This is a genomic window from Janthinobacterium sp. CG3, assembly GCF_000344615.1.
Classification (GTDB): domain Bacteria; phylum Pseudomonadota; class Gammaproteobacteria; order Burkholderiales; family Burkholderiaceae_D; genus Janthinobacterium.
Genome location: NZ_KB467824.1, coordinates 5,140,151 through 5,196,451, shown reverse-complemented (window position 1 = coordinate 5,196,451; position 56,301 = coordinate 5,140,151). Strand labels below are relative to the sequence as shown.

51 protein-coding genes, 3 tRNA genes and 2 pseudogenes (1 of these 56 running past the window's edge) are annotated in these 56,301 nt (G+C 64.3%); 27 read left to right on the top strand and 29 right to left on the bottom strand.

Annotated features, from left to right (window positions below; translation table 11 throughout):
* Positions 1–658, bottom strand: partial view of an adenosine deaminase gene (locus tag JANGC3_RS0123110; protein WP_017878859.1) — the 5' portion only. Its footprint begins 356 nt before the window's first position; only the first 658 of its 1,014 coding nucleotides appear in the window; the start codon lies at positions 656–658; its stop codon lies beyond the left edge, outside the window.
* A gap of 531 nt (positions 659–1,189) precedes the next feature.
* Between JANGC3_RS0123110 and JANGC3_RS0123105 the strand changes: the two genes are divergently transcribed.
* From JANGC3_RS0123105 to JANGC3_RS0123040, 14 genes are all read left to right on the top strand, one after another.
* On the top strand, positions 1,190–3,112 hold the full coding sequence (locus JANGC3_RS0123105) for a PrkA family serine protein kinase (protein ID WP_017878858.1): 1,923 nt from the start codon (positions 1,190–1,192) through the stop codon (positions 3,110–3,112).
* A gap of 91 nt (positions 3,113–3,203) precedes the next feature.
* On the top strand, positions 3,204–4,472 hold the full coding sequence (locus JANGC3_RS0123100) for a YeaH/YhbH family protein (protein WP_026133392.1): 1,269 nt from the start codon (positions 3,204–3,206) through the stop codon (positions 4,470–4,472).
* Positions 4,472–6,010, top strand: a complete 1,539-nt coding sequence (locus JANGC3_RS0123095) for a SpoVR family protein (protein ID WP_017878856.1) — start codon at positions 4,472–4,474, stop codon at positions 6,008–6,010. The genes JANGC3_RS0123100 and JANGC3_RS0123095 overlap by 1 nt, the downstream gene beginning before the upstream one ends.
* A gap of 774 nt (positions 6,011–6,784) precedes the next feature.
* The gene (locus JANGC3_RS29915; protein WP_035788961.1) at positions 6,785–7,444 is read left to right on the top strand and encodes an energy transducer TonB; all 660 of its coding nucleotides are present in this window, start codon (positions 6,785–6,787) and stop codon (positions 7,442–7,444) included.
* An 85-nt stretch (positions 7,445–7,529) separates the two neighbouring features.
* Entirely contained in the window at positions 7,530–8,432 is a 903-nt protein-coding gene (locus tag JANGC3_RS0123085) for a MotA/TolQ/ExbB proton channel family protein (RefSeq protein ID WP_081611955.1), read from the top strand.
* A 5-nt stretch (positions 8,433–8,437) separates the two neighbouring features.
* On the top strand, positions 8,438–8,866 hold the full coding sequence (locus JANGC3_RS0123080; RefSeq protein WP_026133389.1) for an ExbD/TolR family protein: 429 nt from the start codon (positions 8,438–8,440) through the stop codon (positions 8,864–8,866).
* A 102-nt stretch (positions 8,867–8,968) separates the two neighbouring features.
* The gene (locus JANGC3_RS0123075) at positions 8,969–9,400 is read left to right on the top strand and encodes an ExbD/TolR family protein (protein ID WP_026133388.1); all 432 of its coding nucleotides are present in this window, start codon (positions 8,969–8,971) and stop codon (positions 9,398–9,400) included.
* Positions 9,401–9,480: 80 nt separating this feature from the next.
* Complete coding sequence (locus JANGC3_RS0123070) at positions 9,481–10,704, top strand: tetratricopeptide repeat protein (protein ID WP_157406841.1); 1,224 nt, start codon at positions 9,481–9,483, stop codon at positions 10,702–10,704.
* 221 nt (positions 10,705–10,925) lie between these two features.
* On the top strand, positions 10,926–11,897 hold the full coding sequence (locus JANGC3_RS0123065; protein WP_017878850.1) for a bifunctional riboflavin kinase/FAD synthetase: 972 nt from the start codon (positions 10,926–10,928) through the stop codon (positions 11,895–11,897).
* Positions 11,898–12,002: 105 nt separating this feature from the next.
* The gene (gene ileS, locus JANGC3_RS0123060) at positions 12,003–14,909 is read left to right on the top strand and encodes an isoleucine--tRNA ligase (RefSeq protein WP_017878849.1); all 2,907 of its coding nucleotides are present in this window, start codon (positions 12,003–12,005) and stop codon (positions 14,907–14,909) included.
* A 66-nt stretch (positions 14,910–14,975) separates the two neighbouring features.
* The gene (gene lspA, locus JANGC3_RS0123055; RefSeq protein ID WP_017878848.1) at positions 14,976–15,479 is read left to right on the top strand and encodes a signal peptidase II; all 504 of its coding nucleotides are present in this window, start codon (positions 14,976–14,978) and stop codon (positions 15,477–15,479) included.
* Positions 15,480–15,494: 15 nt separating this feature from the next.
* Positions 15,495–16,715 (top strand): bifunctional phosphopantothenoylcysteine decarboxylase/phosphopantothenate--cysteine ligase CoaBC, encoded by a 1,221-nt coding sequence (gene coaBC / locus JANGC3_RS0123050; protein WP_017878847.1) that lies wholly within the window; start codon positions 15,495–15,497, stop codon positions 16,713–16,715.
* A gap of 52 nt (positions 16,716–16,767) precedes the next feature.
* The gene (gene dut / locus JANGC3_RS0123045) at positions 16,768–17,217 is read left to right on the top strand and encodes a dUTP diphosphatase (protein ID WP_017878846.1); all 450 of its coding nucleotides are present in this window, start codon (positions 16,768–16,770) and stop codon (positions 17,215–17,217) included.
* Between the two features lie 10 nt (positions 17,218–17,227).
* Positions 17,228–18,328, top strand: a complete 1,101-nt coding sequence (locus tag JANGC3_RS0123040; protein WP_017878845.1) for a M48 family metallopeptidase — start codon at positions 17,228–17,230, stop codon at positions 18,326–18,328.
* 38 nt (positions 18,329–18,366) lie between these two features.
* Here JANGC3_RS0123040 and JANGC3_RS0123035 read toward each other — a convergent pair whose 3' ends face one another.
* Positions 18,367–19,608 carry an MFS transporter gene (locus JANGC3_RS0123035; protein ID WP_017878844.1) on the bottom strand — a complete coding sequence of 414 codons (1,242 nt, stop codon included), beginning with the start codon at positions 19,606–19,608 and terminating at the stop codon, positions 18,367–18,369.
* A 117-nt stretch (positions 19,609–19,725) separates the two neighbouring features.
* Here JANGC3_RS0123035 and JANGC3_RS0123030 point away from each other — a divergent pair, with 117 nt between their 5' ends.
* Complete coding sequence (locus JANGC3_RS0123030) at positions 19,726–20,181, top strand: winged helix-turn-helix transcriptional regulator (RefSeq protein WP_026133387.1); 456 nt, start codon at positions 19,726–19,728, stop codon at positions 20,179–20,181.
* A 78-nt stretch (positions 20,182–20,259) separates the two neighbouring features.
* Here JANGC3_RS0123030 and JANGC3_RS33380 read toward each other — a convergent pair whose 3' ends face one another.
* Positions 20,260–20,400 (bottom strand): hypothetical protein, encoded by a 141-nt coding sequence (locus tag JANGC3_RS33380; protein WP_017878842.1) that lies wholly within the window; start codon positions 20,398–20,400, stop codon positions 20,260–20,262.
* Positions 20,401–20,480: 80 nt separating this feature from the next.
* Here JANGC3_RS33380 and JANGC3_RS0123020 point away from each other — a divergent pair, with 80 nt between their 5' ends.
* The 3 genes from JANGC3_RS0123020 to JANGC3_RS0123010 all read left to right on the top strand — a co-directional run bounded on the left by JANGC3_RS0123020 (position 20,481) and on the right by JANGC3_RS0123010 (position 23,406).
* A complete protein-coding gene (locus JANGC3_RS0123020; protein ID WP_017878841.1) occupies positions 20,481–21,509 on the top strand; it encodes an XdhC family protein in 1,029 nt (342 codons plus the stop codon).
* A 92-nt stretch (positions 21,510–21,601) separates the two neighbouring features.
* Positions 21,602–22,492: a DMT family transporter gene (locus tag JANGC3_RS0123015; RefSeq protein ID WP_026133386.1), complete on the top strand. Its 891-nt coding sequence runs from the start codon at positions 21,602–21,604 to the stop codon at positions 22,490–22,492.
* Entirely contained in the window at positions 22,489–23,406 is a 918-nt protein-coding gene (locus JANGC3_RS0123010) for a DNA-3-methyladenine glycosylase 2 (protein WP_017878839.1), read from the top strand. Before JANGC3_RS0123015 ends, JANGC3_RS0123010 begins: the two co-directional genes overlap by 4 nt.
* A gap of 160 nt (positions 23,407–23,566) precedes the next feature.
* Here the strand turns inward: JANGC3_RS0123010 and JANGC3_RS0123005 are convergent.
* The 5 genes from JANGC3_RS0123005 to JANGC3_RS33940 all read right to left on the bottom strand — a co-directional run bounded on the left by JANGC3_RS0123005 (position 23,567) and on the right by JANGC3_RS33940 (position 29,508).
* Positions 23,567–23,643: transfer RNA gene (locus JANGC3_RS0123005), tRNA-Met, on the bottom strand.
* Between the two features lie 120 nt (positions 23,644–23,763).
* Positions 23,764–23,840, bottom strand: a tRNA-Met gene (locus JANGC3_RS0123000).
* A gap of 86 nt (positions 23,841–23,926) precedes the next feature.
* On the bottom strand, positions 23,927–26,584 hold the full coding sequence (locus tag JANGC3_RS29910; RefSeq protein WP_017878838.1) for an EAL domain-containing protein: 2,658 nt from the start codon (positions 26,582–26,584) through the stop codon (positions 23,927–23,929).
* Positions 26,581–26,994, bottom strand: a complete 414-nt coding sequence (locus tag JANGC3_RS29905) for a response regulator (RefSeq protein ID WP_051068340.1) — start codon at positions 26,992–26,994, stop codon at positions 26,581–26,583. Before JANGC3_RS29905 ends, JANGC3_RS29910 begins: the two co-directional genes overlap by 4 nt.
* A gap of 15 nt (positions 26,995–27,009) precedes the next feature.
* Positions 27,010–29,508: a hybrid sensor histidine kinase/response regulator gene (locus JANGC3_RS33940; protein ID WP_017878836.1), complete on the bottom strand. Its 2,499-nt coding sequence runs from the start codon at positions 29,506–29,508 to the stop codon at positions 27,010–27,012.
* 375 nt (positions 29,509–29,883) lie between these two features.
* Between JANGC3_RS33940 and JANGC3_RS0122980 the strand changes: the two genes are divergently transcribed.
* Positions 29,884–30,654 carry a transporter substrate-binding domain-containing protein gene (locus JANGC3_RS0122980; RefSeq protein WP_017878835.1) on the top strand — a complete coding sequence of 257 codons (771 nt, stop codon included), beginning with the start codon at positions 29,884–29,886 and terminating at the stop codon, positions 30,652–30,654.
* A gap of 294 nt (positions 30,655–30,948) precedes the next feature.
* On the opposite strand, the gene JANGC3_RS0122975 is transcribed toward JANGC3_RS0122980, so the two are convergent.
* Positions 30,949–31,025: transfer RNA gene (locus JANGC3_RS0122975), tRNA-Met, on the bottom strand.
* Positions 31,026–31,208: 183 nt separating this feature from the next.
* Between JANGC3_RS0122975 and JANGC3_RS0122970 the strand changes: the two genes are divergently transcribed.
* The 5 genes and pseudogenes from JANGC3_RS0122970 (at position 31,209) to JANGC3_RS29895 (ending at position 35,634) form a co-directional block, all read left to right on the top strand.
* Positions 31,209–31,778: an NUDIX hydrolase gene (locus tag JANGC3_RS0122970; RefSeq protein WP_017878834.1), complete on the top strand. Its 570-nt coding sequence runs from the start codon at positions 31,209–31,211 to the stop codon at positions 31,776–31,778.
* A 20-nt stretch (positions 31,779–31,798) separates the two neighbouring features.
* Entirely contained in the window at positions 31,799–32,527 is a 729-nt protein-coding gene (gene aat, locus JANGC3_RS0122965; RefSeq protein ID WP_017878833.1) for a leucyl/phenylalanyl-tRNA--protein transferase, read from the top strand.
* A gap of 101 nt (positions 32,528–32,628) precedes the next feature.
* Positions 32,629–33,357, top strand: a complete 729-nt coding sequence (locus tag JANGC3_RS0122960) for an arginyltransferase (protein ID WP_017878832.1) — start codon at positions 32,629–32,631, stop codon at positions 33,355–33,357.
* A gap of 179 nt (positions 33,358–33,536) precedes the next feature.
* Positions 33,537–34,577 (top strand): quinone-dependent dihydroorotate dehydrogenase, encoded by a 1,041-nt coding sequence (locus tag JANGC3_RS0122955; RefSeq protein WP_026133385.1) that lies wholly within the window; start codon positions 33,537–33,539, stop codon positions 34,575–34,577.
* A gap of 11 nt (positions 34,578–34,588) precedes the next feature.
* Positions 34,589–35,634, top strand: a pseudogene (locus tag JANGC3_RS29895) (aldo/keto reductase).
* 24 nt (positions 35,635–35,658) lie between these two features.
* On the opposite strand, the gene JANGC3_RS29890 reads toward JANGC3_RS29895, so the two are convergent.
* A complete protein-coding gene (locus JANGC3_RS29890) occupies positions 35,659–36,450 on the bottom strand; it encodes a HoxN/HupN/NixA family nickel/cobalt transporter (protein ID WP_017878829.1) in 792 nt (263 codons plus the stop codon).
* A 289-nt stretch (positions 36,451–36,739) separates the two neighbouring features.
* Between JANGC3_RS29890 and JANGC3_RS0122940 the strand changes: the two genes are divergently transcribed.
* Complete coding sequence (locus JANGC3_RS0122940; protein ID WP_017878828.1) at positions 36,740–37,243, top strand: hypothetical protein; 504 nt, start codon at positions 36,740–36,742, stop codon at positions 37,241–37,243.
* Between the two features lie 22 nt (positions 37,244–37,265).
* Here the strand turns inward: JANGC3_RS0122940 and JANGC3_RS0122935 are convergent, their stop codons facing one another.
* From JANGC3_RS0122935 to JANGC3_RS0122900, 8 genes are all read right to left on the bottom strand, one after another.
* Complete coding sequence (locus tag JANGC3_RS0122935; protein ID WP_017878827.1) at positions 37,266–38,198, bottom strand: CysB family HTH-type transcriptional regulator; 933 nt, start codon at positions 38,196–38,198, stop codon at positions 37,266–37,268.
* 24 nt (positions 38,199–38,222) lie between these two features.
* Positions 38,223–39,293, bottom strand: a complete 1,071-nt coding sequence (locus JANGC3_RS0122930; protein WP_017878826.1) for a sulfate/molybdate ABC transporter ATP-binding protein — start codon at positions 39,291–39,293, stop codon at positions 38,223–38,225.
* A gap of 2 nt (positions 39,294–39,295) precedes the next feature.
* Positions 39,296–40,192: a sulfate ABC transporter permease subunit CysW gene (gene cysW, locus JANGC3_RS0122925; protein ID WP_035788954.1), complete on the bottom strand. Its 897-nt coding sequence runs from the start codon at positions 40,190–40,192 to the stop codon at positions 39,296–39,298.
* Positions 40,189–41,055 (bottom strand): sulfate ABC transporter permease subunit CysT, encoded by an 867-nt coding sequence (gene cysT, locus JANGC3_RS0122920; protein ID WP_026133384.1) that lies wholly within the window; start codon positions 41,053–41,055, stop codon positions 40,189–40,191. The genes cysW and cysT overlap by 4 nt, the downstream gene beginning before the upstream one ends.
* A gap of 209 nt (positions 41,056–41,264) precedes the next feature.
* Entirely contained in the window at positions 41,265–41,903 is a 639-nt protein-coding gene (locus JANGC3_RS0122915) for a peroxiredoxin (RefSeq protein ID WP_026133383.1), read from the bottom strand.
* Positions 41,904–41,968: 65 nt separating this feature from the next.
* Entirely contained in the window at positions 41,969–42,535 is a 567-nt protein-coding gene (locus JANGC3_RS0122910; RefSeq protein ID WP_017878822.1) for an RBBP9/YdeN family alpha/beta hydrolase, read from the bottom strand.
* 15 nt (positions 42,536–42,550) lie between these two features.
* Positions 42,551–43,555: a sulfate ABC transporter substrate-binding protein gene (locus JANGC3_RS0122905; RefSeq protein WP_017878821.1), complete on the bottom strand. Its 1,005-nt coding sequence runs from the start codon at positions 43,553–43,555 to the stop codon at positions 42,551–42,553.
* A gap of 121 nt (positions 43,556–43,676) precedes the next feature.
* A complete protein-coding gene (locus tag JANGC3_RS0122900) occupies positions 43,677–44,063 on the bottom strand; it encodes a diacylglycerol kinase (protein WP_035788948.1) in 387 nt (128 codons plus the stop codon).
* 161 nt (positions 44,064–44,224) lie between these two features.
* Between JANGC3_RS0122900 and JANGC3_RS0122895 the strand changes: the two genes are divergently transcribed.
* On the top strand, positions 44,225–45,004 hold the full coding sequence (locus tag JANGC3_RS0122895) for an IclR family transcriptional regulator (protein ID WP_017878819.1): 780 nt from the start codon (positions 44,225–44,227) through the stop codon (positions 45,002–45,004).
* Positions 45,005–45,091: 87 nt separating this feature from the next.
* Here JANGC3_RS0122895 and pbpG read toward each other — a convergent pair whose 3' ends face one another.
* From pbpG to JANGC3_RS0122880, 3 genes are all read right to left on the bottom strand, one after another.
* The gene (gene pbpG / locus JANGC3_RS0122890; protein ID WP_026133381.1) at positions 45,092–46,159 is read right to left on the bottom strand and encodes a D-alanyl-D-alanine endopeptidase; all 1,068 of its coding nucleotides are present in this window, start codon (positions 46,157–46,159) and stop codon (positions 45,092–45,094) included.
* 141 nt (positions 46,160–46,300) lie between these two features.
* Positions 46,301–46,996, bottom strand: a complete 696-nt coding sequence (locus JANGC3_RS0122885; protein ID WP_017878817.1) for a nitroreductase — start codon at positions 46,994–46,996, stop codon at positions 46,301–46,303.
* Positions 46,997–47,043: 47 nt separating this feature from the next.
* Positions 47,044–47,946: a DMT family transporter gene (locus tag JANGC3_RS0122880; protein ID WP_017878816.1), complete on the bottom strand. Its 903-nt coding sequence runs from the start codon at positions 47,944–47,946 to the stop codon at positions 47,044–47,046.
* Positions 47,947–48,341: 395 nt separating this feature from the next.
* Here JANGC3_RS0122880 and JANGC3_RS0122875 point away from each other — a divergent pair, with 395 nt between their 5' ends.
* A complete protein-coding gene (locus JANGC3_RS0122875; protein WP_017878815.1) occupies positions 48,342–48,911 on the top strand; it encodes a phasin family protein in 570 nt (189 codons plus the stop codon).
* Positions 48,912–49,122: 211 nt separating this feature from the next.
* Here JANGC3_RS0122875 and JANGC3_RS0122870 read toward each other — a convergent pair whose 3' ends face one another.
* The 8 genes and pseudogenes from JANGC3_RS0122870 to JANGC3_RS0122830 all read right to left on the bottom strand — a co-directional run.
* Positions 49,123–49,845: an ABC transporter ATP-binding protein gene (locus JANGC3_RS0122870; RefSeq protein WP_017878814.1), complete on the bottom strand. Its 723-nt coding sequence runs from the start codon at positions 49,843–49,845 to the stop codon at positions 49,123–49,125.
* Positions 49,845–50,615 (bottom strand): ABC transporter ATP-binding protein, encoded by a 771-nt coding sequence (locus JANGC3_RS0122865; RefSeq protein ID WP_017878810.1) that lies wholly within the window; start codon positions 50,613–50,615, stop codon positions 49,845–49,847. The genes JANGC3_RS0122870 and JANGC3_RS0122865 overlap by 1 nt, the downstream gene beginning before the upstream one ends.
* 13 nt (positions 50,616–50,628) lie before the next feature.
* Positions 50,629–51,849: an ABC transporter permease subunit gene (locus tag JANGC3_RS0122860; RefSeq protein ID WP_017878809.1), complete on the bottom strand. Its 1,221-nt coding sequence runs from the start codon at positions 51,847–51,849 to the stop codon at positions 50,629–50,631.
* Between the two features lie 17 nt (positions 51,850–51,866).
* On the bottom strand, positions 51,867–52,796 hold the full coding sequence (locus tag JANGC3_RS0122855; protein WP_017878813.1) for a branched-chain amino acid ABC transporter permease: 930 nt from the start codon (positions 52,794–52,796) through the stop codon (positions 51,867–51,869).
* Between the two features lie 572 nt (positions 52,797–53,368).
* The gene (locus tag JANGC3_RS0122845; RefSeq protein WP_017878811.1) at positions 53,369–54,091 is read right to left on the bottom strand and encodes an ABC transporter ATP-binding protein; all 723 of its coding nucleotides are present in this window, start codon (positions 54,089–54,091) and stop codon (positions 53,369–53,371) included.
* Positions 54,091–54,861: an ABC transporter ATP-binding protein gene (locus JANGC3_RS0122840; protein WP_017878810.1), complete on the bottom strand. Its 771-nt coding sequence runs from the start codon at positions 54,859–54,861 to the stop codon at positions 54,091–54,093. Before JANGC3_RS0122840 ends, JANGC3_RS0122845 begins: the two co-directional genes overlap by 1 nt.
* Before the next feature lie 13 nt (positions 54,862–54,874).
* Positions 54,875–56,095 carry an ABC transporter permease subunit gene (locus JANGC3_RS0122835; protein ID WP_017878809.1) on the bottom strand — a complete coding sequence of 407 codons (1,221 nt, stop codon included), beginning with the start codon at positions 56,093–56,095 and terminating at the stop codon, positions 54,875–54,877.
* A 17-nt stretch (positions 56,096–56,112) separates the two neighbouring features.
* A pseudogene (locus JANGC3_RS0122830) lies at positions 56,113–56,301 on the bottom strand (branched-chain amino acid ABC transporter permease); the annotation flags it as partial.

The following is a 56,301-nucleotide window of genomic DNA, read 5'->3' as shown; positions in this document are numbered from 1 at the left end:
CATGGTCGATGCGCTCGACCTTGAGCACGTCGAGCGCGGTTTCAATGTAGGCCGGCGGCCCTTCCTCGCCGGCGTGGGCGACGACGTGGAAGCCCAGTTCGCGGCAGCGCGCGAACACCCGCGCGAACTTCTCCGGCGGGTTGCCGACCTCCGACGAGTCGAGGCCGATGCCGATGAACTTGTCGCGCTGCGGCAGCGCCGCTTCCAGCGTGGCGAAGGCGTCCTCTTCCGACAGGTGGCGCAGGAAGGACAGGATCAGCGTGGCGCTGACCGGGCTGTCCTGGCAGGCGCGGTGGATGCCGCCGATGACCGCTTCGATCGGCACGCCGCGCGCGGTGTGGGTTTGCGGGTCGAAGAAAATCTCGGCGTGGCGCACGTTGTCGGCTTGCGCCCGCGCCAGGTAGGCGCTGGTCATGTCGTAGAAATCCTGCTCTTTCAGCAGCACGCTTGCGCCCGCGTAATAGATGTCCAGAAACGACTGCAAGTCCTCGAAGGCGTAGGCCAGGCGCAGTTGCTCGACCGATTCATAGGCCAGCGCCACGGCGTTGCGCCGCGCCAGCGCAAAGATCAGTTCGGGCTCCAGCGAGCCCTCGATATGGATGTGTAGTTCGGCCTTCGGCATGCCTTGCAGCAGCGCGCGCAATGCGTCGTTCATCATGTGTTTTTTCCCTTCGATTCGCGGATACGTACGTCAATAGGCAGGCATCTTAGCGCAAGATCGGCGGCGCCACTTGCCGCCGCCGCGCTTTGCTGCGCCGCACCGTCGCGCGCCGGCGCGGCCAGCCCCTGCGCGGCGCTTGGGAAATGTCGTTTTATGGCGAATAAAATGGCAGAAAATCCACTCGAATTGCGCCAAATTTTTTAAATTTCCCCAATGAAATCAACAATTTACGAAGGGGTATTAAGGATATTACGACATATCTTTTGACTTCCTGAACTAATAGAGCAATAATAAATTTCATAAGCGTAAGTTGCGTTATAAAGACATACAACAGGCCAGCCAGCGGTTCCAGCACGCGGCACCGTCATCAGCATTTCGGGTCCGGGCAAGCCGGACTTGGCACAGGCCGCCGGCGCACCATTACAACAGGGAATACGCGAACTTTTTTACCGATAAAAGGCCAGGCAGGGAGCGAGGCGCCCACTGCCGATAACAGTGACTAGCAGGTTTACATCAAAGGACATTCAAATGACCATTTTTGACAACTACGCAGCACGCTACGAGCGGACCCGGGAAGAGGAAATGTCTCTGACCGACTATCTGGCTCTGTGCAAAAAGGACAGGCTCACCTACGCCAGCGCGCCCGAGCGCATGCTCGCCGCGATCGGCGAACCGAGCCTGGTCGACACCCGCAACGACACCCGCCTGTCGCGCATTTTCGCCAACAAGATCATCAAGATCTATCCGGCCTTCCGCGAGTTCTACGGCACCGAGGAGGTCATCGAACAGGTGGTGTCCTACTTCCGCCACGCCGCCCAGGGCCTGGAGGAGCGCAAGCAGATCCTGTATCTGCTCGGTCCCGTCGGCGGCGGCAAATCGTCGATCGCCGAAAAGCTCAAGTCGCTGATGGAGCACGTGCCCTTCTACTGCCTGAAGGGTTCGCCGGTGAACGAATCGCCGCTGGGCCTGTTCAACGAGGAGGAGGACGGCGTCATCATGGAGGAGGACTACGGCATCCCGCGCCGTTACCTGCGCAACATCCCGTCGCCGTGGGCGGTCAAGCGCCTGCACGAGTTCAACGGCGACATCAACCAGTTCCGCGTCGTCAAGCGCTACCCTTCCGTGCTCAAGCAAATCGCCATCTCGAAAACCGAGCCGGGCGACGAAAACAACCAGGACATCTCCTCGCTGGTGGGCAAGGTCGACATCCGCAAGCTGGAAGACTACGCCCAGGATGACCCGGACGCCTACAGCTATTCCGGCGGCCTGTGCCTGGCCAACCAGGGCTTGATGGAATTCGTCGAGATGTTCAAGGCGCCGATCAAGGTGCTGCATCCGCTGCTGACGGCCACCCAGGAGGGCAATTACAAGGGTACCGAGGGCTTCGGCGCGATCCCCTTCGACGGCATCATCCTGGCCCACTCGAACGAGTCGGAGTGGAAGACCTTCAAGAACAACCGCAACAACGAGGCTTTCCTCGACCGTATCTATATCGTCAAGGTGCCGTACTGCCTGCGCGTCAGCGACGAGATCAAGATCTACGACAAGCTGGTGGCCAACTCCTCGCTGCTGAAGGCCCCTTGCGCCCCCGGCACCTTGAAGATGATGGCGCAGTTCGCGATCCTGTCGCGCCTGAAGGACCCGGAAAATTCCAGCATCTTCAGCAAGATGCTGGTCTACGACGGCGAAAACCTGAAGGACACCGATCCGAAGGCCAAGTCGATGCACGAGTACGTCGACTACGCCGGCGTCGACGAGGGCATGAACGGGCTGTCGACGCGCTTCGCCTTCAAGATCCTGTCGAAGGTGTTCAACTTCGACACCACCGAGGTGGCGGCCAATCCGGTGCATCTGCTGTACGTGCTGGAGCAGCAGGTCGAGCGCGAGCAGTTCCCGCCCGAAACCGAGCAGCGCTACTTCTCCTACATCAAGGAGCACCTGGCGCAGCGCTACGTCGAGTTCATCGGCAAGGAGATCCAGACCGCCTACCTGGAGAGCTATTCCGAGTACGGCCAGAACATCTTCGACCGCTACGTCACCTTCGCCGACTTCTGGATCCAGGACCAGGAATACCGCGACCCGGACACCGGCGAGAGTTTCGACCGCGAATCGCTGAACAACGAACTGGAGAAAATCGAGAAACCGGCCGGTATTTCCAATCCGAAGGACTTCCGCAACGAGATCGTCAACTTCGGTCTGCGCGCGCGGGCGCACAACGGCGGCAAGAACCCGGCCTGGACCAGCTACGAGAAATTCCGCACCGTGATCGAGAAAAAGATGTTCTCGAACACCGAGGAATTGTTGCCGGTGATTTCCTTCAACGCCAAGGCCAGCGCCGACGACGCCAACAAGCACGCCGACTTCGTCGCCCGCATGGTCGAAAAAGGCTACACCGCCAAGCAGGTGCGGCTGTTGTGCGAATGGTATTTGCGCGTGAGGAAGTCTTCTTAAGCCGGCAGTGGGATAACCCGGTGACGGCGGGCGCGCCAGCGCCCGCCGCCACCGGACCGACCGCCGCACCAATCGCTGCAGGAGGCATGTTTTGACTTACCTCATTGATCGTCGTTTGCAAAGCAAGAACAAGTCCGCGGTCAACCGCGAGCGTTTCTTGCGTCGTTACAAGAGTCAAATCAAGGATGCGGTGGGGCGCGCCATCAAGGGCCGTTCGATCACCGACATTGAAAACGGCGAGAAGGTCTCGATCCCCGTCAAGGACGTCGGCGAGCCCTCGTTCGGCCACGCCCACGGCGGCGTGTGGGAAACCATCAATCCCGGCAACAAGGAATACCAGAAGGGCGACCAGGTCGCCCGGCCCAAGGGCGGCGCCGGCGCCGGCCGCGGCAAGGCCGGCAATAGCGACCAGCTGACCGAGGACGACTTCATCTTCGAGCTGTCGCGCGAAGAGTTCATGAACTACTTCTTCGAGGACCTGGAACTGCCGCACATGGTCAAGACCCAGTTGACCGCGACCACCGAGTTCAAGAACCAGCGCGCCGGCTACAATATGTCGGGCACGCCGTCCAACATCCACGTGCTGCGCTCGCTGCGCGGGGCGCTCGGGCGGCGCATCGCCGTCGGCGGCAGCTCGCGCAAACGGGTCATCGAGGCCGAGCGCGAACTGGCCGAGATCGTGCTGCTGGGCGCCCCCGACGACGACGAGCGCGTGCTCGAGCTGCGCCGCCTGATCCACCACCTGCACACGCGCCTGCTGGCGATCCCCTTCATCGACCCGTTCGACCTGCGCTACAGCAACCGCATCAAGGTGCCCAAGCCGATGACGCAGGCGGTGATGTTTTGCATCATGGACGTCTCCGGTTCGATGGACGAAAGCCGCAAGGACACCGCCAAGCGCTTCTTCATCCTGCTCTACCTGTTCCTCAAGCGCGCCTACGACAAGATCGAGGTGGTGTTCATCCGCCACCACACGGCGGCGGCCGAGGTCGACGAGAACGAATTCTTCAACTCGCGCGAGTCGGGCGGCACCGTGGTCTCGTCGGCGCTGCACCTGCTCAACGGCATCCTCGAGGAACGCTACGGCGTCGGCCAGTGGAACAGCTACGTGGCGCAGGCCTCGGACGGCGACAACTGGGACAACGACTCGGTGCTGTGCCGCCAGTTGTTGATCAACACCATCCTGCCGAAGGTGCAGTACTACACCTACGTCGAGATCACCGACGGCCCGCAGCAAAACCTGTGGGAGCAATACACCCAGGTGCACGACCACCACCCGCACTTCGCCATGCAGAAAATCGTCACGCCGGCCGACATCTATCCGGTGTTCCGCGAACTGTTCAAGAAGCAGGTCAAATAATGAACATGATGACAAAGAAACCGCCGCACCCGCGCGCCCTGCCCGAGCAGTCCGAATGGACCTTCGAGCTGATCGAGCAGGCGCACGAGGAAATCCGCCGCGTCGCCGCCGGTTTCGGCCTCGACACCTATCCGAACCAGCTGGAAATCATCACCGCCGAGCAGATGATGGACGCCTACACCTCGGTCGGCATGCCGGTCTCGTACAACCACTGGTCGTTCGGCAAGCACTTCCTGTCGACCGAAAAAAGCTACAAGCGCGGCCAAATGGGCCTGGCCTACGAGATCGTCATCAACTCCAACCCCTGCATCGCCTACCTGATGGAGGAAAACAGCCTGACCATGCAGGCGCTGGTGATCGCCCACGCGGCCTACGGCCACAACTCCTTCTTCAAGGGCAATTACCTGTTCCGCACCTGGACCGACGCCGAGGCGATCATCGACTACATGGTCTTCGCCAAGAACTACATCAGCGAATGCGAACAGCGCCACGGCGTCGACGCCGTCGAAACCCTGCTCGACTCCTGCCACGCGATCCAGAACTACGGCGTCGACCGCTACAAGCGCCCGGCCAAGCTATCGATGGCCCAGGAAAACGCCAAGCAAAAGGAGCGCGAGGCCTACGTGCAGTCGCAAATCAACGAACTGTGGCGCACCGTGCCGCGGCGCGACGAGGAGGAGGTCAGCAAGGCGGCGCCGCGCTTCCCCCCCGAGCCCGAGGAAAACCTGCTGTACTTCATCGAAAAGTACGCGCCGCTGCTGGAGCCGTGGCAGCGCGAGATGGTGCGCATCGTGCGCAAGATTTCGCAATATTTCTACCCGCAGCGCCAGACCCAGGTGATGAATGAGGGCTGGGCCACGTTTTGGCACTACACCATCCTCAACAAGTTGTACGACGAGGGCGTGGTGCGCGACGGCTTCATGATGGAGTTCCTCAAGAGCCACACCAACGTGGTCTACCAGCCGCCCGTCACCAGCCCCTACTACAGCGGCATCAACCCGTACGCGCTGGGTTTCGCGATGATGACGGACATCCGCCGCATCTGCGAACACCCGACCGACGAGGACCGCGTGTGGTTCCCCGACATCGCCGGCAGCGACTGGCAAAAGACGCTCGACTTCGCCATGCGCAACTTCAAGGACGAGAGCTTCATCGCCCAGTACCTGTCGCCCAAGCTGATCCGCGAGTTCCACTTCTTCGCCGTGCTCGACGACGACAAGAACGAGAAGCTGGCGATTTCGGCGATCCACGACGAGGCCGGCTACCGCTACGTGCGCCAACAGCTGGCCGAGCAGTACAACCTGGGCAACCGCGAGCCGAACATCCAGGTCTGGTCGGTCAACACCCGCGACGACCGCGCGCTGACGCTGCGCCACACGCAGTTCCAGCGCCGGCCGCTGAGCCAGCAGGCCGAGGAGGTGCTCAAGCACGTGGCGCGGTTGTGGGGCTTCGATGTCCACCTCGACACCGTCGACCCGAACGGCAACGTCCTCAGCACCATCGATTGCAAGCGCGAAAAGCGCGCCCGCAACGCCTAGCCCCGCCCCCGCATAGATAAACGCTATATCTATATATATGCGGGCCGGCAACGCCGCCAATCAAACCGCGGCGCGGAGCCGGGGCCGGACCCCCGCGGTCCGGCCCCGGTTTTACGCCTCTGGTTTGCCGGTTTCGCCACCGCCCCCCCTGCCGAACGCCGCCGCCGGTTTGACATTACGCAAACAAACCGACGATTCCCCTGCGCCCTTTGCCCCGCCAAGGCGCCAACGGCGCCCGCGCCGCGCGCCGAGCGGCAGCCACGCCCGCCCCCGTTTATACAGTGGGCGACGCGGTCCGCCGTCCTTTTCGGCCGCGACACCACCCCCGCGCACGCTCATCCGTGCAAATTAAGCATTATTTTTGTCATACGAGTATAGTCAAGCACAGTAGCAAACTGTATCAATTCGACCGCAAAAGTTAATGAAATGCAATAAATGCCACAGAATTTGACGGCCATCCGGCCACTTATCGGCAAATTAAATTCTGCTATTTGAAGGCATGGAAGAACTTACTGGCTTTAGCACCAAAGTGGTACCAATTTGTTGTCAATTGATCTATTTATTTCCACCAGAAAGCCTTGTCAAAGCAGCGCCAAAACACGGCCGGAAGCCCTGAAACCATGCGAAATTTAACCGGTTTTAGACGTTAAAATTCTATGTAAAATAAAGTATTCGTATGTATAATTCGCCGACGTCCCGCATGGCGACAGCAGCATTTTGGCGTCATTTAGGGGTTCAGTTGCAACAAAAGAGTTGGTATTGGAGAAAGCAGGCATGAATTTTTCGAACGAGAAGAGTACCGGGAAAAACTTTACAGGAATCACTGTAGTTATCCTGCTGCATGCCCTGGTCGCCTACGGGATCGTAACCGGCTTGGGTAAGCGTATGGTCGCAAAAATGACTGACGCTGTGGAGACCACAATTATCGAGGAAGTCAAACCGCCTCCGCCGAAAGACCTTCCACCGCCACCGCCACCGCCGGAAATGAAAGCGCCCCCGCCGCCATTCATTCCGCCAGTCGAAGTGAACGTACAGCAACCACCGCCGCAACAGAACGTGATCGCCGTCACCTCCACGGCCAAGCCAGCTACCACCGAGCTGGCCCGTCCCGCGCCACCCGCGGCGCCGGCAGCCCCCCCGGGCCCGGCCAAAGGGGTGACCGTTGCAGCCGTCGCCGACATGAATACCTGCGCCAAGCCAGAGTATCCAAAGTCGTCGGCCCGCAACGAAGAGACCGGCACCGTGACGTTGTCGTTCTTAATTGGAGTCGATGGACGCGTTGCAGATTCCAAGATTGCAAAGTCGAGCGGTTTCCGCGATTTGGATAAAGCCGCCGTGAATGCGATCGGCAAATGCAAATTCAAGCCGGGCATGGTCGACGGCAAGCCAGAACAAGCCTGGATGCAAATGCAATACGTTTGGAACCTGGAATAAACCCGGGATAGCGGTATAGTCCCACACTGAGATTTCGTTGCCATTACGTTCAGCGATCTGATTATTTTAAATTTTTGGAGGAAGCATGTTTAAGAATACCCGTCTGTCCGCTTTTTTTGCCGCGGTTCTGCTGTCCGTGAGCGCCGCCATGGTCGCCGCACCAGCCTTCGCCGACGCGCCAGCATCGGCAGCCGCCTCGGCTCCAGCAGCGGCGCCGGTTGACGCCGCGGCGGCAGCGCCCGCGCCGGCCGCGGTAGAAGGTGCAAAAGCGCCGGCGACCGAAGAAGTGCACAACCCGTTCGGTCCTGAAGCGGTATGGAACGAAGGCGGTTTCGTGCCACGCGCCACCCTGATCCTGTTGTCGCTGATGTCGATCGGTAGCTGGTACATCATCGTCACCAAGCTGATCGACCAAATGAAAATTTTCAAACAATCGAAAGAGACCTCGGCCAAGTTCTGGAAAGCGCCGTCGATCGCCGCCGGTTCGGCCATGCTGAAAGAAGGCAGCCCGTTCCGCTTCATCGCCGAAACCGGCACCAAGGCAACGGCCCACCATGACGGCGCCCTGCTGGAACAAATCGACCTGTCGACCTGGGTGACGATGTCGATCCAGCGCGCCGTCGAAAAAGTCCAGTCGCGTTTGCAAGACGGCCTGTCGTTCCTGGCTACCGTTGGTTCGACCGCACCGTTCATCGGTCTGTTCGGTACCGTTTGGGGTATCTACGGCGCGCTGACCAACATCGGTATGACCGGTAACGCGTCGATCGACAAGGTCGCCGGCCCGGTCGGCGAAGCGCTGATCATGACCGCCTTCGGCCTGTTCGTCGCCGTTCCTGCCGTTCTGGGTTACAACTGGTTGGTTCGCCGCAACAAATCGGCCATGGAAGACGTGCGCTCGTTCAGCGCCGACGTCCACTCGGTACTGATCTCCGGCGCCATGTCGACCAGCGAAGCTGGCCGCGCTGCCGGCGCTAAAAAGATTGGATAAGAATCATGTCGATGTCAGTCGGCTCCGATAGCGGAGAAGAAGACCAAGTCATGTCCGAAATCAACACGACGCCGCTCGTCGACATCATGTTGGTTTTGCTGATCATTTTCTTGATTACGAGCCCCGTTGTGCTCAAGCTGCAGAAGATCACGCTGCCGCCGGAAATCAACCAGGCGTTGAAACCAAAACCCACCAACATCAACATCGTCGTCAACAAGGATGGTGAGATTTACTACAACCAGACGAAAATGCGGGATACGAATGCCCTGTTCGACATGTTGAAGGTTGAGTCGGTGAAGTCGCCGCAGCCGGAAGTGCACGTTCGTGGCGACCAGGACACGCGCTACGAGTTCATCGGCAAGGTTATCTTCACTACTCAGCGGGCTGGAATCCAAAAGGTCGGCTTCATTACCGAGCCGCCTGACAAGGCCTAACAGCGACAGCGGCCCCCGGCGCGTCTTGCCGGGGGCCCTGCCCAGCCTTGGGGCTGGCAATACGGGCCCCACAGCCAGTTGGACTTCTTAAAAGGAAACACCATGAGTATGAATGTCGGTTCGGGCAGCAGCAGCAACGCTGATCCGGAACCAATGATGGAAATGAACATGACGCCCCTCATCGACGTGATGCTGGTGTTGATTATCATGTTGATCATCACGATTCCTAAGCAAAACCACTCGGTGAACTTGAACATGCCGGTCGGCACCCCGCCGCCACCGACCAAGGAACCCGTGGTCGTGACGATCGACGTCGACTTCGACGGCACCATCCTGTGGGACAACCAGGTGATCCCCGATCGCCCGTCGCTGGAAGCAAAGCTGAACAGCGTGGCCGCGCAAGCGGACCAGCCGGAAGTGCATCTGCGTCCGAACAAACTGGTGTCGTACAAGGTCGTGGCCGGCGTGATGGCGTCCGCGCAGCGTCTGGGCGTGACCAAAATCGGTCTGGTCGGCAACGAACAGTTCCAATAAGCGTTCTGTCAGGATCTCTTATTTATTTACACGACACGGCAGGGTAACCCTGCCGTGTCGCATTCCACGAAAGAATTCCAATGTCCAAGTTTCGTCTCGCTCATCTCGGCCTGGTAATGGCCGCCATTGGTTTCACCGCAGCCACGCCTATGCTGGGCCTGGGCCCGGTCGCCTTCGCCGCCGACACGGTGCGCGCGGAAGTGGGCAAACCGCTGCAGGAAGCGCAACGACTGGTATCGTCGGGCAAGAACAAGGAAGCGCTCGCGAAACTGCGCGAAGCCGATAACGTCGGCGGCAAGACCGCCTTCGAGACTTACCAGATCGAGCGCGTGCGCGCCTCGGCCGCCGCCGCCTCGGGCGACAACGACGCCGCCATCAAGGCCTTTGAATTCGTCATCAACTCCGGCCGCCTGTCCGCCGCCGAAGCGCCCAAGTTCACCCAAGGCCTGGCCGGCATGTACTACCGCGCCAAGGACTGGCCGAAAGCCATCACCTGGATCAACCGTTCGCTGAAGGACGGCGAGAACGCGCAAATGCGCGAACTGCTGATCCAGACCTACTACGTCAGCGGCAACTACGCGGCCGCGGCCAAGGAATTGCAAGGCAGCGGACGCGGCGCCTCCGAAGGCCAGTTGCAAATGCTCGCCAACATCCAGCTCAAGCAGGGCGACAAGGCCGGCTACGTCAGCACGCTGGAAAAACTCGCCGGCGGCTATCCGAAGACCAGCTACTGGGCCGACCTGCTGAACCGCGTGACCGGCAAACCGGGCTTCTCCGAGCGCCTGTCGCTGGACGTGTGGCGCCTGAAACTGGTCAACGGCCTGCTCGGCAAGCCGGGTGAGTACATGGAAATGTCGCAACTGGCGCTGCAGGCGGGCAATCCGGCCGAGGCGCTGAAGATCGTCGACCTGGGCTACAAAAAGGCCGTGCTGGGCACCGGCGCCGACGCCCCGCGCCACCAGCGCCTGAAAGACCTGGCCGTCAAAACGCTGGCCGACAACGCCAAGAACGCCGCCGCCGCGGAAGCCGAACTGCTCAAGAACAAGGACGCCGACGGCCTGGCCTCCCTGGGCTTTGCGCAAGTCAGCAACGGCGAGGCCGACAAGGGTTTGGCACTGATGAACCAGGCGCTCAAAATGGGCGGCCTGAAGCACGCCGACGAAGTCAAGCTGCACCTGGGCATCGCCTATTTGAACGCCGGCAAGAAATCCAACGCGCTGTCGACGTTTAAAACCGTGCAGGGCAGCGACGGCGCCGCCGACCTGGCGCGCTACTGGGTGCTGAACACCAACCACCCGATGTAAAAGCCAACCGGGGACAGACCACGTTTTTCGAGAAACTTTCTCGGAAATCGTGGTCTGTCCCCGGTTTAAAACGCCGCCCGCGTCCCCGCCGGCGGCGTTTTTTATCGTTTTGCCAGGCCGAATCGGGCGGCAAAAGCCGTTGCTGGTGTGAATCGCGCCAACTGTCCGTATAATCCTTCATTTGATCCACCATTTACCGATAGTATTTCACCAAGATTCCTATGAAGGTATTCCGCGGACTTCCCAACGCGCAGGCGCGAGCGCCCTGCGCACTGACGATCGGCAACTTTGACGGCGTCCACGTCGGCCACCAGGCTTTGCTGGCGCGCGTGCGCACGGCCGCCGACAGCCTGGGCCTGGAGGCGGCAGTGATGACGTTCGAGCCGCACCCGCGCGAGTTCTTCGCCGAGCGCGCCGGCGACCTGTCGAAGGCGCCGCCGCGCATCGCCAACCTGCGCGACAAGATGCAGTCCTTGTCCGACGCCGGCGCCGACCGCGTCATCGTCGAGCATTTCAGCGCCCACTTCTCGGCGCTGACGCCGCAGGAGTTCACCGAAAAGGTGCTGGTCGACGGCTTGCACGTGAAATGGCTGATGGTCGGCGACGACTTCTGCTACGGCGCCCGGCGCGCCGGCAACGTCGCCATGCTGCACGAGGCCGGCCGCCACTACGGCTTCCACGTCGAAACGCTGCCGACGGTGATGAACAACAGCCAGCGCATCTCCTCGTCGGCGGTGCGCGCCGCGCTGGCGGCGGGCGACTTCGTCCACGCCGAGCAGTTGCTGGGGCATCCGTACGCCATGTCCGGCCATGTGATCCACGGCCAGAAGCTCGGCCGCACGCTCGGCTTCCCAACGCTGAACCTGCGCGTGGCGCACCGCCCGGCGCTGGCCGGCATCTTCATCGTCCAGGTGCACGGCCTGGCCGCGCAGCCGCTGCCGGCCGTCGCCAGCCTGGGCGTGCGCCCGACCGTCGACGACGGCGGCCGGGTGCTGCTGGAGGTGCACCTGTTCGACTTCGCCCAGTCCTGCTACGGCAAGCTGGTGCGGGTGGAATTCCTGGAAAAGCTGCGCGACGAGGAGAAATACGTCGACCTGCCGACCCTGACCGACGCCATCACGCGCGACGCCGACGCCGCCCGCGCCTATTTCGCGCGCCGCGGCGGCGCCATCACCGCGACCGACCGAATTTGACGCTCACTCGTTCGCGCGGAGCCGCGCCACCGTCCAGCACCGCGCATCGACGCCGCGCATTGACATTGATACACCGACACACCGATATTCATCTGAAGAAAAAATATGTCCGATAACAGCACCCCCGTCACGCCGAAACAGCAAAAATCCAAGAAGCCCGAAAGCAAGTACCCGGTCAACATGACCGAAACGCCGTTCCCGATGCGCGGCGACATGGCCAAGCGCGAGCCGCAATGGGTCCAGCAATGGCAGGACAAGAAAATCTACCAGCGCATCCGCAAGGCCGCCGCCGGCCGCCCCAAATTCATCCTGCACGACGGCCCGCCGTACGCCAACGGCGACATCCACATCGGCCACGCGGTCAACAAGATCCTCAAGGACATGGTGGTCAAGGCCCGCACCATGGCCGGCTTCGACGCGCCCTACGTGCCGGGCTGGGACTGCCACGGCATGCCGATCGAGATCCAGATCGAAAAACTGCACGGCAAGAACCTGCCGACCGCCGACGTGCTGACCAAGGCGCGCGCCTACGCCACCGAGCAGGTGGCGCGCCAGAAGGCCGGCTTCATCCGCCTGGGCGTGCTGGGCGAGTGGGACAACCCCTACCTGACCATGGCGCACGGCAACGAAGCCGACGAGCTGCGCGCCCTCGGCAAGCTGCTGGAAAAAGGCTATGTCTACCGCGGCCTGAAGCCGGTCAACTGGTGCTTCGACTGCGCCTCGGCGCTGGCCGAGGCCGAAGTCGAATACCAGGACAAGCGCGACCCGGCCATCGACGTCGGCTTCTCCTTCGCCGAACCGGCCAAGCTGGCGGCCGCCTTCGGCCTGGCCGCGCTGCCGGCCGACAAGGGCTTTATCGTCATCTGGACCACCACGCCGTGGACCATCCCGTCGAACCAGGCGCTCAACGTCAACGCCGACGTCACCTACGCGCTGGTACAAACCAGCCGCGACGGCCAGCCGCTGATGCTGATCCTGGCCGCCGACCTGGTCGAGTCCTGCCTGGCGCGCTACAAGCTCGAAGGCGCCGTCGTCGCCACCTGCCCGGGCGCGGCGCTCGAGGGCCTGCGCTTCCAGCACCCGCTGGCCGCGCGCGACGCCTTCTACCAGCGCATGTCGCCGGTCTACCTGGCCGACTACGTCACCACCGACAGCGGCACCGGCGTGGTCCACTCGGCGCCCGCCTACGGCCAGGAAGACTTTGTGTCCTGCAAAAACCACGGCATGAAGGACGACGAGATCCTGACCCCGGTCATGGCCGACGGCAAATTCGCCTCGACCTTGCCGCTGTTCGGCGGCATGACCATCTGGGAGGCGTCGAAGCCGATTTGCGCCGCGCTGACCGACGCCGGCGCGCTGTTCGAGGTGAAGATGTTCGACCACAGCTATATGCACTGCTGGCGCCATAAGACCCCGATCATCTACCGCGCCACCTCGCAGTGGTTCGCCGGCATGGACGTGACGCCGAAGGACGGCGGCCCGTCCCTGCGCGAGAGCGCGCTGGCCGGCATCGCCGCCACCAAGTTCTTCCCGGACTGGGGCCAGGCGCGCCTGCACGGCATGATCGTCAACCGGCCCGACTGGACCCTGTCGCGCCAGCGCCAATGGGGCGTGCCGATGGCCTTCTTCGTCCACAAGGAAACCGGCGCGCTGCACCCGCGCACGCCGGAACTGCTGGAGCAGGTCGCCAAGCTGATCGAAAAAGACGGCATCGACGCCTGGCTGCCGCTGGAGCCGAAGGACCTGCTGGGCGACGACGCCGACATGTACATCAAGAACAAGGACACGCTCGACGTCTGGTTCGACTCCGGCTGCACCCACGAGACCGTGCTGGGCGGCCCGGACGGCAAGGGTTCGCACGCGGCCCAGTCGCAGTTTCCGGCCGACCTGTACCTGGAAGGCTCCGACCAGCACCGCGGCTGGTTCCACTCCTCGCTGCTGACCTCGTCGATGCTGAACGGCCGCCCGCCGTACAAGGCGCTGCTGACGCACGGCTTCGCCGTCGACGGCGACGGCAAGAAGATGTCGAAGTCGCTCGGCAACGTGATGGCGCCGCAGAAAATCTCCGACACCCTCGGCGCCGACATCCTGCGCCTGTGGGTCGCCTCGACCGACTACACCGGCGAGCTGTCGATCTCCGACGAGATCCTCAAGCGCGTCACCGAATCGTACCGGCGCATCCGCAACACGCTGCGCTTCCTGCTGGCCAACACCTCGGACTTCGACCCGGCGCTGCACGCGGTGCCGGTCGCCGAGCTGCTGGAAATCGACCGCTACGCGCTGGCCAACATGGCCGCGCTGCAGCGCGAGATCGTCCAGCATTTCGAGGACTATGAATTCCACCCGGTGATCTCGAAGCTGCAAACCTACTGCTCGGAAGACCTGGGCGGCTTCTACCTCGACATCCTGAAGGACCGCCTGTACACCACCGCGCTGGCGTCGCCGGCGCGGCGCTCGGCCCAGACCGCGCTGTGGCACATCACCCAAAGCCTGCTGCGCGTGATGGCGCCGGCGCTGTCGTTCACCGCCGAGGAAGCCTGGGCCGTGTTCGCCAGCGCCGAGGCCTACGGCGCCAGCGACGAGACCATCTTCACGCAGACCTACTGGGAACTGCCGGCGGTGGCCGACGGCGCCGCCCTGCTGGAGAAATACGCGGCCCTGCGCGCGGTGCGCGCCGACGTCACCAAGCAGCTCGAAGACGTGCGCACCTCCGGCGCCATCGGCTCCTCGCTGCAGGCCGAGCTGACCATCAAGGCCGGCGCCGCCAAGTACGCGCTGCTGGCCAGCCTGGGCGAGGACTTGAAGTTCGTCTTCATCACCTCGCAGGCGAGCGTCGTTGAAGTGGCCGACGCGGCCGACGAGGGCGTCGCCGTGAGCGCCTCGACGGCGCCCAAGTGCGAGCGCTGCTGGCACTACCGGGCCGACGTCGGCGGCCACGCCGAGCACCCGACCCTGTGCGGGCGCTGCCACAGCAATCTGTTCGGTGCGGGCGAAAAACGCCGTTTCGCGTAAACTGCGATGCGCCACCCCGCCATCGCCGAGCCGCGCGATGGCGGCCACGAACCCGAATAGAAAACTATGGCCACTAAAAAAACCTTCTCGTCCAAAACGCAATCGTCGCTGCTGCCCTGGCTGGGCATCGCCGCCATCGTGATCCTGCTCGACCAGGTCTCGAAGATCACCGTCGCGCGCCTGTTCGCCTACGCCGAAGAGCGCGTCGTCACCTCGTTTTTCAACCTGACCCTGGTCTACAACCCGGGCGCCGCCTTCAGCTTCCTGAAGAACGCCGGCGGCTGGCAGCGCTATTTCTTCACCGCCATCGCCATCGGCGCGGTGCTGTTCATCCTCTACCTGCTCAAAAAGCACGCCGGCCAGCGCCTGTTCTGCTGGGCGCTGGCGCTGATCATGGGCGGCGCCATCGGCAACGTGATCGACCGCATCGCCTACGGCCACGTCATCGACTTCCTCGATTTCCACCTCAAGGGCTGGGGACACTTCCCGGCCTTCAACCTCGCCGACTCGGCCATTTTCCTCGGCGCCGCGCTGTTCATCCTCGACGAACTGCGGCGCGTGAACAAGTAATCCCGGAGAAGCATGATGGAACTGTCTGGTAAAAAAATCGTCCTGGGCCTGTCCGGCGGCGTCGCCTGCTACAAAGCGGCGGAACTGTGCCGCGCCATGACCAGGGCCGGCGCCGAGGTGCGCGTCGTCATGACCGACGCCGCCACCCACTTCATCACCGCGGTGACGATGCAGGCGCTGTCGGGCCACCCGGTCCACAGCAGCCAGTGGGACGCCCGCGTCGACAACAACATGGCGCACATCGACCTGAGCCGCGGCGCCGACGCGATCCTGGTGGCGCCCTGCTCGGCCGACTTCATGTCCAAGCTGGCGCACGGCGTCTGCGACGACCTGCTGTCGACGCTGTGCCTGGCGCGCCCGGCCGCGCTGCCGCTGCTGCTGGCGCCGGCGATGAACGTTGAAATGTGGCGGAACCCGGCCACCCAGCGCAACGCCCAGCAACTGCGCGACGACGGCATCGCCCTGTTCGGCCCCGGCGCCGGCGAGCAAGCCTGCGGCGAGGTCGGCCTGGGCCGCATGCTCGAAGCGCAGCAATTGCTGGAGGAATTGATCGCCGCCTTCCAGCCGAAGGCGCTGGCCGGCAAGCGCGTGCTGATCACCGCCGGCCCGACCTTCGAGGCGATCGACCCGGTGCGCGGCATCACCAACCTGTCGTCGGGCAAGATGGGTTACGCCGTGGCGCGCGCCGCCCGCGAAGCCGGCGCCGAGGTCACGCTGGTCTCCGGCCCGACCGCGCTGGAGGCGCCGTTCGGCGTGCGCCGCGTCAACGTGCAAAGCGCGCAGCAGATGCACGACGCCGTCATGGGCCAGCTCGACGGCCAGCACGTCTTCATCGCGGTCGCCGCGGTGGCCGACTGGCGCGTGCTCAACGCCAGCGAACAGAAAATGAAGAAGCAGGCCGACGGCTCCGTGCCGGAGCTGAAGTTCGAGCAAAACCCCGACATCCTGGCGGCGGTTGCGGCGCGCACCAACCTGTCCGGCTATCCGTATTGCGTCGGCTTCGCCGCCGAATCGGAAAACCTGGTCGCCTTCGGCGCCAGCAAGCGCGAAAAAAAGGGCATCCCCCTGCTGGTCGGCAACATCGGCCACCACACCTTCGGCCAGGACGACAACACCATCATCCTGTTCGACGAACACGGCCACACGGTCTTGCCGCGCGCCGGCAAGCTGGAACTGGCGCGCCAGCTGATCTGCGAAATCTCCAAGCGGCTGGCCCACAATTCGCTGTTCCAGTGACCCCGGCGGCCAACGCCGCCACACCGCCCCTACCCTAGCACGAGAAGCCACTATGAAAACCATCGACGTCAAAATCCTCGACCCGCGCATGCGCGAACAGATGCCGGCCTACGCCACCCCGGGCAGCGCCGGCCTCGACCTGCGCGCCTGCATCGACGCGCCCATCACCATCGAAGCCGGCCAGACCGTGCTGATCCCGACCGGCCTGGCGATCCACGTCGGCGACCCGTCCTACGCGGCGATGATCCTGCCGCGCAGCGGCATGGGCCACAAGAACGGCATCGTACTGGGCAATCTGGTAGGCTTGATCGATTCCGATTATCAAGGCCAGTTGATGGTCTCGACCTGGAACCGCGGCCATAGCGCGTTTACCCTCAACCCGATGGAACGGCTGGCGCAGTTGATCATTGTGCCGGTGCTGCAAGTGGGCTTTAACATTGTCGAGGAATTCGACACAAGCGAACGCGGTGTTGGCGGCTTCGGCAGCACTGGAAAACAATAAGGAAGTATCGATGCCTGGTCACGCCCCCGCTGTAGCACTCCGATTCCGCGCCCCGGCCGCCGCCCTGCTGGCGACGCTGCTGGGCGCCTGCTCGACCCCGCCCGTCTACACCGACGAGCGCGCGCCGCTGCAGCCGCCGCCGCGGCCGGGAATGGCCGCGCCGGTGGTGACCCAGCGCATGCTGGCGGCGCAGGAAACCGTCGCCAGGATGGTCGGCCTGCAGGAACGCCTGTACAAGGTGGCGGCGCCGCTGCTGATCAACAACGCCGACCTGTGCAAGAACCAGGCGCGCAACCTGCTCGGCTTCACCGCCAAGAACAAATACTCCTACCCGGGCGAGTTCGCCGACGCCTCGCGGGCGGCGCTGGGCTATAGCGACATGCTGCAGGTGTCGGGCGTGCTGGCCGGCAGCGGCGCGGCGCGCGCCGGCCTGCGCAAGGGCGACGGCCTGGTCGCGGCCGACGGCAAGGTGCTGCCGCGCGGCGCCAACGCCGAAACCCAGGCGGCCGGCATCTTCGGCCCGCTGGTGGCCAGCCGCGCCACGTTGACCATGACCATCGCGCGCGACGGCGCCGACCAGAAGCTGAGCGTGCCGGTGACGCGCGCCTGCGCCTTCCGGGTCGACCTGGGCAACGCCGACAACGTCAACTCCTACGCCGACGGCCAGCGCGTCATGCTCACCCGCGGCATGATCAACTTCGCCCAGAACGACGAGTCGATCGCCTACGTGATGGCCAAGGACATGGCGCACAACATCCTCGCCCACGCCACCGCGCAGCGCGCCACCGGCACCCTGGGCAGCATCATCGAGAACCTGAACAACGTCGCGCCCGACCTGTCGATGCTGATCGGCAGCGGCGGCGTCAAGCCGATGCCGCAGGAACTCGACGCGGCCGCCGACAGGCTGGCGCTGTACCTGCTGGCGCGCGGCGGCTACAACATCAACAACGCCGCCAGCTTCTGGCAGCGGCTGGCGACGGCCTACCCGGCCAGCGTGCTCAACGGCTACACCGCCAACCATCCCGGCGTCGCCTTCCGCGTCGCCGCGATCAACAAGACCGTTGCCGAGATCAAGGCCAAGCAGGCCAGCAAGACCGCGCTGCTGCCGTAACGCCGCCGGCGCGCCGCTGATCGAATTGCTTTCATTTGTTACATCAGCGCGTCGCCGTCCTTCGGCATGCAACACAAGGTCAGCATCCAAAACACCAACGCCGCCAGGCTGACGCCGGCCCCAAGCAGGCAGACGCCGGACCAGCCCGCCGCCGCGTAGACATGGGTGGTGGCAATGGCGCCCAGCCCGCTCCCCACCGTGTAGAACATCATGTAACAGGCAACGACGCGGCTATGCGCGTCGGCGTGCGCGCTGAATATCATGCTCTGGTTGGTCACGTGAATGGCCTGCCCGGCGAGGTCCAGCACGACAATGCCGACAATTAAGGCCCACAGCGAGGTGTCGGTGAACGCCAGCGGCAGCCAGGCCGCCAGCAACAGCGCCAGCGCGACCCCGCTGGTCCATTGCCCCAAGCCGCGGTCGGCCAGTTGCCCGGCGCGCGCGGCGGCCAGCGCCCCCACCACGCCGACCAGCCCGAACGCGCCGATCGCCGTGTGCGACAGCGCGTGCGGCGCCGCACTCAGGGGCAATACCAGCACGGTCCAAAAAATACTCAGCGTAGCGAACATCAGCATGGCGATCACGCCGCGCACCTGCAACACCCGGTCGCGCCACAACATGCGCAACATCGACGCCAGCAATTGCGCATACGTCAGCTTGACGGTGGTCGCGGCCTGGCCCGGCAGCACCCGCGCCAGGATCGCCAACAACACCAGCGCCAAGGCCGCCGCCGCAAAATACACCGCGCGCCAGCCGGCCAGGTCGGCCACCAGGCCGGCGACCGCGCGCGCCAGCAGCAGGCCTATCATGACGCCGGCTTGCGCGGCCCCGACCACCCGCCCGCGCTCGGACGGCGCCGCCATCGTGGCGGCGTAGGCGATCAAGCCTTGCGTCATGGCGGTGCCCAGCAAACCCAGCGCCAGCATGCCGCCGAGCAGGAAGGAGGTGTTGCCGGCCAGGCCGACCGCCACCAGCGCCGCACACAGCAACGCCAACTGGACGATGGTCAGGCGGCGCCGGTTCAGCAGATCGCCCAGCGGCACCACGCACAGCAGCGCCAGCGCGCAGCCGACCTGGGTCGCCGCGATCACCATGCCTACGGCGCCGTGGCTGATACCGAACTCGCGCGCCAGCGCGTCCAACAGCGGCTGCGCGTAATACACGTTGGCGACGCTGAATGCGCTCGCCACCGCAAACAGCAGCGTCAGGTAGCGCGGCATGGCCGCGGCGGGCGCCGGCTGGCGGGCGCCGACGGCGGCCCGGGTGGAGTATGTGGACATGGCGTCTCCCGGCTCGGTCAATGTGGTTTTAAATTGAAACTGGTTGAAGCATACCGATACAAGTATTAAAATGCAACCACTTTGATTGAATGCGGCACGCCCGCGGGGGGGGGGGAAATGGCTAAGCGGCAAGAGTTAAGGATGGATGCGTGCCCGGTGGCGCGTGCGCTGACCGTGGTCGGCGATCAATGGTCGCTGATGATCGTGCGCGACGCGTTTGACGGCGTGCGGCGCTTTGGCGTGTTCCAGAAGAATCTTGGCGTCGCCAGGAACATCCTGGCGGACCGCCTGCGCAAGCTGGTCGAGAACGGCATTCTGGACATGGCGCCGGCCTCGGACGGCACCGCCTACGGGGAGTATGTGCTCACGCCCAAGGGGCTGAGCCTGTTCGGCGTGCTAGTCAGCCTGCGCCAGTGGAGCGAGGCGCATCTGTATGGCGCCGGCGAAAGCCATTCCACCATGGTCGAGCGGGACACCGGCACGCCGGTTCCGACCATGCGGCTAAGCCGGCCCGACGGGCGGGTGCTCGGCCCCGCCGATACCGTCGTCAACAAATTGCCGGTGTTGCCGTGAGCGTGTCGTAGGTTGGATGAGCAGAGCGTAATCCGACGCCGAGCCGCCGCCGACGCCGGCCGGGTTAGCTGAACGGGCCTAAAAGTTCGGGAAGTCGGGGAAAAACACCCCCATCACCCACGTCAGCGCGGCGCAAAACACCACGGCGGCGAACAGCACGATCAACAGGCGCCCGAACTTCGGGTTGCCGTCGTCTTCTTGGTCTGTGTTCTGTGTCATTTTTACTCCCAGCAAGCTTTCGGAGCGCGTAGTATATTCCATGCTTCGCCCGACCACCCGGCATGGAGCCCTTTCGCGCAATGGACAGCATCGACCTCGAAGTGTTGAAGAGCAGCGCCGCCTGGCTGGCGGCCGGCCACCGCTGCGAATTGGTCACCGTGACCAAGACCTGGGGGTCGAGTCCGCGCCCGGTCGGCGCCACGCTGGCCATCTGCGACGACGGCCGCGTGGTCGGCTCGGTCTCCGGCGGCTGCATCGAGGACGACCTGATCGACCGGGTGCGCCGGCACGGCATCCGCCGCCGCGCGCCAGAGCTGGTCAGCTACGGCATCACGGCCGACGAGGCGCAGCGCTTCGGCCTGCCCTGCGGCGGCACCATCGAATTGGCGATCGAGCCGCTGACGCCGCGCAGCGCCGTGGCCGAACTGCTGCAACGCCTGGAGCGCCACGAACTGGTGGCGCGCCGGCTCGACCTCGACAGCGGCGCCGTCACGCTGGCGCCGGCCGGCCCCGGCGCCGCGCTGCAACTCAACGGGCGCGTGCTGACCACCGTGCACGGCCCGCGCTGGCGCCTGCTGATCATCGGCGCCGGCCAACTGTCGCGCTTTCTCGCGCAAATCGCCATGGCGATGGACTACCACGTCGTCGTCTGCGACCCGCGCGAGGAATACCGCGGCGGCTGGCAACTGCCCGGCGTCGAACTGGTGCACGCGATGCCGGACGATCTGGTGCTGGCACTGCGGCTGGACCGGCGCAGCGCCGTCGTCGCCCTGACCCACGACCCCAAGCTGGACGACCTGGCGCTGATGGAGGCGCTGAAATCGGACGCCTTCTACGTCGGCGCGATCGGCTCGCGCCTGAACAACGGCAAGCGCCGCGAGCGCCTGCTGCAGTTCGACGTCAGCGCCGAGCAACTGGCGCGCCTGCACGCTCCCATCGGCCTGTACATCGGCAGCAAGACGCCGGCCGAGATCGCCATATCGATCCTGGCCGAAATGACCGCCGTGAAAAACGCCGTGCCGGCGGCGCTGCAAATCGGCCACGCCGCCGCCCTGGCCGCGCCGGGCGAGACGCCGTGCGCGCGGGCCTTCACCGAACGCATCGACTAAGCAATCCAAGCGCGCAGTTCAATAGCAAGAATCGGCTGGCGCCCTGGCGGCGCCGGTAGCACACTTCACCTTTGGCAAATGAAAGACACGACATGAAAGCAGCCGACTCCCTCAGGCTCATCCTATTGGCCGCGATCTGGGGCGCCTCCTTCCTGTTCATGCGCATCGGCGCGCCCGTGCTCGGGCCGGCCGTGCTGATCGAATACCGGGTCGGCTCGGCCGCCGTGTTCCTGGCCGTGATCGGCTTCGTGCTGAAAAAACCGCTGGGCCTGCGCCAGCACTGGCAGCACTTCATGGTGCTCGGCTTCTTCAACTCGACGCTGCCGTTCATGCTGTACGCCTACGCCGCCACCAGCCTGTCGGCCTCGGTGCTGTCGGTGCTGAACGCCACCTCGCCGATCTGGAGCGCGCTGATCGCCGCCGTCTGGAGCCGCCACGCGATGGCGCCGCGCACCCTGCTCGGCCTGGTGCTCGGCCTGGGCGGCGTGGCCCTGCTAGTCGGCTTCGACCACGTCTCGACCCAGGCCGGCGCCGGCGTGGCGATCTGCGCCGGCCTGCTGGCGGCCTTTTGCTACGGCATCGCCACCACCTACGCCAAATCGGCCAAGGCGGTCGAGCCCTTCGCCAACGCCCACGGCAGCATGTGGGCCGCCGCGCTGATGGTGCTGCCGGCGCTGCCGTTTTTCCCGGCCCCGGCCAGCCCCAGCGTGGGCGTGATGGCGGCGGTGCTGGCGCTCGGCGTGCTGTGCAGCGGCGTCGCCTTCCTGCTGTACTTCCGCCTGATCCACGACGTCGGCGCCACCTCGGCGCTGACGGTGACGTTCCTGATACCGGTGTTCGGCATCCTGTGGGGCTGCCTGTTCCTCGGCGAGGACTTCGGCTGGCACACCGTGGCCGGCTCCTCCATTGTCATCGTCGGCACCGCGCTGGTGACCGGCTTCCGCCCCAGCCTGGCCTGGCTGCGCAAGCCGGCCTCGGTATGAGCGGCGGCGACGGCGTCAACGTGCGCCAAGTCGCCATCGCGCTGCCGCCGGGCTACCGCCTGCAAGACGTGATCGCCTTCCATAGCCGCGACAGCGAAAGCGTGGCCGAACAGGTCGGTCCGCAACGCCTGCGCAAGGGCGTGCTGCTGGACGGCGCCGCGGTCGAACTCGACATCGCCTTCGGCCCGGGCATGGCCGAGTGCAGCGTGCGCGCCGACGCCGCGCTGTCGGCCGGCGCCGCCGCGCAGGCCGGGCAGGCCTTGCACAACATCCTCGGCCTGCGCATCGATCCGCAACCGTTCGCCGATTTCGTCGGTGGCGACGCGCTGCTGGCGCCGCTGGTGGCGGCCCAGCCCGGCCTGCGCATCGTCCAGTCGGCCAGCGCCTTCGAAGCGTTGACCTGGGCCATCATCGGCCAGCAGATCAACCTGCCTTTCGCCATTGCGCTGCGCCGCACCTTCATCTTGCAGGCGGGCCGCCAACACAGCGGCGGCCTGTGGTGCTATCCCGAGGCGGTCGACGTCGCCCGGCTCGACGTGGCGCAACTGACCGCGCGCAAATTCTCGCGCGCCAAGGCGGAAACCCTGCTGCGCCTGGCGCGCCTGGTCGACGACGGCGCGCTCGACCTGGCGCTGGCGCCGGGCGGCGACGTCGGACCGGTCTCGGCGGCCTTGCTGGCGGTGAAGGGAATCGGCCCGTGGACCGTCAACTACGCGCTGCTGCGCGGCTACGGCTACGCCGACTGCTCGCTGCACGGCGACGTCGCCATCCGCGCCGCGCTGCAAGCGCTGCTGGGCGAGCCAAGCAAGCCGGACATGGCGCGCACCGAGCAATGGCTGGCGCGGTACCGGCCCCACCGCACCATGCTCGCCGCCCACCTGTGGGCCAGCCTGTACCAGCGCCCGCACGAATAATCAAGCTTGCCCTTCATCGTATCAGGCCCGCAATGGACTAGTTTCGTCCGTCCGGTGAGCCACCGCATCGGCCGGCTCGACGGCGCGCTGGCGTAAAAATCGTCGGCGCAAAAACCAAAAAGCCGCCGACTCTTTTGCAAGAACCGACGGCTTCAATATTTGGTTGCGGGGACAGGATTTGAACCTGTGACCTTCGGGTTATGAGCCCGACGAGCTGCCAGACTGCTCCACCCCGCACAAGAATTATATACGCTGGCGCCGCTCAGGGCAATAGCCATGTCCGGATTACCGGCAAGAGGCGCCGGAAAAACCAAAAAGCCGCCGGTTCCTTTTGCAAGAACCGACGGCTTCGATATTTGGTTGCGGGGACAGGATTTGAACCTGTGACCTTCGGGTTATGAGCCCGACGAGCTGCCAGACTGCTCCACCCCGCACAAGAATTATATAGGCATTTTCCGCAATGCGCAATGGCCAACTCCCGCCTCCACGGAAAGCCGCGGCTTCGGTGCCGCCGCCCGCCTCAGGACGACTGCATCCAGCCGATTTCCTGGCCGATTTCCTGGCCGATTTCCTGGCCCAGTTCTTTGCCCATTTCCTGGCTCCCGGTCTCGCCGGCTGCCGGCGCCTCGCCGCCCTCCTCGCCGGAGGTCTCCAGCGGCACGTCGTGCAGCAGGCGGTAATGGCGGAAGGCTTCACGTATGTTGTCGCGCAACAGCTTGTTGTCCCATGGCTTGGTGTAGAAACGGTAGATGGCGCCGCGGTTGATCGCCTCCATGATCGACTCGAGGTCGGTGTAGCCCGACAGCACGATGCGCAGCGTCTTCGGGTACAGTTCCTTGACGCGGTCCAGGAACACCGTGCCGTTCATCGCCGGCATGCGCTGGTCGCACAGGATCACCTGCACCTCGTGCAGCGCCAGCAGCTCGAAGCCCTCGGCGGCCGACTGCGCCGCCAGGATATGGTAGCCGTCCTGGCGCAGCAGGCGCTGCAGCGTGGACAGGATATGCTCCTCGTCGTCGACCAGCAACAGCGTCTGGCGCGGCGCGCGCGCCTCGGAGGCCTGCGCCGGCAGGCGCTTGCGCTCGCGCAGCACGCCCTCGATGTCCTCCAGCGCCAGCGGCCGGCTGAAATAGAAGCCCTGGATCTGGTCGCAATGGTGGCGCCGCAGGTAGGACAGCTGGGCCGCCGTCTCGACCCCTTCGGCGATCACCTCCAGCTTCAGGCTGTGGGCCATGCCGATAATGGCCAGCACGATGGCGGCGTCGTCCGAATTGGTGGTGACGTCGCGCACGAAGGCGATGTCGATCTTGATCTTGTCGATCGGGAAGCGGCGCAGATAGGCCAGGCTGGAGTAGCCGGTGCCGAAGTCGTCGATTGAAATCTGCACGCCGCGGCCCTTGAGCTTGCGCAGCGTGTCCATGGTGCGCTCGGTGTTGGCCATCAAGGAACTTTCGGTCAGCTCCAACTCCAGCAGGTCGGGCGAGATGTCGTTCTCGCACAGCGCCGCGCCGACCTCCTCGTCCAGGTCGCCCTCGACGAACTGGCGCCCCGACACGTTCACCGACACCTGCACCGGGCCGACCGCGCCGCGCAACCACAGGCCGATCTGGCGGCAGGCGCTGGCGATGACCCAGTTGCCTACCCGCACGATCAGACCGGTCTCTTCCAGCATGGGGACGAAGTCCTGCGGCGGCACCAGCCCGTGCCCCGGCCGCTGCCAGCGCAGCAGCGCCTCGACGCCGGACATGCGCCCGGTGCTGAGCGTCACCTTGGGCTGGTACACCAGTGAAAACTCGCCGTTCTCGAGCGCCCTGCGCAACGCGACCTCCAGGTCCAGCCGCGCCAGCACCTCGGCGTTCATCTGCGCGGTGAAGAAGCGGTAGGTGTCGCGCCCGGCCTGCTTGGCCCGGTACATCGCCGTGTCGGCGTACTTGACCAGCGTGTCCGGGTCGGCCGCGTCGTCCGGATACAGGGTGATGCCGACGCTGGCGGTGACGCTCATTTCGTGGCCCTTCAGCGCGAACGGCGCGCGCAGCGCGTCGCGGATCTTGGTGGCGACCTGGACCGCCCCCTGCGGCCCCTCTTGCATGACCAGGATCACAGCGAACTCGTCGCCGCCGAGGCGCCCGACGACGTCGCGCGCGCGCACGCACTGCACCAGGCGGCTGCTGAACTGGCCCAGCAGCTCGTCACCGACCGCGTGGCCGAGCGTGTCGTTGAAGTTCTTAAAATAATCGAGGTCGATGAACAGCACGCCGATCTGCCAGCCGCTCAGTTCGGCCTGGACCAGGGTTTTCTTCAATGTCTCGTAGAACAGCGTGCGGTTGGGCAGGCCGGTCAGCGCGTCGAAATGGGCCATCCGGTGCAGCCGCAACTCGGCCTCCTTGCGCTCGGTGATGTCGCGCGCCACGCCGACGATGATCCAGTCGTCGCCGAAGCGCTGGGCCTGCCGGTTGACCTCCACCTGCAGCATCGAGCCGTCCTTGCGCCGCAACTGGGTTTCGCTGAAGCCGCCGACGCTGGCGCCGCCGATGATGGCGTCGTACATCGCCGCCAGTTCGTCGCGGCTGCCGCCGCCCATCTGCGACGGCCCCAGCGCGAACAATTCCTCGCGGGCGTAGCCGAGCATCTTGCAGGCGGTGGCGTTGACTTCGACGAAGAGCATGCTGCGCCGCTCGACCAGCATGATGGCGTCGGCGGTGGCGTCCATCGCCGTGCGGAAGCGTTGTAGCGAGACCGTGCGTTCCCGCACCTGGCGCTCGAGGATCGCGCTGTAGCTCTGCTGGAAGTCGCTGAAGGCCTTCAGCCGCAGCAGGTTGCGCACCCGCAACCACAGTTCGGCCCGGTCCACCGGTTTGCTCAGGAACTCCTCGGCGCCGGCGTCGAGCCCGGCCAGGCGGGCGCCGCGGTCGTCCCGCGCCGTCACCATGATGATCGGGATGGCGCTGGTGGCCGGGTCGGCCTTGAGCAGGCGGGCCAGCGCGTGGCCGTCCATGTCCGGCATCATGACGTCGAGCAGGACCAGGTCGGGCGGCTGCGCGGCGATCGAGCGCAGCGCCTCGGCGCCGCTGGCCGCGGTCTGGGTCAGGTAGCCCTCGGGCCGCAGCAGCGCCTCGAGCAGGCGCCGGTTCTGCGCCTCGTCGTCGACGACGAGGATGGTGGCGGCGCGCGCGCTCACGGCGCCAGCTTGGACGATGGACTCCCGCCGGCCGCCAGTTGCTGCGACTTCAGTAGCAGCGTGTCGATGGTCGCGTACAACTCCTGGTAGCGCAGCGGCTTGGCGATGTAGGCGTCGCAGCCGGCCAGCTGGCTTCTTTCCCGGTCCGCCTTCATCGCCATCGCCGTCAGCGCGATGACGGGGATGGCGGCGGTGGCCGGGTCGCCCTTCAGCAGGGCGGTCGCCGCCAGCCCGTCCATGCCCGGCAGCTGGATATCCATCAGGATCAGGTCGGGCAGCTCGGCGCGCGCCAGCGTTAAACCGGTTTCGGCGTCGGCCGCGCACAACACCGCGTGGCCGGCGTTCTGTAACAACAGCACGGACAGCTTCATGTTCGCCGCGTTGTCTTCCACCATCAATATTCTCGCCATGTCCCGCCCCTTGCACTATGACAGCAACGCGCGCCGGACCTCGGCCATGAAGCGCAACTGGTCGAACCCCGGTTTCTCGATAATATGGATAGGCTGGGCCAGCTTGCTGTTGAGTACGCTACGGTCTTGCTCGGTGATCAGCTTGGCCGTCACCACCAGCACCGGGATCTGCGCGGTGGCGTCGTGGCGCCGCAAGGCCTCGACGACGTCGAAGCCGTTCACCTCCGGCATCATCAGGTCGAGCAGGATCAAGTCCGGGCGCAGCCGTTGCGCCAGCGCGATCGCCTCGGCGCCGCCATACGCGCGCGCCACCGCGTAGGCCGGCCCCGGCAGGAACGCGGCGATCACCTCGACGGCCTTGGGGTCGTCGTCGACGATCAGCACCGTGTGGACCTGGTCCGGCGTCGGCAGCAGGCCGAGGCTGGAAAGCGAACTCTTCAACTGAGCCCGGCTGATCGGTTTTTGCAGCACGGCGGCGGCGCCGCCGGCCAGCGCCAGATGCTTGTCGACGCTGCCGGAGATGATCACCACCGGCACGCGCGCCAGGGCGCCCGCTTCGCGCAGGCGCCGCAGGAATTCCCAGCCGTCGATGCCGGGCAACATCAAGTCGAGCGTGATCAGACTCAGCGTATGTTGCGGCGCCAGCAACAGCGCCGCCTCGGCGCTGGCGGCGATCAGCACGGTGAAGCCTTCGGCCTCGAGCAGCAGGCGCACCAGCTCGGCGGCGCGCTCGTCGTCTTCGACCACCAGCGCGGTGCGCCCCCCCGCCGCGCCGGCCGCCGCCGCGGCGGCCCGCGGCGCGGCGGCGGCGGCGGCGGCGCGCGCCTGCCGGCGCAGCGGCAGCCAGACGGCGAAGCGCGCGCCCTCGCCCTCGGCGCTGGCCACCGCCGCCGTGCCGCCGTGCAGTTCGGCCAGTTGCTTGACCATCGCCAGGCCCAGGCCGGTGCCCTCGAACTTGCGCGCCAGGCTGCTGTCGATCTGGCTGAAGGCCTGGAACAACTTGCCCATATCGCGCGACGAAATGCCGATGCCGCTGTCGCCGACGCAAATTTCCAGGAATTCGTTGAACTCGCTGTCGGCCAGCGCGAAGCCGTGCACCGGCCACGGCCCCGGCAAGACGCCGACCTGCTGGCGCGCGACCCGGCGCGCGCTCAGGGTGACGTTGCTGCCCTCGGCGCCGAACTTGACGGCGTTCGACAGCAGGTTGTAGACGATCTGCTTGGTCTTGCGGATGTCGAGCAGCGGCTCGCCCAGGTCGCCGGCGACGTCCAGCGTCAGGCTGATGCGCTGGGCCGCCGCCTTTTCCTTGACGATCGACAGGCTGCTCGAGAGCAGGCCAAGGGGCTCGACCGGGTCGAGCTCAAGCGCCATCATGCCGGCCTCGACCTTCGACAGGTCGAGGATGTCGTTGATCAGGGACAGCAGATGCTGGCCGCTGGTGAAGATGTCGCCGATGTATTCGTGCTGGCTGTCGCTGAGCGCGCCGATCAGGCCGTCCTTGAGCGCTTCGGAAAAGCCGATGATGGCGTTGAGCGGCGTGCGCAACTCGTGCGACATGGTGGCCAGGAACTCCGACTTCATCCGGCTGGCGTGCTCGAGTTCGACGTTTTTCTCGTGCAGCGCGCGCTCGAATCGCTTGCGCTCGGTGACGTCGCGCGCCGACGCGAACACCCCCTGCAGGGTGCGGTCGCGGTCGTGGAAGGTGGCGGCGTTGTACGACACCACGGTTTCGTCGCCGTTCAGGGCGCGCACCGTCAACTCGTAGTCGCTGACCTTGTTTTCCTTGAGCACGCGCTTGATGGCGGCGTCGGCCTGCAACGGGTCGGTGAAGAAGTTCTTGCTGGGCGCGCCGATCAGCTCGTCGCGGGTGCGCCCGGTCAGCGCGATCATCTGCTGGTTGACGTCGGAAATGATGCCCTGCGGGTCGGTCATCATCAGCGCGTCGATGTTCGACTCGATCAGCGAGCGGGTGTAGAACTGCTGGTCGCGCAGGCGCTGGTCGAGCACCGCCTGGGCCGCCTCGACCTGCTTGCGGGCGGTGTTGTCGGTGCCGATCAGCAGGTAGCCGAGCACGCTCCCGCCGGCGTCGCGCAGCACCGTCACCGAGACCACGGCGGGAAAGCGGCTGCCATCCTTGCGCACGTAGGTCAGCTCGTACATGTCCTCGATGCCGCGCGAGGCCTTGAACACCAGCGCCTCGAAACCGGGGCTGATGGGGGTGCCGTATTCATCGCTCAGGCTGCTGGCGCGGGCGACCAGTTCGTGCGGATCGGAAATGTCGGCCGGCGTGATGCGGTTGACGATGTCGACCGCGTCGTAGCCGAGCATGCGCTCGGCGCCGACGTTGAAAATCTGGATCACGCCGCGCTCGTCGGTGGCGATGCTGGAGAAGTAGACGCTATTGAAAATGGCGTCCTGCAGGGCGCCGGTCTTGATCAGCGCCTGCTTTTTTTGTAGCGCGCCGGCGACGCCGTCGCCACCCCCGGCGCTGTCGCTGAAAACACTGGTCGGCATAAGCGCTTCCTCTAGCTCGATGAAACAGGGGGAACCAGTGCGACCCGCCTTCCGGGCGGACCTTGCGCGAATTTCCATCAGAAAATTTGCACCACTTGATAGTAGGCGCAATCGCATCAATTGCACAAGCATATCGAAGAAACTCGTCCACCATTGTGGTCGGAAACGCCGGGCGGCAATCTCGCCAATAATCACAACAGGGGGAAGCGGGTGGCCGCAAGGCCACTTGGCGCGGGGCCGGCACGCGGCGCAAGGCGGCGCCACTACCTGGAACATGGCATGAATTGGCGGAATCTCCCCGGCGCGCGCCCGTCGCCCGCACAGCCGCGCCCAGGTCTGCTATCCTCGCTGCACCCGCCCCTATCTGACGCGACAATGAAATTCGGCTTCGCCCCCCTCGCCCTCGCGCTTCTTTACGCCACGCCGGCGGCGGCCGCGCCGATCACCGTCGCCTGGCGCGACAAACCGCCCTACCACTACACCGACGACGGCGAGGAGAAGGGTTTCCTGCTGGAGCGCGCGCAACAGGTGTTCGCCGCCGCCGGCGTCGACAACCGCTTCGTCACCGAGCCGGCCAAACGCATCTGGGCCAATTTCCACGGCGGCAAGCCCAACTATTGCTCGATCGGCTGGTACCGCCTGCCCGAGCGGGAACGCGTGGCCCAGTTCAGCGCGCCCTTCCACCTCGACCCGCCGCACACCATCCTCATCGCGCCCGGCGCCGTCGCCCAGGTGCGCGCCCACGCCACGCTGGCGTCGCTGCTGGGCGATATGCACCTGACCATCGGCATCGTTGACGGCGTCTCCTACGGCGCCGACATCGACGCCCTGATCGCGCACGGCGCCAACCAGGTGGTGCGGCGCACCGTCGACCCCACCGCGATGATGCGCATGCTCACGGTCGGGCGCGCCTCGTTCATGTTCCTCGACCGCGAGGACTGGGAGTATTACCGCCAGCGCGACGCCAGCCTGCGCAACACCGTGCGCCACGATTTCCCCGACATGCCGCCCGGCCTGACCCGCCACATCGCCTGCAGCCGCGACGTCGCGCCGGACGTCATGGCCAGGCTGAACCGGGCGATCGACCGCGTCAGCAAGGCGCGCCCGGGCGCCAGCGCGCACGCCGGCCCGGCGCGGCAGCATTAACGCCGACCCGGCCCGACGCCGGGCCGGCAAACGACAAGCGGAAACGGGGCGGAAAAACCAACAACGCCGATCCGCTTGCAAGTGTAAAAAGGTGCGGACACAGAGCCATATGCCACTCGGGCATCGCCGCAGCGGGTCGTTTGACGCGTGTATAGGACTACAGCCATAGCAAGTATATCGACTGGCTTGTCTAGCCTACACGGGGAGAGCGCTATGGGGCCGCGACCGATGCCGGTCTTGCGGAAAAACCAAAAAGCCGCCGGCCCTTTTGCAAGAACCGGCGGCTTCGAAATATGGTTGCGGGGACAGGATTTGAACCTGTGACCTTCGGGTTATGAGCCCGACGAGCTGCCAGACTGCTCCACCCCGCAGACGTATTATAGGCGAGATCGTAAACTTAGGCAATATCTATCTAAAAATCGACCGCAATAGCACCCGATTGCCCGCGCTAGCCCTGCCGGCACGCATGATCAGACGCAGGGCGCCGTGCTGAATGCGCCGCGGTGCGCGCAATCGGTGTAAAGTAAGCACTAAACCTACTTTTGCCATTGCCCATGAAATTTTGCTCCGAATGCGCCCATCCCGTTGAACTGTCGGTCCCGACCGGCGACAACCGCCCGCGTTACGTCTGCGTCCACTGCGCCACCATCCACTACCAGAACCCGAAAATGGTGATCGGCTCGATTCCGGTGTGGGAACAGGACGGCCAATTACAAATTCTGCTGTGCAAGCGCGCGATCGAACCGCGCTACGGCTACTGGACGCTGCCCGCCGGCTTCATGGAAAACAATGAAACCACGGCCGACGCGGCGCTGCGCGAGACGGTCGAGGAAGCCGGCGCCAACATCGAGCTGGGCGGCCTGTTCACCCTGCTCAACGTGGCGCGCGTGCACCAGGTCCACATGTTCTACCTGGCGCGCCTGCGCGATCTCGATTTCGCGCCCGGCATCGAAAGCCTGGACGTGCGCTTGTTCAGCGAGGCCGAGATCCCCTGGGACGACCTGGCCTTCCCCACCATCCGCACCACGCTGGAACTGTTCTTCTCGGACCGGGTCAAAATACGCGAGGGCGGCAGCCATGGCTTCCACACCCTCGACATCGACCGGCCGATGCGCGCCGGCTGAGCGCCAACCCGAACGCGCCGATGATTCCCTGGCTCGATCCGCACACGCCCTTCCCCGACGTCTCGCAGGCGCTGACGACCGACGCGCCTGGCCTGCTGGCCGCCGGCGCCGACCTGTCGCCGCAGCGCCTGCTGGCGGCCTACCGGCGCGGCATCTTCCCCTGGTTTTCCGAGGGCCAACCCATCCTCTGGTGGAGCACCGACCCGCGCATGGTGCTGATGACGGCCGAGCTGCGCGTCTCCGACAGCCTGAAGAAGGCGCTGCGCCGGGTCGCCCGCAGCGCCGCCACGGACGGGCGCTGGCAGGTGCGCTTCGACAGCGACTTCGAGGCCGTCATGCGGGCCTGCGCGGCGCCGCGCAAGGACGGCCCCGGCACCTGGATTTCCGACGAGATCATCGCCGGCTACACCGGCTTGCACCGGCTCGGCTACGCGCACTCGGCGGAACTGTGGCTGGACGGCGAGCTGGTCGGCGGCGCCTACGGCGTCTCGATCGGCCGCATGTTTTACGGCGAGTCGATGTTCGCCCGCGTTACCGACGGCTCGAAGATCGCGCTGGCCTACCTGGTGCACTTTCTGCGCGGCCACGGCGTGGCGATGATCGACTGCCAGCAGGAAACGGCGCACCTGGCCTCGCTGGGCGCGGCGCCGATTTCGCGCGCGCGCTTCCTGGCGCACCTGGCGGCCAGCATTGAAGAACCGCAAATAGCCGCGTGGCAGCCGCTTGCGCCGCTCGGCGCCGTGTTATAAATTGAGTGCGCCGCGCCACGGCGGCGCGCAAGGGATATGATACAAAAACGGCGGTGGCGAAGCGCCACATTTGCCGTTGCAACCGCACCGATAGGACGTGCATGACGCATCTCAATGACCTGCCCTTCTCGACGCTGCAGTTTTACACCACCGCGCCGTATCCGTGCAGCTACCTGGACGACCGCCAAGCGCGCTCGCAGGTGGCCACGCCGTCGCACCTGATCAACGTCGACGTGTATTCCGAGCTGGTCAAGAGCGGCTTCCGGCGTAGCGGCATCTTCACCTACCGGCCGTATTGCGACGGCTGCCAAGCCTGCATCCCGGTGCGCGTGATCGCCGCCGAGTTCGCGCCCAGCCGCGGCCAGCGCCGCGCCTGGGCGCGCCACGCCACGCTGCGCGCCAGCGTCGCCACGCTGGCCTTCCTCGACGAACACTACGAGCTGTACCTGCGCTACCAGAGCACGCGCCACTCCGGCGGCGGCATGGACCAGGACAGCCGCGACCAGTACGCCCAGTTCCTGCTGCAAAGCCGGGTCAACACGCGCCTGGTCGAGTTCCGCGAGCCCGACGGCGCGTTGCGCATGGTCAGCATCATCGACGTGCTGGCCGACGGCCTGTCCTCGGTGTACACCTTTTTCGACCCGGACGTGGCCGGCGCGTCCTTCGGCACCTACAACGTGATGTGGCAGATCGCCCAGGCCGCCGAACTGCAACTGCCGTACGTCTACCTCGGCTATTGGATCGAGCAAAGCCCGAAAATGGCCTACAAGATTAACTTCAAGCCGCTTGAGGCGCGCATCAAGGGCGCCTGGGGCTTGCTCGGCGCCTGATGCCGCTCAGTTGAGCGGCTTTTATCACCCGGCTCTTTGCATTGGCTTGGTTTTGACGTCGCCGGCCGGCGCATGCTTTCGACCGGGCGGCGCGCAAAAGCCGGTAAAATGGCGGCAAACACCACAGCGGGCCGGACCGGCCACCGCGCACCGCGCCCGCCTCAACCAAGACTGCCCCCATGTCCGAAAAATTCCTGTATTCCCTCGCCCGCCCCTTGCTGTTCGCCATGGACGCGGAAGCGGCCCACCACTTCACCCTGCCGGCGCTGAAGCGCGCCGCCGCGCTGGGCCTGACCCGCCTGGTGAAAAAGCCGCGGGCCGATCCGCGTAGCGTGATGGGCATCACCTTCCCGAACCCGGTCGGCCTGGCCGCCGGCCTGGACAAGGACGGCGCCTTCATCGACGCGCTGGCCGACCTCGGTTTCGGCTCGATCGAAGTGGGCACCGTGACGCCGCGCGCGCAAGCGGGCAATCCGACACCGCGCATGTTCCGCCTGCCGGCGGCGCACGCCATCATCAACCGCATGGGATTTAACAACGGCGGCGTCGACGCCTTCGTCGCCAACGTGCAAGCGTCGCGCTTCTACCAGAACCGCGCCGGCGTGCTGGGTCTGAACATCGGCAAGAACGCCGACACGCCGATCGAGCGCGCCGCCGACGACTACCTGCACTGCCTGGAAAAAGTCTACCCCTACGCCAGCTACGTGACGGTCAACATTTCGTCGCCGAACACCAAGAACCTGCGCCAGTTGCAGGGCGCCTCCGAACTCGACGCGCTGCTGGCGCAACTCAAGGACGCCCAGGCGCGCCTGGCCGACCAGCACAAACGCTACGTGCCGCTGGCGCTGAAGATCGCCCCGGACATCGACGGCGAGCAGATCAAGACCATCGCCGACTCGCTGATCCGCCACAAGATCGACGGCGTGATCGCCACCAACACCACCCTCAGCCGCAGCGCCGTCGACGGTATGCAGCACGGCGCCGAGGCCGGCGGCCTGTCCGGCGCGCCGGTGTTCGAACTGTCGAACACGGTGATCCGCCTGCTCAAGGCCGAGCTGGGGAGCGCCTTGCCGATCATCGGCGTGGGCGGCATCATGCGCGGCGCCGACGCCGCCGCCAAAATCGACGCCGGCGCCCAGCTGGTACAGTTGTACAGCGGCCTGATCTACGCCGGCCCGGCGCTGGTGCGCGACTGCGCCGACGTTCTGCGCGCCAACTAAGGGGACGCGCCATGCAAACAACCACGCTCGGCGACAGCGACCTGGCGGTCAGCAAAATCTGCCTGGGCACGATGACCTTCGGCGAGCAGAACAGCGAAGCCGAGGCGCACAGCCAGCTCGACTACGCGCTCGAGCGCGGCGTCAACTTCATCGACACGGCCGAGATGTATCCGGTCATGCCGCGCGCCGAGACCCAGGGCCGCACCGAAAGCTACATCGGCAGCTGGCTAAAAAAAGCGGGCGCCGCGGCGAGGTGGTGCTGGCCAGCAAAGTGGCCGGGCCGAATCCGACCATGCACTGGGTGCGCGGCGGCAAGAACGACTTGGACGCGGCCAATATCGGCGCCGCCGTCGAGGCCAGCCTGCGCCGCCTGCACACCGAGCATATCGACCTGTACCAGTTGCACTGGCCCAGCCGCAACGTGCCGATCTTCGGCGCCAACGCCTTCGAGCCGCGGGCCGAGCGGCCCGCGGCCGCCATCGAGGACACGCTGGCGGCGCTGGGTCGGCTGATCGAACAGGGCAAGATCGGCCACATCGGCGTGTCGAACGAATCGTCGTGGGGCGTGTCGGAATTCGTCAAGCAGTCCGAGCAGAAGGGCTTGCCGCGCATCGCCACGGTGCAGAACCTGTACAACCTGACGGCGCGCAATTTTGAAACCAGCCTGATGACCGAAACCTGCTTCCGCGAGCACGTCGGCCTGCTGGCCTACAGCCCGCTGGCGTTCGGCCAGCTCAGCGCCAAGTACCTCGACGACCCGAAGGCCAGCGGGCGGCTGACGCTGTTCCCGCCGACGTGGAGCCCGCGCTACCTGCGCCCGGCCGTGCTGGCCGCCACCGCCCGCTACGCCGAGCTGGCGCGCGCCAACGGCATGACGCCGGCGCAGATGGCGCTGGCCTGGTGCTATTCGCGCTGGTTCGTCGCCTCGACCATCATCGGCGCCACCACCCTAACGCAGCTGAAGGAAAACATCGACGCCTACGCCACGCCGCTGAGCGACGACGTCGCCGCCGCCATCGACGCCATCCACGCCAGCCTGCCCAACCCCGGCCAGTAAACCACAGGACGAAGGACGGGCCCCTCAGTCGAAGGTCAACTTTTTGCTCGCTGTCCACCAATACGCAAAAAGCAAGAGCGCGGACATGCAAAGTCCGGCAATGGTGAACACGGTGTCGGTCAATTCGATGCTCGGATAGTAGCGCGCGGCAATGCTGTACAAGGCCACGCCGAAAGCGAGTATCACCACCGCCCAAGCAACACAGCGTCGATAACGCTGGGCGTCGGCGCCATGCGCCGAGCGCTGCAACATCCGGTACATCAACCGGCCGTCGAGCGTGTCGGTTAGTACCATGCCAACGGTAAATGCCAGGCCGGCTGCCAACGCCATATACGCGCCGCTCGATGACGTGGCGGCGTAGCCCCACACCGCGGCCTGTGTCGCGGTATCGAACACCAATGCAAACACCACACCCACCGAAAAAATGGCAAATGGATGGGAACTATCCTGCAGACGCCGGGGCACAAAGTATCTTTTCCATCCGACCGCCTGGTAAGGTCCGGGGATCAGCAATGCGCGCAGGTTCAAGGTTCCGACGACGAGCAACAAGACAACCGGAAGCCAATCAAGCAAGGCGGTGAAGGACGGGGGAAACTGGAGATCGCTGGTCAGAAAGCTCAGGCCAACGGCAATCGCTGTCACCGTTAAGCCATGTCCAGTGGCGAACAGCGTTCCTATCCACGGCGCCGTACGTGGTCGTTGCGTCGAGCAGCGAAAAGTCATCGCGTCGATCATTGCTACATGGTCTGGGTCGAGGCCGTGCCGCATCCCCAGAACGAACATCATCAGCATCGCTGACAAAAAGCCATTTTCCATTCATTGACCAATCATTGCGGTACAAGGTGAATTGCCCACGAAATAGTATCTATTCCGCCGGCGCTGTTGGCGTGTTGCAGCGAGACGCCTTACCGCCCGGCTCAACGCTTGGGTTGGTAAGTAAAGTCGGCGCCGCGACGCAGTTGTCAGATTTCTCAATTTCACGATCGCTCGTTATTGATAATGCTTTATCATTATCGTATACTTGCTTGTGCTTTCGCAACCATTTATTTGGGGAATGAGGAGGCGCGTGCTTGCTGCGCGGGTAGTTGCGCCGCGGAGGCGGTTTGTGTCTACTGGCGTACGCCATGGTCGTGGCGAGGCCGGCTTCGGCAAGTACCGGGAAGGCGACGGCGGGCAGCGCTCGCTGAAGGGCTCGGCCGGCTTGGCCCTCGACGACCAGGGTTGGCTGCGGGTGGCGGCCGAGCTGGCCGAGCGCGACGCCACCAACCGCGCCGGCGCCGACGTGCGCAATCCCAAGGAGCCGCGTTACAGCCGGGTCAACCAGCGCTTCGGCGACCCGGACAGCAAACCGCGCAGCGCCTTCGCCAACGCCCAGTACCGCCTGAGCGCCGGCAACTGGAACGCGCACCCGATGGTGGCGCGCTACGGCAGCTTCACCGACAACGTCACCGACCGCTATCCGCGGCAAGTGATGGCGCAAAACAACCTCGGCGGCACCCAACCGTACAGCGTGTTCGCGCCGAACGGTTCAACGGTCGTTACTTCTACGCCAAGGCGGGCTACGCTTGGTAAGTGTACGGTCGCCGCCAGGCACCGCCGGCGCCGCTGATTTCAAGCGACGGCCAGCGCCGTCAAGCCGCCTCCTCGCCGTTCATCGCGCGGTCGATGTCGTCGCGGCTCAGCTCGGGGGCGAACTGCAGGATGAACTCGTAGGCGTACGAGCGCAGATAGGCGCCGCGGCGCACCGCCAGGCGGGTGGTGTTGGCGGCGAACAGATGCGAAGCCTCGACCGCGCGCAAGCCCTTGTCGCGGCCGTGGTCGAAGGCCATCGAGGCGACGATGCCGACGCCCAGGCCGAGCGCGACGTATTGCTTGATGACGTCGGAATCCATCGCCGTCAGCACGATGTCGGGCTGCACGCCGGCCTTGGCGAAGGCGGCGTCGATGTGGCCGCGGCCGGTGAAGCCGCGGTCGTAGGTGATCAGCGAGAACTCGGCCAGGTCTTCCAGGCGGATCGGACCGCGCGCCAGCAGCGGGTGGCCGTCCGGCACCACGATCAGATGGCTCCAGCGGTAGCACGGGAACGATACCAGGTCGGGGAACTGGCTCAAGCCCTCGGTGGCGATGCCGATGTCGGTCTTGCCCGACAACACCCATTCGGCGATGTGCTCCGGCGCGCTCTGCTGCAGCGCGATGCGCACGTCCGGGAAGGCGGCGCGGAAGCCCTGCACCACTTTCGGCAGCGCGTAGCGGGCCTGGGTGTGGGTCGCCGCCACCGACAGCGTGCCGCTGGTTTGGCCGCTGTACTCCAGGCTGGCCTGCTGCAAGTTCTCGGCCTCGATCAAGAGCCGGTCGACGATCTTCAAAATGCCCTTGCCCGGCTCGGTCAAACCGGTCAGGCGCTTGCCGTTGCGCTCGAAAATCACCACGCCCAGCTCGTCCTCCAATTCACGTATCTGGCGGCTTACCCCAGGTTGCGAGGTAAACAGCGCATTCGCCACTTCGGTCAGGTTGTAACCGCGGCGCGCCGCCTCGCGTATCGAACGCAATTGTTGAAAATTCATTGCCAACTCCCATCTAAGAAAACGTTACCGCGCGGCGGGTTCGACAAACACGTGCAGGCGCTTCGGCCGCACCACCAGGGTTTCCCCCTCCTTCAACTGCAGGTGGCTGAAGCGCTCGTTCGACATCACCGCCTCGATCAACTCGTCGTTGTCGAGGCGCTGCAGGTCGAGCTGGGCCAGCGGGCCGATCGCGTGGGCGCGGCTGAGCTTGACGACGATACCCTCGGCGCCCGGCGTGTAGCGGTCGATCTCCAAGTCGTGCGGGCGGACATAGGCGATGCCCTTGCTATCGGTGACGCCGGCGTGGTCGGGCACCTCGAAACTGGCGTCGCCGGTGGCCATGACGCCCTCGTGGACGCGGCCGTGGAACAGGTTCACATTACCCAGGAAGCCATACACGAACGGCGACGCCGGGTGGTTGTAGACCTGGTCCGGCGCGCCCAGTTGCTCAACCCGGCCCTTGTTCATCAACACCACCTGGTCGGCCACCTCCAGCGCCTCCTCCTGGTCGTGGGTGACGAAAATGCTGGTGACGTGCAAGTCGTCGTGCAAGCGGCGCAGCCAGCGCCGCAATTCCTTGCGCACCTTGGCGTCGAGCGCGCCGAAGGGCTCGTCGAGCAACAGCACGCGCGGCTCCACCGCCAGCGCGCGCGCCAGGGCGATGCGCTGGCGTTGCCCGCCCGACAGCTGAGGCGGATAGCGGTCGGCCAACCAGTCCAGTTGCACCAGTTCCAGCAGGTCCTTGACCTTGCGGCGGATCTGGTCTTCCGACGGGCGCTCGGCGCGCGGCTTCACGCGCAGGCCGAAGGCGACGTTTTCAAACACCGTCATGTGCTTGAACAGCGCGTAATGCTGGAACACGAAACCGACTTGGCGCTCGCGCACGTGGCGCGCCGAGGCGTCTTCGGCGTCCAGCAGCACGCGGCCGGAATCGGGGTGTTCGAGGCCGGCGATAATGCGCAGCAAGGTGGTCTTGCCGCAGCCGGACGGTCCCAGCAGCGCGGTCAGCTCGCCGGCCGGAAACGCCAGCGACACGTTGTCGAGGGCGACGAAATCGCCGAACCGTTTGTTGATGTTGTTGACTTCGATCGTCATGCTCAATGCTCCGTAGAACGTAAGGCGGAATCGTCGGCGCTGTTTTCGTGCAAGCGCCACTCAATAAAGGATTTCAGGGCCAGCGTCACCAGGGCCAGCAGGGCCAGCAGCGAGGCCACCGCGAACGCGGCCGCGAAGTTGTATTCGTTATACAAAATCTCCACTTGCAGCGGCATGGTGTTGGTCTCGCCGCGGATGTGGCCGGACACCACCGACACCGCGCCGAACTCGCCCATGGCGCGGGCGTTGCACAGGATCACGCCGTACAGCAAGCCCCACTTGATATTCGGCAGCGTGACGCGGCGGAAGGTGTTCCAGCCGGACGCGCCCAGCACCATGGCGGCCTCCTCCTCCTCGTTGCCCTGCGACTGCATCAGCGGAATCAGCTCGCGCGCGACAAACGGGAAGGTGATGAAAATGGTCGCCAGCACGATGCCCGGCACGGCGAACAGGATCTTGATGTCGTGTTCTTGCAACCACGGGCCGAACCAGCCCTGCGCGCCGAACATCAGCACATAGATCAGCCCGGAAATCACCGGCGAGACCGAGAACGGCAAGTCGATCAGGGTCAGCAGGATGCTCTTGCCGCGGAACTCGAACTTGGCGATGCACCACGAGGCGGCGACGCCGAACACCAGGTTCAGCGGCACGGCGATGGCGGCCGTGATGACGGTCAGCTTGATGGCCGAGATCGCGTCCGGGTCGACGATGGCCGCCAGGTAGGCTTGCCAACCCTTCTTGAAGGCCTCGACGAACACCGCCACCAGCGGCACGAACAGGAACAAGGTCAGGAAGGTCAGCGCGACGGCGATCAGCGCCACGCGCACCCATTGCGGCTCCAGCGAGGCCGGGCGGGCGGCGGCGCGGCGCGGCGCGGCGGCGGAATGCGTTGTACTCATGTTTTCCTCGACTTGCCGCGCGTCCACGCTTGCAGCAGGTTAATCGTCAGCAGCATCAGGAACGACGCCACCAGCATCACGACGGCGATCGCGGTGGCGCCCGCGTAGTCGTATTGCTCCAGTTTGGTGATAATGAACAGCGGCGTGATTTCGGACACCATCGGCATGTTGCCGGCGATGAAGATGACCGAGCCGTATTCGCCGGTGGCGCGCGCGAAGGCCAGCGCGAAGCCGGTCAGCAGCGACGGCAGGATGGTCGGGAACACCACGCGGATGAAGGTTTGCAGCGAACTGGCGCCCAGGCTGGCGGCGGCCTCTTCCAGCTCGCGCTCGGCGTCCTCCAGCACCGGCTGCACCGTGCGCACGACGAACGGCAGGCCGATGAAGGTCAGCGCCACCACCACGCCCAGCGGCGTGAACGCCACCTTCAAGCCCAACGTGCCTTCGAGGAACTTGCCGAACCAGCCGTTCGACGAATACAGCGCCGTCAGGGTAATGCCGGCGACGGCGGTGGGCAGCGCGAACGGCAGGTCGACCAGCGCGTCGATGATGCGCTTGCCGGGGAAGGTGTAGCGCACCAGCACCCAGGCCAGGATGCCGCCGAACACCACGTTGATCGACGCGGCGATCAGCGAGGCGCCGAAACTAAGGCGGTACGAGGCCATCACGCGCTCGGACGTCACGGCGGCCCAGAACGCCTCCCAGGTCATGGTAAAGGTCTTCAGGAACACCGCCGACAAGGGAATCAGGACGATGAGCGCCAGATAAAAGATGGTGAAGCCAAGCGACAATTTAAAACCGGGCATCACCCGAAACGGCGCGCTTTGCGCCTTGAACGGAACCGGCGTTGCAACAGCAGACATGAAAGCTCCCCTTATTACATTTTCGACTAACAGGGCGCAATAATCGCATCCGAACGGCATAAAGCGAACGAAGCTTTTGTCATTTGCTTAGACGACAATCGTATATCGGGAACAAGACAAAAAAAAACCGGGGACAGACCACGATTTCCGAGAAAGTATTTCTCGGAAATCGTGGTCTGTCCCCGGTATATGCCCGGTATGCGGCGGTCTTATTTGTTCGGCTGCGGCGTCAGGCGCAAGTAAGGCCGCTCGGCGGTGTAGCCTTTCGGATACTTCTGCTTGATCACCTCCGGGTCCTGCACCGACAGCGGAATGATGACGTCGTCGCCGTCGCGCCAGTTGCCGGGTGTGGCGACGGTGTGGGCGTCGCTCAGTTGCAAGGCGTCGATTACGCGCAACACTTCGTCGAAGTTGCGCCCGGTGCTCATTGGATACGTCAGGATCAGCCGCACCTTGCGCTGCGGGTCGATGACGAACACCGAGCGCACCGTGGCGGTGGCCGACTGTTCCGGGTGGATCATGTCGTACAGACCGGCGACGCGCATGTCGGCGTCGGCGATGATTGGAAAGCCGACCACCGTGTGCTGGGTTTCCTCGATATCCTTGATCCACTGCCGATGCGAATCGGCCGGATCGACCGACAGCGCGAGCGCCTTGACGTTGCGTTTTTCGAACTCCGGTTGCAGTTTAGCGGTCAGCCCCAGCTCGGTGGTGCAGACCGGCGTGAAATCGGCGGGGTGCGAAAACAGCACCACCCACGAGTCGCGCGACCAGTCGTAGAAATTGATCGGCCCGACCGAGGAATCCTGCTCGAAATCGGGGGCAATGTCACCCAGGCGTAAAGTCATCGTCAGCTCCATCCATAAACGGTTAATTTAAAACAAGCTAATAAGAACGTAAAAGCGTGTCAGTGTCAGGCTAATTGCGCCTGCCCTTGCGCGCTTTGCGCCAAGTCAAACAAGGCCTGCAGGCGGCTCTGGCCGAACTCCCAGTCGCCCAGGCCGGACTCGGCATTGATGTGGCCGAGCGCGCCCAAATTAATGAACTCGCTACCCCAACGCTCCGCCCACACCGCGGCGTTGTCGGCGCTCATCCACGGGTCGTTGCTGCTGCCGATCATGATGGTCGGACAGGGCAGCGGCGTGCGCGGCAGCGCGCCGGCGACGCCGAACTTGTCCGGGTCGGCCGGCGCCACCATCAGCGCGCCGGCGACGCCGCGCGGGTCGCGCGCCAGGCTGTAGGCCGTCGCCAGGCAGCCGAAACTGTGCGCCGCGACCAGCACCGGCCGGCTGTCGCGGGACCGCAGCTGGTCGAAACGCGCCGACCAGGCCGGCAACTGCGGATGGTCCCAATCGTCCTGCTCGACCCGCTCGACATACGGATACAGGCGCTCCCAGCGGGTCTGCCAATGCCCCGGTCCGCTGTTATGCAGGCCGGGCATGAGCAGCACGCGGTAGTCCGACAGTGAAAGCACGCCCATCACCTCTCCTTGCAATTATTTAGACTGGTAAACCTGGTCGAACACGCCGCCGTCGGCAAAGTGGGCCTTTTGCGCCGCGGTCCAGCCGCCCGCCACCTGCGCAATCGTAAACAACTTCACGTTCGGGAACTGCGCCGCGTATTTCTTGGCGGCCTTCTCGACGGTCGGACGGTAGTAGTTTTTCGCAATCAACTCTTGCGCTTCGTCAGTGTACAGATAATTCAAATACGCCTCGGCGACCTTGCGGGTGCCGCGCCGGTCTGCCACCTTGTCGACCACGGTCACTGGCGGCTCGGCCAGGATGCTGACCGACGGCGCCACGATCTCGACCTTGTCCGGGCCTAATTCCTTAATCGCCAGCAAGGCCTCGTTTTCCCAGGCGATCAGCACGTCGCCGATGCCGCGCTCGACGAAGGTGGTGGTGGCGCCGCGCGCGCCGGAATCGAGCACCGGCACGTTTTTATACAGTTTCTTGATGAAGTCCTTGGCGCTGGCCTCGCTGCCGCCGGGTTGTTTGAGGGCATAGCCCCACGCGGCCAAATGGTTCCAGCGCGCGCCACCCGAGGTTTTCGGATTCGGCGTGATCACCGCGATGCCCGGCTTGACCAAGTCGTTCCAATCCTTGATGCCCTTCGGGTTGCCCTTGCGAACCAAAAACACGATGGTCGAGGTGTACGGCGAGCTATTATGCGGTAAGCGTTTTTGCCAGTCCTTGCTGGTCAAACCGTGTTCGGCGATGGCGTCGATGTCGTACGCCAGGGCCAGCGTGACGATGTCGGCTTCCAGGCCGTCGATCACCGCGCGCCCCTGCTTGCCGGAGCCGCCATGCGACTGCTTGATCTTGACGGTGTCGCCGGTCTTGGCCCTCCAGTCCTTGGCGAAGGCCAGGTTGACGTCCTGATACAGCTCGCGGGTCGGGTCATAGGACACGTTCAACAGCGCGATGTCGGCGGCCAGGGCCGGCTGCCATATCGCCAAGGTGGCGAAAGCGGCGGCAAAGATTGTTTTTTTCGACAGCATCAGGATCCCCGTTCATAAGTAAAAACTTCAGAGACCCGAGAATACGGCGCGCCCGGCGCAAAGAGAACGAATGCTTTCGCGGTTTGATATGCGTATTTCGCATATCGCCGCGCGCCGGTCTTCAATAAAAGCGGTTGAACAATACGACGCTCCAGGCCGCCACCGCCAGCAGCACCGCCAGCAGCACCGCGGCGCTACCGAAATCCTTGGCGTTCTTCGACAGCGCGTGGCGCTCGAGCGAGACGCGGTCGACCACCGCTTCGATCGCCGAGTTGATCAGCTCGACGATCAAGATCAGCACCAGCACACCGATCAGCATCAACTTTTCAAACGCCGAAATGCGCAGGATCAGGGCCGCGACGGTGCCGCAGACGAACAAGATCAATTCCTGGCGGAAAGCGTGCTCGTGTTGCCAAGCCGCCTTGAGGCCGTCGACCGAGTACAGAAAGGCCGAGAAAATCCGTTTCAGGCCGCTTTTGCTCTTGAATTCATTGACTGGTTGTTCCATGGTTATATTGTTCTTAATGAATTGATGCGTCATTATGCCGCGCACGCTGGCGGCAGGGGCAAAAATGTCACAGCGGAGCCACGAGAGCGCCGGCCCAATTCACAATTTTTTCACATTGTGGTATAAAGAGAAGATCAATACTGCACTGCACCAACCACATCATGAAAATTGAAACCGTCGCGCCCCCAAAGACGACGATCCAAGTGATCGAGCGCATGGTGGCCCTGCTGGACGCGCTGGCCAAATACTCGGACCCGGTGAGCTTGAAGGAATTGTCGAAAGTGTCCGGTCTGCATCCCTCGACCGCCCACCGCATCCTCAACGACATGGTACTGACCCGCTTTGTCGACCGCATCGAACCGGGCACCTACCGCCTCGGCATGCGCCTGCTGGAACTGGGCAACGTCGTCAAGAGCCGCCTGAGCGTGCGCGAAGCGGCGCTCGACTATATGCGCCACCTGCACAAAAAAACCCAGCAAACCATCAACCTGTCGGTGCGCCAGGGCGACGAAATCGTCTACATCGACCGGGCTTTCTCGGAGCGCTCGGGGATGCAGGTGGTGCGCGCCATCGGCGGGCGCGGTCCGCTGCACCTGACCTCGACCGGCAAACTGTTCCTGTCGGTGGACGAGCCGAAGGCGATCCGCGCGTACGCGACGCGCACCGGCCTGGCCGGCCACAACAAAAACTCGATCACCGACCTGGCCAAGCTGGAGCGCGAACTGAGCCTGGTGCGCGCGCGCGGCTACGCCCGCGACAACGAGGAACTGGAACTGGGCGTGCGCTGCATGGCGGCGGGCATCCGCGACGACTCCGGCAAGCTGATCGCCGGGCTGTCGATCTCGGCGCCGGCCGACCGCCTGCAAGACGAATGGGTGGAAGACCTGATCGAAACGGCCAACCAGATTTCGGCGACGCTGGGCTACATCGCCGTTGAATAGGCGCAGGCCCAACCAACGGCAGAGGGCTGGGGCCTGGCCCCAGGGTTACGCCCTTGGTTGTAATGGCGGCGGCGCCGTTTTCGGCGCTTAGCCGCCCGGTAGCGTCAGGCCGGCGGGGCGCAGCGCTTCCAGCCATTTGCGCATGCGGCCGGCGTCGGCGGTGCGCGACTGCTTGCCCTTGGAGTCGAGGAAAACCATGATGACGGCGCGCCCTTCGATTACCGTCTGCATCAGCAGGCAGCGCCCCGCTTCGTTGATGAAGCCGGTTTTTTGCAGGCCGATTTCCCAGCTCGGATTGGCGACCAGGTGATTGGTATTGCCATATTGCATAAGTTGGCCGCTGGCTTCAATCATCGCCTTCGGATCGGTGGAGAATTGCCGCAGCAGCGGATGGTGGAAGGCCGCCATCGCCAGTTTCGCCAAGTCGCGGGCGCTGGCCACGTTTTGCTTCGACAGGCCGCTTGAATCGACGTAGTGGGTGTCGCCCATGCCCAGCTGGCGCGCCTTCGCGTTCATGGCGTCGACGAAGGCCGGCAAGCCGCCCGGATAGTTGCGGCCCAGCGCGGAGGCGGCCCGGTTTTCCGAACTCATCAGTGCAATGTGCAGCATATTGCTGCGGGTCAGCTCGGACCCCACCTTCAGGCGCGAACTGCTGAATTTATGCCGGTCGACGTCGTCCTCGGTGACGGTCAGCAGCTCGTCCATGTCCTGGCGCGCTTCCACCACCACCAGCCCGGTCATCATTTTCGTGATCGAGGCGATCGGCAGCGAGACGTTGGAATTTTTCTCGAACAGGACTTCGGAATTGGACTGGTCCAACACCAGCGCGACGCTCGATTTCAGGTCGAGCGGGTCGCGCGTCAGGTTCAGCCCGGCCAGGTCGCCCACCGTCAGCGCCGGCGGCAGCGCCACGTTGGTAACGCGCTGGTATTGCACATGGCGCTTGCCGCGCACCGTGACGACGCGCTTGACGACGCGCTCGCGCGAGTCGGCCGGGGCGATGCGGATGCCCGGGCGCCGCAATACCATCTTGATGCGTTTGACGCCGTGCTTCTTCGGCGCCGCCACGCTGCCAGCGTCCGACTTCGCGATGGCGCCGGAGGACCCCAACGCTAACAACAGTGAAACCAGGGCGCCCAGCGCAAGTTTAAACATTGATTCATCCTCTTGAAGCAAACTGAAGTTTCTTATTGCAGTGTAGCGAAATGCAGAGTAATCGCAAGCGAATTTAACAGTTAATACAGTATTTCTTGCGCTAGTCCTGTGCGCGCCGAACTATGTTCGCCAGCAAGATTATCATTCTACAAATTTGACGAAGCCCGCCACGGGCTCGCGCTCGGTGACCAGGGTATTCTCCACCTTGCCGCGGTCGGCGAAGCCGAGCGCCATGCCGCACACCACCATTTCACCCGCGGGAAGTTGCAATTCCTCGGCGATGATCTTGTGGTATTGCGTAAAGGCCGCCTGCGGGCAGGTGTCCAGGCCGCGGCCGCGCGCCGCCACCATGATGCTCTGTAAGAACATGCCGTAGTCCAGCCAGGAACCCTGCTCCATCACCCGATCGATGGTGAAGATGAAGCCGACCGGGGCGTCGAAGAACTGGTAATTGCGGCCGTGCTGGGCCGCCATGCCGGCCTTGTCGTCGCGCGTCAGGCCCAGCAGCGCGTACAAGTCCCAGCCGACCTTGCGGCGCCGGTCGATGAACGGCGAAGTCCACTCGCGCGGGTAATAGGCGTATTCCTCGGTGTGCTGGCGCGCCTGGGCCGGGTCGTTGTGGACCGCCAGGATGCGCCCGGCCAGGCGCTGCCGGGCCTGGCCCGTCAGCACGTAGACCTTCCACGGCTGGGTGTTGGTGCCCGACGGCGCGCGCGCGGCCACTTCCAGGATGCGCTCAATCTCCTCGCGCGCCACGGGCGTGGGCAGGAAGGCGCGGATCGAGCGGCGCGTCGTGATCGCGGCGTCGACCGCGTGTTGTTCCGGGGTGGATATCATGCTTGTGGTCATACTCATTGCACTCCTTATTTGTCAAGACCCGCTGTCTATTTTTTAGCGACAAAGATGACGCCGACCACGGCCACGACCATGCCGGCGATGCCCATGAAATTAAACGCCTCGCCAAACATCAACCACGCCATCACCGCGGTGGTGGGCGGGGTCAGGTACAGCAAACTGGTGACCTGGGTGGCGTCGCTGCGCCGGATTAGCGCGAACAGCAGGAAAATGGCGCCGATCGACAACACCAGCACCGACCACAGCAAGGCGCCGACGAAGTTCGCGGTCCATTGTACGGCGGCAAAGCCGAGGTCGAGGTCTTCCAGCCAGATCGCCAGCGGCAGCACCACCACGATGGAGGCGGCGAACTGGATCACGGTGCCGCTGCGCAAGTCGAAGGACGGGCAATTGTGCTTTTGATACAGCGTGCCGGCCGTGATCGACAGCAGCGCGAACACGCACAGCAGCACGCTTTCCATGCTCAGACCAACCAGATTGATTTTGGCGTACACCACCAGGGCCACGCCCAGCAGGCCGAACATCAGGCCCAGCCATTGCCGCGGCCGCACCGTTTCGCCGATCAGCCGCGCCGCGCAGGCGGTCAGGATGGGTTGCATGCCGACGATCAGCGCCGACAGCCCGGCCGGCATGCCGAGCTTGATCGCGCACCAGACGCCGGTGAGATAGCCGGCCTGCAACAACAGGCCGGCCACGGCGATGTGGCGCATCTTGCCGACCGGCCAAGGCGCTTTCAGCAACAATACGCACGGCAACAGGATCAGCAACACGCCGACAAAGCGCAACAGCAGGAAGGTCAGCGGCGGCGCGTACGGCAAGCCGAACTTGGCGACGATGAACCCGGTGCTCCAGAGTAAGACAAAAAAGCCTGGCAAGGCTAACGGTAAAGCGCGCTGGCTCAGGCCGCCATGCGCGGCGCGGGTGTTGGACATTATTTCTTCACGGGAATGGTGGGCGTCGGCCGCGGGCGTGGAGGGATTGGCGACAAGTCTGGTGTCGTGGGCTGCCGGTTCACTCAATCAGGAAGTCGGAATACTAGCATGGCGGGGCAATCTCGACAGGAGGCGGCGCTTTTTTTGGCCGCCCAGGGCAAATACTGTCAATCGAAATTCCTTAAAGAAACAGTATCTTTGATGCAAATCTAACAAATTGTTGCAGTGCACAAGATTCGCTTGACTTAATTCCCAAAGTCTTTAGAATCGGGTTTGTTGCGTTGCACAATTTCTTGTTCAGCTTGAAAAATAAGATCTACTAGCTTCATTACCACGGTACTTAACGCAGCGTCTAAATCGACTAACGAGTTACTAATATTTTGGAGAGTTACCCTATGTTTTCAATTCCTGAGCAATTTTCGAATGCCACCAAGTCCAACCTCGAAGCCCAGTTCGCCATTTTCTCGTCGCTGACGAGCAAGGCGTTCGAAGGCATCGAAAAGATCGTCGAACTGAACCTGACCGCGGCCCGCGCCACGCTGGAAGAATCGACCGCCGCGGCCAAGCAATTGCTGTCGGCCAAAGATCCACAAGAATTCTTCTCGCTGACCGCCGCACAAGCTCAGCCAAGCGCCGAAAAAGCCATCGCTTACGGCCGCCACCTGGCAGCGATCACGTCGGGCACCCAAGCCGAATTCAGCAAGGCTGCAGAAACCCAAATCGCCGAAACCAACCGCAAAGTTATTTCGCTGGTTGAAGAAGTCAGCAAAAACGCACCAGCCGGTTCGGAAAACGCTGTGGCAATCTTGAAATCGGCAATCGGCAACGCCAGCGCCGGGTACGAGCAGTTCAGCAAAAGCAGCAAGCAAGCTGTTGAAGCAATCGAAGCGAACGTAACTTCGGCCGTGAACCAATTCAGCCAAGCCGCTGAAAAAGTCGTGCCACGCGCCGCCGCCAAGAAGTAATGTAAACGGCCGGGCCGCGCAAGCGGACCGCCAGCAGTCTCCGGCAGCCGTGTTGTTCTCCTCAGACGGCTGCCATTATGCCCCGCCCAACGCGGGGCATTTTTTATGCGCGCTCGCCCTAGGCAAGTGGCGGCCGCCGCCGCCATCGCGGCAGCCTGCCGCCACGTAAAAACGGCGCCATCGGCGCCGTTTCGTGCCGCTGTCTTGCGGCTTATTCGCCCAGGTAGGCGGCTTTCACGCGCGGGTCGTCCAGCATGTCGCTGGCCTTGCCGGTCATGGTGATCAAGCCCGAGTCCATCACGTAGCCGCGGTGGGCGGCCTGCAACGCCAGTTTGGCGTTCTGCTCCACCAGCAGGATCGTGATGCCCTCTTTCGAGACGTTGCGGATCACTTCGAAGATCTTCTCGACCATGATCGGCGACAGGCCCATCGACGGCTCGTCGAGCAACAGCAGGTTGGGATGGCTCATCAACGCGCGCGCCATCGCCAGCATCTGCTGCTCGCCGCCCGACAGCGTGCCGGCCATCTGCGCCCGCCGCTCCTTCAGGCGCGGGAACACCTCGAACCACTTGGCGATGTCGGCTTCGATGCCCGCCTTGTCGTCGCGCGTGTAGGCGCCCATCATCAGGTTTTCCTCGATCGACATGCGGGTGAACACGCCGCGCCCTTCCGGCACCATCGCCAGCTTCTGCTCGACCAGGTGGAACGACTTGCTGCCCTTGAGCGACTTGCCCAGGTAGGACACGTTGCCTTCCACTTTACANTCCGGCAGCGTGCCGGTGATCGCCTTCAGCGTCGTCGTCTTGCCGGCGCCGTTGGCGCCGATCAGCGCGATCAACTCGCCCTTGTTGACTTCCAGGTCGATGCCCTTGACGGCCTTGATGCCGCCGTACGCGACTTTCAGTCCCGCTACTTTCAGTACGTTCTCGCTCATTAGTGCGATCCTCCCAGGTAGGCGTCAATCACCGCCTGATTTTTCTGTATCTCCGCCGGCAAGCCTTCGGCGATGCGTTTGCCGTATTCCAGCACCGTGATGCGGTCGCACAGGCCCATCATCAGTTTCACGTCGTGCTCGATCAGCAGCACCGTCTTGCCCTCGGCCTTGATTTTCACCAGCAGCTCGCGCAGCGCCAGCTTCTCGGTGGCGTTCATGCCGGCGGCCGGCTCGTCCAGGGCCAGCAGTTGCGGGTCCGTCGCCAGCGCCCGCGCGATCTCCAGGCGGCGCTGGTCGCCGTAGGACAGGAAGCGCGAGGTGCGGTTGGCGAACTGGCCGATGCCGACGAAGTCCAGCAGTTCCTGGGCGCGGATGCGGATGCCCGCCTCCTCCTCGCGCGCCGCCTTGTGGCGGAACACCGCGCCGAACACGCCCTGGTGCGAGCGCACGTGGCGCCCCACCATGACGTTTTCCAGCGCCGTCATCTCGCCGAACAGGCGGATGTTCTGGAACGTGCGCGCGATGCCGGCCTTGGCCACCTCGTGCGGCGCCGACGGCGAGTACGGCTTGCCGGCCAGCTCGAAGGTGCCGGTGTCGGGCTGGTACAGCCCGGTGATGACGTTGAAGAAGGTCGTCTTGCCGGCGCCGTTGGGGCCGATCAGGCCGTAGATCTGGCCCTTGGTGATCGTGATGCCGACGTCGGTCAAGGCTTGCAGGCCGCCGAAGCGCTTGTTCACGCCGGCGATGTTGAGAATGGTCTGTTCGCTCATCTGTGTCTCTCCCTTACGCCGCCATTACGCCGGTCGATGGATCTGGTTTGTCTGTGTCGCGGTCGGGGCGGTCCTCATGCTTGGGCGCNGGCCACAGGCCGGCCGGGCGGTTCAGCATGATCAGCACCATCGCCAGGCCGTACAGCAACTGGCGCAGCACTTCGGCTTCGATCAGCACCTTGCCGAACAGCGCGTTCTGCGCCGGCTCGACGATGTGCCGCAGCACCTCCGGCAGCGCCGCCAGCAGCACGCCGCCCATGATCACGCCCGGGATGTGGCCGATTCCACCCAGCACCACCATCGCCAGCACCGCGATCGACTCCGTCAGCGAGAACGACTCCGGCGACACGAAACCCTGGAACGACGCGAACATCGCCCCGGCCACGCCGCCGAACGAGGCGCCCATCGAGAACGCCAGCAACTTGACGTTGCGGGTGTTGATGCCCATCGCCTTGGCGGCGATTTCGTCTTCGCGGATCGCCACCCAGGCGCGGCCCAGGCGCGAATGCTGCAGCCGCGTCGTCACGAAGACGATGGCGATGCACAGGAACAGGAACAGGAAGTAGTACGCGTTCACCGACGGCATCGAAAAACCGCCGACCACCACGGTGGCCTTGGAACCGGCCTCGCCGCCCAGCGACACGCCGAAGATGCGGATCGGGTCGATCAGGTTGATACCCTGCGGGCCGTTGGTGAAGTTGATCGGCTCGTTGAGGTTGTTCATGAAGATGCGGATGATCTCGCCGAAGCCCAGCGTGACGATGGCCAGGTAGTCGCCGCGCAGTTTCAAGGTCGGCGCGCCCAGCAGCGCGCCGAACAGGCCGGCCACGGCCGCCGACAGCGGCACGATCAGCCACACCGACAGGTGGATGCCGTTGGCGCGGATGTCCTCGCCCATCACGCCGACCAGGAAGTCGCCGAGCAGCGGATACTGGTTGACGACCGATTCCAGCAGCGCCGCGAATTGCGGCGAGGCCAACAGGCCGGTCATGTAGGCGCCCACCGCGTAGAACGCGATGTAACCCAGGTCGAGCAGGCCGGCGAAGCCGACCACGATGTTCAGCCCCAGCGCCAGCATGATGTAGAGCAGCGCGATGTCGATGATGCGCACCCACGAGTTGCCGAACTGGGCGGCGAAGAACGGGAAGACCATCAAGCCCAGCAGGATCACGCCCATGCTGGTGTAGGCCTTGCCCGGATTGTTTTTGACGTCGAAGTCGAAGAAACTTGCCATGATTGTTTTCCTTAAACTTAAGCGCGGTCGGCGACGCGTTCACCCATGATGCCGGAAGGCCGGATCGTGAGGACGATGATGAGGACCACGAAAGCGAAGATGTCCTGGTAGTGGCTGCCGAGGAAGCCGCCGGTGAGGTCGCCGATGTAACCGGCGCCCAGGCTTTCGATAATGCCCAGCACGATGCCGCCGATCATGGCGCCGTAGATGTTGCCGATACCGCCCAACACCGCCGCCGAAAACGCCTTCAAGCCCGGCACGAAGCCCATCGCGAACTGGATCGACGAATAGTTCGCGCCCCACATCACGCCGGCCACCGCGGCCAGCGCGGCGCCGATGGCGAACGTGGCGACGATGACCTTGTTCGAGTCCACGCCCATCAGGCCGGCCACGCGCGGGTTTTCGGCCGTGGCGCGCATGGCCCGGCCCATCTTGGTTTTTTCAACCAGCAACACCAGCGAGCCCATCGACAACGCGGCCAGGGCCAGCAGCAGCACCTGGGTTTGCGAGATCAGCGCGCCGCCGATGGTGATCGGCTCCGACGACAGCAGTTGCGGGAACGGCAGCGGGTTGCGGCCCCAGATCATCATGGCGAACGTTTGCAGCAGGATCGACACGCCGATCGCCGTGATCAACGGCGCCAGCCGGGGCGCGTTGCGCAGGCGGCGGTAGGCCACGCGTTCGATCAGGATGTTGACCAGCATACACACGGGAATCGCGCCGGCGATGGCGATGGCCAACTTGACGTAGCCGGGCAAGTCGGGCGCGTAGGAATTGAGGAGGTTGAGAATGGTCAGACCTGCCATTGCACCGATCATCAGCACGTCGCCGTGGGCGAAGTTGATCAGGTTGAGTACGCCATATACCATCGTATAGCCCAGGGCGACCAGCGCGTACATGCTGCCCAGCACCAAGCCGTTGATGATTTGTTGGATAAATGTATCCATGTTTTTACTTGCCCTTTATGAGTCGAGTTATATTGCGCAGCCAACAATGCGAAGTCATAACAAAAAGCGGCACCCGGGGGGAATCCCGTGGGTGCCGCCATTGGCTCGCTACTTAGCAAGATCGGCCGCAATTCCTTCCATACCAACAGCGGCGGTGTGCAACCCCTGTGTCTCCTGGTACTTGATATCGCGCCCGATCTGCTCACTGTAGGTCTGCGGCAAATTTTCAGGTGCTATCGACCGCTATGATATTGACATTCTGCAAGTAAGAGTTCTCGTATTAAAGCAAGAATTCAGTGGATAATATTGCCGATCATGGCAAAACCTATTTTTATTCTGTGTTGACGTCAAAAAAATAACGAAGAGAAATTTTACGCAAAAAACAACCCTAGAAAACGTGCGTAAACTGGCGCTGCGCGCTGCAAACCAACGGCGAAAAGCCGGGGTGAGACCGTTAGGGTCGGTCCCCCAGGTGACGCCGTTGGTTGTCGGCGCCGCCGCCGCCATCGCGGCAGCCTGCCGCCACGTAAAAACGGCGCCATCGGCGCCGTTTCGTGCCGCTGTCTTGCGGCTTATTCGCCCAGGTAGGCGGCTTTCACGCGCGGGTCGTCCAGCATGTCGCTGGCCTTGCCGGTCATGGTGATCAAGCCCGAGTCCATCACGTAGCCGCGGTGGGCGGCCTGCAACGCCAGTTTGGCGTTCTGCTCCACCAGCAGGATCGTGATGCCCTCTTTCGAGACGTTGCGGATCACTTCGAAGATCTTCTCGACCATGATCGGCGACAGGCCCATCGACGGCTCGTCGAGCAACAGCAGGTTGGGATGGCTCATCAACGCGCGCGCCATCGCCAGCATCTGCTGCTCGCCGCCCGACAGCGTGCCGGCCATCTGCGCCCGCCGCTCCTTCAGGCGCGGGAACACCTCGAACCACTTGGCGATGTCGGCTTCGATGCCCGCCTTGTCGTCGCGCGTGTAGGCGCCCATCATCAGGTTTTCCTCGATCGACATGCGGGTGAACACGCCGCGCCCTTCCGGCACCATCGCCAGCTTCTGCTCGACCAGGTGGAACGACTTGCTGCCCTTGAGCGACTTGCCCAGGTAGGACACGTTGCCTTCCACTTTACAGTCCGGCAGCGTGCCGGTGATCGCCTTCAGCGTCGTCGTCTTGCCGGCGCCGTTGGCGCCGATCAGCGCGATCAACTCGCCCTTGTTGACTTCCAGGTCGATGCCCTTGACGGCCTTGATGCCGCCGTACGCGACTTTCAGTCCCGCTACTTTCAGTACGTTCTCGCTCATTAGTGCGATCCTCCCAGGTAGGCGTCAATCACCGCCTGATTTTTCTGTATCTCCGCCGGCAAGCCTTCGGCGATGCGTTTGCCGTATTCCAGCACCGTGATGCGGTCGCACAGGCCCATCATCAGTTTCACGTCGTGCTCGATCAGCAGCACCGTCTTGCCCTCGGCCTTGATTTTCACCAGCAGCTCGCGCAGCGCCAGCTTCTCGGTGGCGTTCATGCCGGCGGCCGGCTCGTCCAGGGCCAGCAGTTGCGGGTCCGTCGCCAGCGCCCGCGCGATCTCCAGGCGGCGCTGGTCGCCGTAGGACAGGAAGCGCGAGGTGCGGTTGGCGAACTGGCCGATGCCGACGAAGTCCAGCAGTTCCTGGGCGCGGATGCGGATGCCCGCCTCCTCCTCGCGCGCCGCCTTGTGGCGGAACACCGCGCCGAACACGCCCTGGTGCGAGCGCACGTGGCGCCCCACCATGACGTTTTCCAGCGCCGTCATCTCGCCGAACAGGCGGATGTTCTGGAACGTGCGCGCGATGCCGGCCTTGGCCACCTCGTGCGGCGCCGACGGCGAGTACGGCTTGCCGGCCAGCTCGAAGGTGCCGGTGTCGGGCTGGTACAGCCCGGTGATGACGTTGAAGAAGGTCGTCTTGCCGGCGCCGTTGGGGCCGATCAGGCCGTAGATCTGGCCCTTGGTGATCGTGATGCCGACGTCGGTCAAGGCTTGCAGGCCGCCGAAGCGCTTGTTCACGCCGGCGATGTTGAGAATGGTCTGTTCGCTCATCTGTGTCTCTCCCTTACGCCGCCATTACGCCGGTCGATGGATCTGGTTTGTCTGTGTCGCGGTCGGGGCGGTCCTCATGCTTGGGCGCTGGCCACAGGCCGGCCGGGCGGTTCAGCATGATCAGCACCATCGCCAGGCCGTACAGCAACTGGCGCAGCACTTCGGCTTCGATCAGCACCTTGCCGAACAGCGCGTTCTGCGCCGGCTCGACGATGTGCCGCAGCACCTCCGGCAGCGCCGCCAGCAGCACGCCGCCCATGATCACGCCCGGGATGTGGCCGATACCGCCCAGCACCACCATCGCCAGCACCGCGATCGACTCCGTCAGCGAGAACGACTCCGGCGACACGAAACCCTGGAACGACGCGAACATCGCCCCGGCCACGCCGCCGAACGAGGCGCCCATCGAGAACGCCAGCAACTTGACGTTGCGGGTGTTGATGCCCATCGCCTTGGCGGCGATTTCGTCTTCGCGGATCGCCACCCAGGCGCGGCCCAGGCGCGAATGCTGCAGCCGCGTCGTCACGAAGACGATGGCGATGCACAGGAACAGGAACAGGAAGTAGTACGCGTTCACCGACGGCATCGAAAAACCGCCGACCACCACGGTGGCCTTGGAACCGGCCTCGCCGCCCAGCGACACGCCGAAGATGCGGATCGGGTCGATCAGGTTGATACCCTGCGGGCCGTTGGTGAAGTTGATCGGCTCGTTGAGGTTGTTCATGAAGATGCGGATGATCTCGCCGAAGCCCAGCGTGACGATGGCCAGGTAGTCGCCGCGCAGTTTCAAGGTCGGCGCGCCCAGCAGCGCGCCGAACAGGCCGGCCACGGCCGCCGACAGCGGCACGATCAGCCACACCGACAGGTGGATGCCGTTGGCGCGGATGTCCTCGCCCATCACGCCGACCAGGAAGTCGCCGAGCAGCGGATACTGGTTGACGACCGATTCCAGCAGCGCCGCGAATTGCGGCGAGGCCAACAGGCCGGTCATGTAGGCGCCCACCGCGTAGAACGCGATGTAACCCAGGTCGAGCAGGCCGGCGAAGCCGACCACGATGTTCAGCCCCAGCGCCAGCATGATGTAGAGCAGCGCGATGTCGATGATGCGCACCCACGAGTTGCCGAACTGGGCGGCGAAGAACGGGAAGACCATCAAGCCCAGCAGGATCACGCCCATGCTGGTGTAGGCCTTGCCCGGATTGTTTTTGACGTCGAAGTCGAAGAAACTTGCCATGATTGTTTTCCTTAAACTTAAGCGCGGTCGGCGACGCGTTCACCCATGATGCCGGAAGGCCGGATCGTGAGGACGATGATGAGGACCACGAAAGCGAAGATGTCCTGGTAGTGGCTGCCGAGGAAGCCGCCGGTGAGGTCGCCGATGTAACCGGCGCCCAGGCTTTCGATAATGCCCAGCACGATGCCGCCGATCATGGCGCCGTA

What these genes read in the sequence shown, in the direction of transcription:
- JANGC3_RS0123105 (WP_017878858.1), top strand. Translation starts at nt 1,190, where the DNA reads ATGACCATTTTTGACAACTACGCAGCACGCTACGAGCGGACCCGGGAA.
- JANGC3_RS0123095 (WP_017878856.1), top strand. Translation starts at nt 4,472, where the DNA reads ATGAACATGATGACAAAGAAACCGCCGCACCCGCGCGCCCTGCCCGAG.
- JANGC3_RS29915 (WP_035788961.1), top strand. Translation starts at nt 6,785, where the DNA reads ATGAATTTTTCGAACGAGAAGAGTACCGGGAAAAACTTTACAGGAATC.
- JANGC3_RS0123085 (WP_081611955.1), top strand. Translation starts at nt 7,530, where the DNA reads ATGTTTAAGAATACCCGTCTGTCCGCTTTTTTTGCCGCGGTTCTGCTG.
- JANGC3_RS0123080 (WP_026133389.1), top strand. Translation starts at nt 8,438, where the DNA reads ATGTCGATGTCAGTCGGCTCCGATAGCGGAGAAGAAGACCAAGTCATG.
- JANGC3_RS0123075 (WP_026133388.1), top strand. Translation starts at nt 8,969, where the DNA reads ATGAGTATGAATGTCGGTTCGGGCAGCAGCAGCAACGCTGATCCGGAA.
- JANGC3_RS0123070 (WP_157406841.1), top strand. Translation starts at nt 9,481, where the DNA reads ATGTCCAAGTTTCGTCTCGCTCATCTCGGCCTGGTAATGGCCGCCATT.
- JANGC3_RS0123065 (WP_017878850.1), top strand. Translation starts at nt 10,926, where the DNA reads ATGAAGGTATTCCGCGGACTTCCCAACGCGCAGGCGCGAGCGCCCTGC.
- ileS (WP_017878849.1), top strand. Translation starts at nt 12,003, where the DNA reads ATGTCCGATAACAGCACCCCCGTCACGCCGAAACAGCAAAAATCCAAG.
- lspA (WP_017878848.1), top strand. Translation starts at nt 14,976, where the DNA reads ATGGCCACTAAAAAAACCTTCTCGTCCAAAACGCAATCGTCGCTGCTG.
- coaBC (WP_017878847.1), top strand. Translation starts at nt 15,495, where the DNA reads ATGGAACTGTCTGGTAAAAAAATCGTCCTGGGCCTGTCCGGCGGCGTC.
- dut (WP_017878846.1), top strand. Translation starts at nt 16,768, where the DNA reads ATGAAAACCATCGACGTCAAAATCCTCGACCCGCGCATGCGCGAACAG.
- JANGC3_RS0123040 (WP_017878845.1), top strand. Translation starts at nt 17,228, where the DNA reads ATGCCTGGTCACGCCCCCGCTGTAGCACTCCGATTCCGCGCCCCGGCC.
- JANGC3_RS0123035 (WP_017878844.1), bottom strand. Translation starts at nt 19,608, where the DNA reads ATGTCCACATACTCCACCCGGGCCGCCGTCGGCGCCCGCCAGCCGGCG.
- JANGC3_RS0123030 (WP_026133387.1), top strand. Translation starts at nt 19,726, where the DNA reads ATGGCTAAGCGGCAAGAGTTAAGGATGGATGCGTGCCCGGTGGCGCGT.
- JANGC3_RS33380 (WP_017878842.1), bottom strand. Translation starts at nt 20,400, where the DNA reads ATGACACAGAACACAGACCAAGAAGACGACGGCAACCCGAAGTTCGGG.
- JANGC3_RS0123020 (WP_017878841.1), top strand. Translation starts at nt 20,481, where the DNA reads ATGGACAGCATCGACCTCGAAGTGTTGAAGAGCAGCGCCGCCTGGCTG.
- JANGC3_RS0123015 (WP_026133386.1), top strand. Translation starts at nt 21,602, where the DNA reads ATGAAAGCAGCCGACTCCCTCAGGCTCATCCTATTGGCCGCGATCTGG.
- JANGC3_RS0123010 (WP_017878839.1), top strand. Translation starts at nt 22,489, where the DNA reads ATGAGCGGCGGCGACGGCGTCAACGTGCGCCAAGTCGCCATCGCGCTG.
- JANGC3_RS29905 (WP_051068340.1), bottom strand. Translation starts at nt 26,994, where the DNA reads ATGGCGAGAATATTGATGGTGGAAGACAACGCGGCGAACATGAAGCTG.
- JANGC3_RS33940 (WP_017878836.1), bottom strand. Translation starts at nt 29,508, where the DNA reads ATGCCGACCAGTGTTTTCAGCGACAGCGCCGGGGGTGGCGACGGCGTC.
- JANGC3_RS0122980 (WP_017878835.1), top strand. Translation starts at nt 29,884, where the DNA reads ATGAAATTCGGCTTCGCCCCCCTCGCCCTCGCGCTTCTTTACGCCACG.
- JANGC3_RS0122970 (WP_017878834.1), top strand. Translation starts at nt 31,209, where the DNA reads ATGAAATTTTGCTCCGAATGCGCCCATCCCGTTGAACTGTCGGTCCCG.
- aat (WP_017878833.1), top strand. Translation starts at nt 31,799, where the DNA reads ATGATTCCCTGGCTCGATCCGCACACGCCCTTCCCCGACGTCTCGCAG.
- JANGC3_RS0122960 (WP_017878832.1), top strand. Translation starts at nt 32,629, where the DNA reads ATGACGCATCTCAATGACCTGCCCTTCTCGACGCTGCAGTTTTACACC.
- JANGC3_RS0122955 (WP_026133385.1), top strand. Translation starts at nt 33,537, where the DNA reads ATGTCCGAAAAATTCCTGTATTCCCTCGCCCGCCCCTTGCTGTTCGCC.
- JANGC3_RS29890 (WP_017878829.1), bottom strand. Translation starts at nt 36,450, where the DNA reads ATGGAAAATGGCTTTTTGTCAGCGATGCTGATGATGTTCGTTCTGGGG.
- JANGC3_RS0122935 (WP_017878827.1), bottom strand. Translation starts at nt 38,198, where the DNA reads ATGAATTTTCAACAATTGCGTTCGATACGCGAGGCGGCGCGCCGCGGT.
- JANGC3_RS0122930 (WP_017878826.1), bottom strand. Translation starts at nt 39,293, where the DNA reads ATGACGATCGAAGTCAACAACATCAACAAACGGTTCGGCGATTTCGTC.
- cysW (WP_035788954.1), bottom strand. Translation starts at nt 40,192, where the DNA reads ATGAGTACAACGCATTCCGCCGCCGCGCCGCGCCGCGCCGCCGCCCGC.
- cysT (WP_026133384.1), bottom strand. Translation starts at nt 41,055, where the DNA reads ATGTCTGCTGTTGCAACGCCGGTTCCGTTCAAGGCGCAAAGCGCGCCG.
- JANGC3_RS0122915 (WP_026133383.1), bottom strand. Translation starts at nt 41,903, where the DNA reads ATGACTTTACGCCTGGGTGACATTGCCCCCGATTTCGAGCAGGATTCC.
- JANGC3_RS0122910 (WP_017878822.1), bottom strand. Translation starts at nt 42,535, where the DNA reads ATGGGCGTGCTTTCACTGTCGGACTACCGCGTGCTGCTCATGCCCGGC.
- JANGC3_RS0122905 (WP_017878821.1), bottom strand. Translation starts at nt 43,555, where the DNA reads ATGCTGTCGAAAAAAACAATCTTTGCCGCCGCTTTCGCCACCTTGGCG.
- JANGC3_RS0122900 (WP_035788948.1), bottom strand. Translation starts at nt 44,063, where the DNA reads ATGGAACAACCAGTCAATGAATTCAAGAGCAAAAGCGGCCTGAAACGG.
- JANGC3_RS0122895 (WP_017878819.1), top strand. Translation starts at nt 44,225, where the DNA reads ATGAAAATTGAAACCGTCGCGCCCCCAAAGACGACGATCCAAGTGATC.
- pbpG (WP_026133381.1), bottom strand. Translation starts at nt 46,159, where the DNA reads ATGTTTAAACTTGCGCTGGGCGCCCTGGTTTCACTGTTGTTAGCGTTG.
- JANGC3_RS0122885 (WP_017878817.1), bottom strand. Translation starts at nt 46,996, where the DNA reads ATGATATCCACCCCGGAACAACACGCGGTCGACGCCGCGATCACGACG.
- JANGC3_RS0122880 (WP_017878816.1), bottom strand. Translation starts at nt 47,946, where the DNA reads ATGTCCAACACCCGCGCCGCGCATGGCGGCCTGAGCCAGCGCGCTTTA.
- JANGC3_RS0122875 (WP_017878815.1), top strand. Translation starts at nt 48,342, where the DNA reads ATGTTTTCAATTCCTGAGCAATTTTCGAATGCCACCAAGTCCAACCTC.
- JANGC3_RS0122865 (WP_017878810.1), bottom strand. Translation starts at nt 50,615, where the DNA reads ATGAGCGAACAGACCATTCTCAACATCGCCGGCGTGAACAAGCGCTTC.
- JANGC3_RS0122855 (WP_017878813.1), bottom strand. Translation starts at nt 52,796, where the DNA reads ATGGATACATTTATCCAACAAATCATCAACGGCTTGGTGCTGGGCAGC.
- JANGC3_RS0122845 (WP_017878811.1), bottom strand. Translation starts at nt 54,091, where the DNA reads ATGAGCGAGAACGTACTGAAAGTAGCGGGACTGAAAGTCGCGTACGGC.
- JANGC3_RS0122840 (WP_017878810.1), bottom strand. Translation starts at nt 54,861, where the DNA reads ATGAGCGAACAGACCATTCTCAACATCGCCGGCGTGAACAAGCGCTTC.
- JANGC3_RS0122835 (WP_017878809.1), bottom strand. Translation starts at nt 56,095, where the DNA reads ATGGCAAGTTTCTTCGACTTCGACGTCAAAAACAATCCGGGCAAGGCC.